Below are 57,671 nucleotides of genomic sequence, written 5' to 3'. Positions count from 1 at the left end.
CGATGCTGCCGTTGCACGCCACCGCGCTCGGCAAGGTGCTGCTCGCTTACGACCCGGACCTGGCGGCGGCCGCACGCCGGCGGGAGCTCACGTCGCTGACCCGCCGGACGATCACCCGCACCCAGGCGTTGGAGAGGGTGCTGACCGAGGTGCGGTCGCAGGGCTGGGCGGGCGAGGCCGAGGAGTACATGCCCGGCGAGGCCAGCATCGCCGCGCCCATCCGGATCCCCGGCGGGCTCGTCGTCGGCGCGATCGGCATCTCCGGTGCGGTGGACCGGCTGTGCGACTCCACCGGACGGCCGCGCGCGACGCTGGTGCGTCAGGTCGTCCAGGCCGCCGAGGCGGTCACCACTTCTCTCGTCGACGAGAACTGAAGGGCTCGGCGTGCAACGGTTTGTGATGGCGATCGACCAGGGGACGACGTCGACGCGCTGCATCGTGTTCGACCAGAACGCCCGACTGGTCGCGGTCGCCCAGCGCGAGCACCGGCAGTACCACCCGCGGCCCGGCTGGGTGGAGCAGGACGCCGTGGAGATCTGGCGCAACGTCGACCGGATCATGCCGCAGGCGTTGCGGCAGGCCGGGATCACCGCCGAGCAGGTGGTGGCGCTGGGCATCACGAACCAGCGCGAGACGTTCGTGGTGTGGGACCGGCACACCGGTGTCCCGGTGGCGCGCGCGATCGTCTGGGAGGACATCCGCACCGAGGAACTCGTGGCGGAACTGGAGAAGAAGCCCGGCATCGAGGAGGTCCGCGAACGCTGCGGCCTGCCGCTCGCGAACTACTTCTCGGCGCCGTCGCTGCGCTGGCAGCTCGACAACGTGGCCGGGTTGCGGGAGAAGGCCGAACGCGGCGACGTCCTGTTCGGCACGATGGACACCTGGCTGATCTGGAACCTCACCGGCGGGGTCAACGGCGGCCTGCACGTCACCGACGTGACCAACGCGTCGCGGACCATGCTGATGAACCTCGGCACCCGGCAGTGGGATCCGATGCTGCTGGACTTCTTCGGCGTGCCCGCGTCGATGCTGCCGGAGATCCGGCCGTCGTCCGAGATCCACGGCAGGACCACGCGGGTGGTGCCGGGCATCTCGATCACGGCCGCGCTGGGCGACCAGCACGCGGCGTTGTTCGGGCAGACGTGCTTCGAGAAGGGGTCGATCAAGGGCACGTACGGCACCGGCGGGTTCCTGTTGATGAACACCGGCAACGAGCTCGTGCGGTCGAAGCACGGGTTGCTGACGACGATCGGCTACCAGATCGGCGCGGAGCCCACCTACGCGTTGGAGGGCTCGATCGCGGTCGCGGGGTCGCTGGTGCAGTGGTTCCGCGACAACCTCGGGCTGATCCACAGCGCGCCGGAGATCGAGACGTTGGCGCGCACGGTGAAGGACAACGGCGGCTGCTACATCGTGCCCGCGTTCTCCGGGTTGTTCGCGCCGCACTGGCTCGCGCAGGCGCGCGGGCTCGTCGTCGGGCTCACGTCGTACATCAACAAGGGCCACCTCGCGCGAGCCGTGCTGGAGGCGACCGGGTGGCAGACCCGGGAGGTCGTCGACGCGATGAACGCCGACCTCGGGGCGCCGACGCCGGTGTTGAAGGTGGACGGCGGGATGACCGCCGACCACCTGTTGATGCAGTTCATCGCGGACGTGCTGGACATCCCGGTGGTGCGGCCGCTGGTGGCGGAGACCGTGTCGCTGGGCGCCGCCTACGCCGCGGGGCTCGCCTCCGGCTACTGGCCGGACCTGGAGGGGTTGCGCCGCAACTGGCACCTGGCCGCGCGGTGGAACCCCGCCATGGACGCCCACCACCGCGAAAACGAATACGCCAACTGGAAGCGAGCTGTAGAACTGACCTTCGCCTGGGCCCGCTCCACCCCGTCCACTTAGAACGATGAAGGGACCCTTCATCCACGTGAGGTGGATGAAGGGTCCCTTCATCGTCAACGGGAGCGCTGTTTGCGGACCCAGGCGGCCACGTCGTCGGCCTCGATGGGCAAGGCGTCCGAGAGGATGTCCGCGCCGGTCGAGGTGACGACGAGGTCGTCCTCGATGCGCACGCCGATGCCGCGCAGCTCCGGCGGCAGCGTCTCGTCGTTGGGGTGGAAGTACAGGCCGGGCTCGACGGTCAGCGCCATGCCGCGTTCCAGGATGCCCTGCTGGTAGGCCTCCTGGCGGGCGTCGGCGCAGTCGTGCACGTCCAGGCCGAGGAAGTGTCCGGTGCCGCAGACGATGTAGCGCCGGTGGTGCTGGCCGCTCGGGTCGAGGGCCTTGTCGACGCTGACGGGCAGCAGGCCCCAGTCGTGCAGACCCTCCGCGAGCACCCGCATGGCGGTGTGGTGGAAGGCGCTGTAGTCGTTGCCGGGCCGCACTTCCGCCAACGCGGCCACGTGCGAGGCGTGCACCAGGTCGTACACCTGGCGCTGGGCCGCGCTGAACTCGCCGCTGACCGGGAACGTGCGGGTGACGTCCGCGGTGTAGAGGCTGTTCATCTCGACACCGGCGTCGAGCAACAGCAGGTCGGCCTCGTTCACGCGGCCGTCGCAGCGGGTCCAGTGCAGGACCGGGGCGTGCGGGCCGGCGGCGACGATCGAGGTGTAGCCGGGGCCGTTGCCCTCGGTGCGGGCCCGGCGGTCGAACGTGCCCTGCAGCCACCGCTCTCCCCCGCCGCGCACGGCCTGGCCGAGCTCCATGGCGACGTCGGCGAACCCCTTGACGGACGCGTCGACGGCCTGGCGCAGCTGGTCGATCTCCCAGTCGTCCTTGATCCGGCGCAGCTCGGCCAGCACGGTGCGCAGCTCGTCGCTGTGGCTGCCGGTGAGGGCGTCCAGCAGCGGGTCGAGACCCTTGGCGGCGAGCGTCTCGGGGTGACGGCCGCGCAGGGCGTGCGCGAGGTCTTCGAGCGGGCGAGCCGTGATGCCGAGGGCGTCGCCCCACTCCTTCGGCCCGGCCGCGGCGCCGATCCAGAACGGACTGCGGTCGGCGTCGCCGAAGAAGTCGACGCTGTGGTTCTCCGACGGCACCGGCACGAACAGCGTGGTGTCCTCGTCGGACATCACCAGCACCGCGCCCTCGACCTGGCAGCCGGTCAGCCACACGAAGTCGCTGTCCGCGCGGAACTCGTGGAACGTGTCGTTCGACCGGACGTGCGCCCGTCCCGCGGCCAGCGCGATCCGCTTGCCGGGAAGCGCCTGGGCGAGCCTCGCGCGGTGGGCCGCGGCCGCCTCGGCGGTGCCGGCCGGGAGGTCGATGGCGCTGTCCCACTCGCCCCAGCCGTCACGGATGTAGGTGCGGAAACCGTCCGCGTCCACCAGTTTCGCCATGTCGCGGCGTGTCCGAGCCAATTCCGGTCCCTTCGAGAACGTCCTTTCTGCCCAGCCTCCCGTCTCTCGGAGGGGTCCCGCCAATCCGGAACGGGGATAGCCTCAGCCTATGGAACTGGAGATCCGGCACCTGCGCGCGATCTGCGCCATCGGCGACGCGGGCAGCCTCTCGCGCGCGGCGACGCAGCTCGGCATCTCCCAGCCGTCGCTCACCACCCTGCTGCAACGCGTCGAGCGGCTGGTCGGCGGCAGGCTGTTCGACCGCGGCCGCGCCGGTGCCCTTCCTACCGCGCTGGGCACGCAGATGCTGCAGCGGGCCCGGTTGTTGCTGGTGGAGCTGGAGGCGTTCGGGTCGGACATGGCCGGCCGGGACGGACCGGTCCGGCTCGGCTCGGTGCACATGGAGTGCGTGGCACCGCTGTACGCCCGGCTCGAAGAGGTGCTCGACGACGTGACGCTGGCGGTCGACCCGTCGTCGACCGGCCTGGCGCTGGCCCTGGCGAACGGGCACCTGGACGCGGCGGTGATCGCGGTCGACGAGGAACAGGACCTTGGCCTGCCGCGCGGCGTGGCGCAGCGGATCGTCGTGCCCTGGGTGCCGGTCTACATCGCACTGCCCGCCACGCACCCGCTGGCCGCGCAGCCCGAGGTGCGGCTGGCCGACCTGGCCGGGGAGGCGTGGGTCGGCCCGCCGGGCGCCGAGGACGGCTCGCTGACGGCGTTGCGCGCGGCCTGCCGGGCGGTCGGGTACGTGCCGCGCATCCGGTTCGAGATGCCGAGCGGCGCCGGCCGGCAGCTGATCGCGGCGGGCAAGGCGGTGCAGCTGGTCGAACCGACGTCGCAGGGCGGTCCGGGGGTGGCGGTCCGGCCGCTGGCGGGCGCGCCGATGCGGATGCGGCTGGTGTTCGCGTGGCGCCGGGAACGGCTGACCTGGGAGCAGACCAACCGCGTGTTCGCCGCGATCGTCGACGCCTACGCCGCGCAGGCGCTGGCGAGCCCGTCGTTCCGGCCGTGGTGGGAGGCGAACCAGCCGGTTCGCGCCTGACCCCCGCCGCCATCGGGAAATCCGATGTATCTGGCGGCGGCGCCACCCACCCGTGTCGATCGTGAGGACTCCCGTCACCCGGTTGGCCCCCAAGGCCTTGCCCTGCTCGGGCGACACGGCCACCATCCAGGTGCGGCGGCGAGTCACGGTTGGTTCGGAGGGGAAACCACATGACGATCTACTGGCCAGAAACACCGTACGCCGCCGATTCGGGGGACGACGACGGGCTCACGTTCGACGTACCGGACGAGGTGCTGCGACGGCATGGCGCACGCCTGCTGGAGCCCTCGACCGCCGCGAACTCCGCGGCCGGACCGGCGCTGCGGCCGACCGCCTACGCCGCGTCCGTGCTGCTGATCCCGAAAGCGGAGCTGACCTCGCGGAACAACGAGACCCTGAACAGCGTCCTCGCGCCGCTCGGGATGCAGGTTCCGGACTTCACCGGTGGCCGGGACGACCTGCCCACGTTGCCGGAGCTGCCGGAAGACATGGAGGACGTGCCCGTCGTGCTGCGGCCGGTCGGGCAGCCCGCCGACGTCGACGCGTGGACCGCGCTGCAGGCCGTCCGCGCGGCGGACCCGGATCTCGCGAGCGTGATCTCGCTCGACCACCTCATGTTCGCGTCCCGGTGGAGCGGGGACCTCACCGGCGTTCCGGGTGCCATCCAGGGCTTCGTGCCGACCGGTCCGGGCACGGGGGTCTCCGGCTACCTGGACGGCCCCGTCGCGGTGGAACTCCCGCCGATCGACAACACGGGCACGCTCGCCCTGGGCCGGCGGGCGGTGGTCGCGGTGCTCGACACCGGGATCGGCCAGAACACCTGGCTGAAGATCCCGAAGCTGGACACCAAAGAGCGCGACATCTCCAAGTGGGACACCGGGCCGCACGTGAAGGTGGACGCGAAGATCCAGAAGGCCGTCGAGGACGCGGGCCTGTTCCTGCGGCTGCAAGGCCACCGCGTCGAGGTCATCACGCACCCCAAGGACGAGCCGTTGTCCAGGAACCCGCTGATCGGAACGCAGGCGTGGTGCTTCGGGCACGGCCTGTTCTGCGCGGGCATCGTCGCGCAGATCGCGCCCAAGGCGACGGTGCTGGCCGTCCGCGTCATGGGCAGCGACGGTGTCGCCAGGGAGAGCGCCGTCGTGGCCGCGCTGAAGGCGATCGTCGAACGGGTCGAGGAAGCGCAGAGCACCGGCGACATGACGAAGATGGTCGACGTCGTCTCGCTGTCGATGGGCTACCTGTTCGAGCGTCCCCCGGCGGACGAGCAGAGCAACCGCGTCGCCGTGCAGATCAAGGCGCTGCGCCGGCTCGGGGTGCTCGTGGTGGCCGCGGCGGGCAACTCGGCCTCGTCGCAGCGGTTCTTCCCCGCGTGCCTGTCCACCGTCAGCAACGGGCTGACCACGCCTCCGGTCATCTCCGTCGGAGCGCTCAACCCCAACGGCAGCAAGGCGTTGTTCACGAACGAGGGCTTGTCGGTGACGTGCTACGCCACCGGCACGAACGTGGTCAGCACGTTCCCCCAGGACGCCAACGCGAGCCGCCAGCCGACGGTGCAGGTGGGCACGGACAACCGGAAGGACCTGCCGCAGTACCGGCAGTCGCCGGACGTGGACGACCACACGCTCAGCCCGTTCGCGGTCTGGACCGGCAGTTCGTTCTCGGCACCGCACGTCGCCGCGCACCTCGCGAACGCCCTGCGCGTCATGCCGTCGACGCAGGCCACGACCAAGGCGGAGCAGGCGAGTGAACGCGCGGCGGACGCGGTCGCCGCGGTCATCAAAGCGGCGCAGCCACCGGCTCCGTGAACGTCGACGATCGCACCTTCGCGAGCGCCGCGGCCTTGTTCGCCGCGGCCCGCGATGGCGATCGTCAAGCGTTCCAGGACCTCGTCGCGGCGCTGAGCCCGATGCTGTGGCACGTGGCCAGATCACAGGGCCTCGACCGGGAGACCAGCCAGGACGTCGTGCAGACGGCCTGGCTTTCTCTTGTGCGCGACCTGCGGCAGATCCGCAACCCGGTCGCCCTCGCCGGCTGGTTGATCACCACCACCAAACGCGAGTGCTGGCGGGTGCGGGACCGCCGCCGCGCCGAGGTCGTCACGGCGGACGAGCTGGACCGCCCCGATCCCGCGCCCGGCCCGGAGGAGCTGGCCGGGCTCGACGACCAGAAGCGCCGGTTGTGGGACGCGGTCGCACGGCTCGACCAGCGGTGCCGGGAACTGCTGCGGTACGTGGCTTTCGTTCCGCGGCCCGACTACGCGATGATCGCGGAGGCGCTCGGCATGAAGCACGGCAGCGTCGGCCCTACGCGCGCGAGGTGTCTCGACAAGCTGCACGGCCAGCTGCGCGGAGGCACGTCATGACCTCGCCGTTCGACCCCGACGATCTGCGCGTCCTCGACGAGTTGCGGGACCTGCACACCGCGCTCGACCCGATGCCGCCCGAACTCGTCGCGTGCGCTCAGTTCGCCGTGGACCTGGACGCGGACTTCGACATCGCGCGGATCGGGCCCGCCGAGGATCTCACCGGGGTGCGGGGAGAGCCCGCCCGGCAGGTCACGTTCGAGTGCGGCGACGAGGTCGCGTTGATGGTGCAGCTCCAGGTCCACGACGACGGGCACGTGCGGATCGACGGCTGGCTCACCCCACCCGGCAGCATTCTGGAACTGCGCACCGCGACGAGCACGACTCCGGTGGAAACGTCGGCCGGCGGCCGCTTCGTCGTCGACGACCTCGGCCACGGCCTCGTCCAGTTCGTCGTCCGCACCCAGGACGCCACCGTCGTCACCCCCGCGATCGTCCTATGAGGACGGTGGACGAGGACCGCGTGCGGCGGATGCGCGAGGAGGGTTCGCTGCTGACCAACAGCGGCAGACCCGGCGCGGGGGCGCGGAAGCTGCGTGCCGCGCTGCGGTTGCTGGGCTGGTCGCCGGAGATGTGCCCCGAGTCGCTGCCTCACCGGGTGCTCACCTCGCACGTGTTGATCAGCCTGGGACTCGCCGAGGCCGAGCTGGGCGACACCGCCCGCGGTCTCGCGACACTGGACGCCGCCGACCGCGTGGTCACCGACCACGACCGTCCGATCCTGTGGCAGCAACGCGCCCTGGTGCTGCACCGCGCGGGCCGGGTGACCGAGGCGCTGCGGCTGCTCGACGCCGCCGTGCCGCGACTCGCCCGCGCCGGGGAACCGTTCCCGCTCACCTCCGCACTGCTCACGAGGGTCGCGATCGGCATGGGGGTCGGGCGGACCGGCAGAGCGCGTGAGGACCTGAGGGTGTGCGAGGAGATCGCGGCACGAGAGGGGTTCGCGCTCACCTCGGCCAAGGTGGCGCACGACCTCGGCTACTGCGCCGTGCTCGACGGCGACATCCCGGCGGCGCTGCGGTCGTTCGAACAGGCGGCCGCCGGGTACGCGGAGCACGGCCCCGGCTACCTGCCGGTGCTGGGCATGGACAAGGCTCGCGCGCTGCTGTCGGCGGGTCTGGCCGCGGAGGCCGGCCGGGAACTGGACGCGGCCTTCGCGATGTTCACGACCGACCGGTTCAGCGTCGACTACGCCTGGGCCGAGCTGACCCGCGCCCAGGCCGCGCTCGCGACCGGGCAGCCGGACGTCGCCCGGACCTGGGCGGTGCGCGCCGGCCGCCGGTTCCGCCGCCACGGCGACCACGCGTGGGCTGCCATCGCCGATCTCACCGCGATGCGGGCGCGCCTCGCGACCGGCCGGTCCGCGGTGCGGCTCGCCGCGCGGTGCGGGGAGCTGGCGGTCCGGCTGCGCGCGCTCGGCCTCGAACACGACGCGGAACTCGCGGATCTGCTCGCCGCCCGTGCCCTGCTCGACGCCGGACGCCCGGTCACGGTCGTGGCCGGGCGGGGCGGGCCGGTGGAGGTCCGGGTGTTGCGCCGGCTGGTCCGGGCCGGGCAGCTGGCCCCCGGCCCCGCGTTGCGCGAGCTGCGTTCGGGACTCGACCTGCTGCAGGCCCAGCGCAGCCGGTGGGGCAGCACCGAACTGCGGGCCGCGCTCGCCACCACCGGTGCCGATCTCGCGGTGCGAGGCCTCGACGTGGCGCTGGCCAGCGGATCGCCCCGGCTGGTGTTCTCGTGGACCGAACGCTGCCGGGCCCAGTCGTTCCGGCTCACCCCCGTGCGGCCGCCCGCCGACCCGGTCGTGCGGGAGGCGCTGGCCGAGCTCCGGCAGCTGCGCCACAACCTGCGCGAAGCCCAGGTGCGCGGGCAGCGCGACCCGGCGACGCGAGCGCGGTGCGCTGATCTCGAACGGCTCATCCAGCAGCGGACCTGGCAGTGGGAGGGCGACGGCGCGGCACGGCGCGTGGTCAGCGTGAGTGCGGTCCAGGCGCAGCTCGCCGAGGCGGACCAGGTGATGGTCAGCTTCTTCGACCGCGCCGGCCACCTCTTCGCGCTGGTCGCCGACCGGAGCCGGCTGCGGCTCGTCCCGCTCGGCGGCACCGGCGCGGTCGTCGAGACGGTCGTCCGGCTGCTCAACGACCTCGACGTGATGTGCGGCAGGCGGTTGCCGGCCCGGCTCGAAGCGGCCGTGGCGGCGTCGATCGACGACAACGTGCAGTCGCTCAGCGCCGCCGTCGTGGCGCCGCTGCGCGGTCTTCTCGGTGATCGGGACGTCGTGATCGTGCCGACGAAGCACCTCAGCGCCCTGCCGTGGGGGCTGTTGCCGGAGTTCCGCGGCCGGCCGGTGACGGTGGCGTTGTCGGCGTCGACGTGGTCGTTCGGCAGACAGGCCGCCCGCGCACCGAGGCGTGGGGGTGCGCTGCTCGCGAGCGGGCCCCGGTTGCACCACGCGGAGAAGGAGATCATCGGGATCGGGGCGATCCACCCGGCGGCGCGCTGTCTCACCCGCGACACCGCGACCGTCGAGGCCGTGCTGGAGGCCCTCGACGGCGTGGACGTCGCGCACCTGGTCGCGCACGGCCACCACGAACCGGACAACGTGCTGTTCTCGTGCCTGGACCTGGCCGACGGCCCGTTGATGGCCTACGACCTGGCCCGGTTGAAGGTCGCGCCCCGCCACGTCGTGCTGTCCGCCTGCGACGTCGGGCAGGCCACCGTGCGGGCCGGTGACGAGGCGCTCGGCTTCACCGCGGCGTTGCTGCACTCCGGCACGAGCAGCGTGATCGCCAGCGTCGCCCGCGTGCCGGACGACCTGGTGGTGGACGTCATGAGCGTCTACCACCGCGCGCTGACGGCGGGGGCGGCACCGGCCAGGGCGCTGGCCGACGCCTCCCCCGCCGCGAGCCGGATCCCGTTGGTCTGCTTCGGCGCGGGCTGAGCGTCAGCTGACCTCGGTGAGCCAGCCGTACCAGTCGGCGTCGTACCGGGTGCCGATCATGCGGGTGAGGTGGTCCCGCGCTCCAGCCCAGTCACCGACGCGGTAGTCCGCCAGCACCGCCGCGACGTCCTCCGGGTGTTTCTCGACCAGGTATCGCACGGCCAGATAACCCCAGTTGTAGACGCGTTTGGTGTCGTGGTCGTAGGTCGTGTCGAAGAGCGCGCTCAACGCGTAGGTCTGCTTCTTCGCTTCCGCCAGCGCATCGGTGTAGACCTCGTTGCGGTACGTGTACGAGAGGTACTCCGCGAAGCCCTCGACCCACCACACGGTCGGCGTGGTCATGTTCTCCTCGAAGTCGCCGTGCAGGTCGAACCGGCCGTCGAGGTAGTGGGTGTACTCGTGGTTGAGGTTCCAGATCGCGAACGCCGGCAGCCAGTCGGCCTCGTGCGCGATGAACCGCGCCTGGTTCAGCGCGGGGTCGCCTTCCAGGTACATGCCGCCGTTGTTGGTGTCGATGTCGAACAGCACCCCGGCGTACGCCCGGTAGTCGTTGCTGGTGTTGAACACGACGACCTCGAGCGAGGTGTTGTTGTCTCCGGCAACGGGTCCGGGATCGTTCGCCACGCGGTGGAACGCGGCGTCCTGACCCGCCAGCGACGCGCAGGTCTGGCGGAGCTGGGTCCGCGTCAGCTGCTGGGCCCTGATGCGCAGGGTCGAGCTGCAGGTGTGCCGGACCGTGAGCACCCGGCGGTCGATCGTCGCGCGGAAGTCGCAGGTGCGGTAACGGCGGCAGTTCGCCTTGTCGTACCAGTCGACCATCTCGGCGACGCCCACCCACAACGGTGCCAGCCGTCCGACGACGTCACCGCGTGACGCCAGGTCGGCGAGCAACGGGCGGATCGTCGCCGCGATGTCCTTGTGCTGCAGGAATCTGCCGAGTTCGCGGGTCGCGTTGTGGACCAGGTACTGACGATCGGTGCCGAACAGGGCCAGGTTCCGCACCACGAACCGGCGCAGCGCCCGCAGGATCTCGGGCTCGGTCCGCACCGCGGCCAGGAACTCGGGGTGGCTGTGACCGTAGTAGAGCATGATCATGCCGGCGTGCACGGTGGCGTCGTCGGCGCTGGTGTAGTTGTCCAGCACATGCGTCAACGCACGCAGTTCGGCCGGGTAGTCGGCCACCGCCGCGTAGATCGTCGACAGGGGTGTCGCGTGGTGCAGGTTCCGCGCGACTTCGGGTGGCAGCAACGGGCTGGTGGGCGTGCCGGGTGAAGCCTGGGCCGTGGCGGGAACCAGCAGTCCTGTTACGAGAGCCAGAACCAGTGCGGCTAATCGCATCGAGTCCTCCGCAGGGGTGATGTGAGGTGCTCAGGAGCGTCACACCAGCCGAGGGCCCGGGATCATCCCTTCCGCTCATAGCTCGCTGCTATGGACTCATCGGTTTCCGGGCTTCGTCGGTTCGGCGTACAACAGGTGCCGCACGTGGGCGTCCCCCTCGGCCAGCGCACGTGCGGCCGCCTGGTTCTGCTGGTCCACGACCGTGCCGCGCTCGATGTGCTGCCTCAGATGTTCCTGCCAGGTCGCCACCGTGAAGGTCTCCAGGAACGTCCCGGGCTTCTCGGTGTCCCGGAACAGCCCCCACATCGTGGCGCCCGTGCGCCTTCTGGCCCGCCCAACGCGTTGCATCGCGTCGATGAACGCGGCCTCGTTCTCCGCGGCCACCGGCCACTCGACCGTCACCAGCACCGGCCCGGCCTCGGTGTCGTCGAGTTCCGGCGGCGCGTCCCAGTAGGTCGCCGGGCTGATGTCGAGCGAACGGTCCAGCAACGGCAACCACTTCGTCGCCACCAGCACGCCCACCGCCATCGCGACCGCGGGCACGATCATGGCCACCCTGAGGTCGTACGCGTCCGCGAGCGCACCCCACACCACCGCGCCCAACGCCTGCCCACCCATGAGAATCAGCTGGTAGTAGGCAAGCGCACGAGCACGAGTCCACGACGGCAGCAGCACCTGCGCGGTGGCGTTGAACGTGGACAGCGTGGCAATCCAGCAAGCCCCCGTCAGCAGCATCGCCACGATCACCAACGCGAAGTTCTCCGTCAGCACGGCCGTGCTCGTGGCCGCCGCGTAGAGCCACGTCGCGAACAGCACCATCCGGTTCTTGCTCATGCGCTGCAACAGTTTCGGCACCACGAACGCGCCACCGATCGCCCCGGCCCCCACGCTGCCGAGCAACACGCCGTACCCGCTGGCGTCGAGCTTCAACGGCCCACGCGCGATGGCCGGCAGCAGCGCCCACAACCCGCTGCCGAACACGATGAACAGCAACAACCGCGTCAACACCCGCCGAAACAACGGCGAACTGGCCACGTACCGCGCCCCGGTCCGAACCGCCGTGGTGACGTGCTCCGCCCCAAGTGGACGATTGTCCGACGGCCTCTTCCAGCGCGCCAGCACGATCAGCACCCCGAGGAACGACACCGTGTTGAACGCGAACGTCGCCTCCGACCCGGCCAGCGCGATCAGCAACCCGCCGAGCGCCGGTCCGATGGCGCGGCCGACGTTCATGTTGACACCGTTGAGAAGCGCGGCCTGCGGAATCTCCTCCCGCGACACCAGCTCCGGCTGAATGGCCTGGAACGACGGCATCGACAGCGCCTGCCCGATCGCCATCAGCGCGAGCAGCCCGAGCAGACTCGACGGCGTGGCCCTCTCCGTCCCCGCGAGCAACACCAACCCCGCGGCACCGGCCAGCATCAGAGCCTGGCCGGAGATCAGCACGTGCCGCCGGTCAAGGATGTCGCCGAGCGCTCCCGACGGCACCACCAGCAGGAACACCGGCAGCGTGGTGGCCGTCTGGACGAGCGCGACCTGCAGCGCGGAACCGCCGAGGTCACCCATGAGCCACTGGGCACCGACGGTCTGGGCCCAGGTGCCGACGTTGGAGGCGAACTGGGCGAGCCACAGTGCCCGGAAGGCACTGCGGCGCAGGGGAGCCCACGCGGAGACTGTCACCGTTCGATCTTCACATCCCCACCCGACCCGTGCCGAACTGTCGGTCCCACTCTCTAGAATCGAATTTGGGGGTACCCGGCCAGCGTCGTGTGTGTGGTGTGCACGCACGGCACACACGGTGAGTAATTCCTAACTGATCAGCGCGGTCGTAGGCGATCAGAGCATCGAGTTCGCGTCTAGCATTACCGGGCCGGGTCGTTTCATCGCCGCTTCGCGACGATTGCGATTGGGGCTTGACTTCGGAGCCCTTGCGAGGCGCATATCGGCCTTCAAAAGCAGTGCTGATAGAGCGCCCGGCCGATCCGAACACGGTAGCACCTCGCACCCAAAGCCAAGCCCCAATCGCGCGATGGTCGCCTTATCGCCGCTTGGCCAGCGGTTCACTCTATCGTGGTCGCCTTTAGGCGTTATCCCGTCGTGATCTTGAGGTAAAGTAGAACACGTGATCGAAACCCAACTCCTCCCCACCGACGAGCTGCTCCGCAGATTCGTCAACAAGGTGACGGAAATCCGGGTTCACGAGAATGACGCCTTGCAGATGATCGCCGAATTGGAACGGCGCGGAGCTGCAAGCGAGCTGGGGTACAAGAATTTGCCGCAGGTGTTGCGGCACGCGGTCCGCTGGGATCCCGCGACGGCCAAGAAATGGGTCGCCAATGCCGGGTTGCTGGGCCGCGAGATCACGCCGACCGGCAGTGAGCTCGCGGCCGAGCTTCCGGTGACCGCCGAGGCGGTGGCCGAGGGTGCGTTGTCGGTCGAGCACGTCGCGGTGGTGGCCGAGGTCATGAAGGCGCTGCCCGCCGAGGCCGAAGACTCCGTCGTGGGCTTCGCTCGGGAGCATGAGCCCAGTGCGGTGCGGGCGTTCGGCATGGAACTGGCCTATCGGCTCTACCAGGACGATCCGGAGCCGCGTGAGCCCGAGCCCGTGCCGCAGGTCAATCAGCATGTGATGCAGTGGAAGAACGGCATGCTGGAGATCAAGGCCCTGCTGGACACGGTCACCGGTGCCAAGTACCAGGCGCTGCTCGATCCGCTGGCGAAGCCGCGCCCGGAGACCGTCGAGGACGGTCCCGACCTGCGGTCACGTGCCGTGCGTGAAGGCGACGCGCTGGCTGAGTTGGTCGACCTGATGCTGCGCGCCGACCAGCTGCCCGAGCACGGCGGCGAACCGGTCACCCTCACCGTGACGATGCGCTACGACGACCTCGCCAAGCGGGTCGGTCAGGCGACGCTGGACAACGGCGAACGCGTCCCGGCCGAACAGGTCCGTCAGCTGGCGTGCAGCGCGGGCATCATCCCGCTGCTGCTGGGGGCGAAGTCCCAGCCGATGAACATCGGCCGCAAGACCCGCACCTTCACCGCCGGAATCCGCCGCACCCTCGTCGCCCGCGACCGCGGCTGCGCATTCCCCGGCTGCGGCAGACCACCCAGACAATGCGACGGCCACCATATTCGCCACTGGTCAGACGGCGGCGACACCTCCGTCGACAACGCCGTCCTCCTCTGCCGACATCACCACACGCTCATCCACCAAAGCGAATGGGACGTGACAATGGAGCACGGCATCCCCACCTTCTACGCGCCACGCTGGATGGGCGAGTATCGCAAGCCCCGGAGAAATCTTCTCCATGCCGCCGGCTGATCGCACGGGAAAGCCGTGGCGAAGCGAAGCGAGCCGTCTTCCTCTATATCGCGCCGGACAAGCGGTCATAAGGCGACCACCGCTCGATTGGGGCTTGACTTTGGGTGCGAGGTGCTACCGTGTTCGGATCGGCCGGGCGCTCTATCAGCCCGGCTTTTACAGGCCGATAAGCACCTCGCAAGGGCCCCGAAGTCAAGCCCCAATCGCAATCGTCGCGCAGCGGCGATGAAATGACCCGGCTCGTCAGGACATTGCGCCTAGCGGCCCTCAGGCCGCCGCAACGTAGGCACCAGCGCAAGTGCCGGCAGCAACAGCAGCGGCACCACCAACAGCGCGCGCAGCACCCCCACCTGGTCCCCCAGCAGGCCGACCAGCGGCGGACCGGCGAGAAACGCGGTGTAGCCGATGACCGCGACGACGCTCACCCGAGCCGCCGCGTGTGCCGGGTCGTCCGCCGCGGCGCTCATGCCGACCGGGAAGCCCAGCGCGGTGCCCAGCCCCCACACGGCCACGCCCGCCACCGCCACGACCGGGGACCCGCCGAACACCGCCAGCACCACCCCGGCGGCGGCCAGCAGCATGGTGATCATCAGCACCGGCGCCCGGCCCCACCGGTCCAGCGCGATCGTGCCGAAGATCCGGCCGAACGTCATCGTCGTGACGAACACGCCGAACACCACCGCGCCCGTCGCCGGGTCGAACTCGTGCCCGTCGATGAACGCCACCGCCACCCAGTCGTTCGCGGTGCCCTCGGTGAACGCCAGCACCAGCACCAGCAACCCGATCAGCAACGTGCGAGGTTCCCGCCACGCCGCCATGACCCCGCTGCCGCGACCGTGCTCCGCGTCACCTCCGAACCGGTACGTCCGCGCCGCCATCAAGGTGCCGGCCGCGACCACGACCGCCACCGCGGCCAGGTGCGCGGTCACCGGCAGGACCGCCCACGCCACCAGGGACGCTAGTCCGGCGGCGGCCACCGTGCCGAGGCTCCACATGGCGTGAAAGCGCGGCATCACGGTCCGTCCGAGCGCGCGCTCCACCTCGGCCGCCTCGACGTTCATCCCCACGTCACAGGTACCCGATCCGTAGCCCAGCACGAAGATCCCGATCGCCGTCAGCGCCACCGACGGGAACGCGCCGATCCCGACACCCGCCAGCGCGAGACCCGCCGCGACCACCACCGCCGACACGCACACCGTGCGCCGGGGCCCGAGCCGATGCGTGACCTCCCCCGCCGTGAGCATCGCCAGGAACGCGCCCAGGGACATCGACAACAGCAACAGCCCCAACGCACCCGCGGACAGGCCGAGTGCGTCCCGGGCCGCGGGTACGCGGGCGAACCAGGTCGCCACGGCGACGCCGTTGAGCCCGAAGGTGACCGCCACCCCCGCCGCGGCGGCCCGGACTTCCCTGCGCGACACCGTGACCGTCATTCTGTCCCCTTTCTCGATACACAAAGTACATACCCCACACGTGGAAGCGCTTCCACGGCAATACTGAGGAGATGAGGGGACAACGCAGCGCGACACTGGACGACGTGGCACGGGCCGCTGGCGTGTCACGGGCCACCGCCTCCCGGGTGGTGACCGGTCAGGGCCCGGCATCAGCGAGGGCGCGGGACCGGGTCGCCACGGCCGTGGCCGAGCTCGGCTACGTTCCGGACGCCGCGGCCCGCGCACTGGCCTCCCGCAGCGGCACCCGCCTCGCCATCGCCGTCATCGGCCGCACCGCCGCCGTGCTCGGCGATCCCTACGTCGGCCGCGTCCTGACCACGGCCGCGCACATCGCCGCCGAACGCGAAGTCGGTGTCTCACTGCACTGGGTGCCTCTGAACGCCCCGGTCACACTCGCCGGGCTGGCCGGCAGCCGCGGGCTCGGCGGGCTGGTGGTGGTCAACCCGACGCGACCGGCCCTGGAGACCGTGCCACGAGCCCTGCGCGGGCGGGTCGCCGCGATCGGGGTGGGCACGCGCGACGTGCCGTCGTTCGACGTGGACAACCGCACCGGCACCGACGGGGTCGTACGCCACCTGGTGAGCACCGGGCGGCGCAGGATCGCGATGGTCACCGGCCCGTCCTGGCTGCCGTGCGGCGACCGCGCCGTCGAGGCCTACCGGCGGGTCATGCAGGACTGCGGCAGCGAGACCAGGGTCGTTGCCGGTGACTTCACCGCGGCCCGCGGTGTCACGGCGGCGGCCGAGATCATGAGCCGCTGGCCGGACACCGACGCGGTGTTCGCCCTCAGCGACCTCACCGCACTCGGTGTCCTCGACGGACTGCACGCGCTCGGCGTTCAGGTGCCCGCGGACGTGGCGGTCGCCGGGTTCGACGACATCGCGTTCGCGTGCCTCAGCCGTCCGGCGCTCACGACGTCCACGCACCCGGTGGAGGAGATCGCCGCGGCGGCGGCGAGAGCCGTGCTCGACCACGACGGCCGCGACCCGGTGACGTTCTTCCCTTCCAGGCTCGTCGTGCGCGAAAGCGCCTAAACGACCGTGACGGGATGCTTGACCACGGCCCCGAACAGGTAGCCCTGCGTGTTGTACGGCGCCTCGTCCGGCTGGTCGTCGGCCCGCACCCGCAACACGTGCGATCCCGGCGTCGCCTGCCAGGGGATCCGCCACCGGGTCCACCCTCCACGCGACACCGGCGTGGCCAGACGCCACGTGCGCCCGTCGGTGGAGACCGAAACCCGCCGCACCCCACCAGGAGCCCACGAACGTCCGGTCAGCACCTGGCGTCCCGCCGGAACAGTCGCGTCCCAGCCGAGTTCGAACGCGCTCTTGGCCACCTGCGTGGTCACCAGCGTCCCGTCCGCCGGATAGTCGGGCCCGAGCAGCCGGTAGTACTGCGTGTCCCAAGGAGAGTGCAGCGGCGCCTCGGAGACCTCCAGCGACCCCAGCCACTTGATGCTCGCGATCCCGACCCACCCCGGCACCACAAGCCGGGCCGGAAACCCGTGGTCGGCCGGCAGGTCCTCACCGTTCATCTCGTAAGCGACCAGCACGTCGTCCAAAGCTTTGGCGACGGGCAAGGGCCGCCGCACCCTGCCGAGGTTCACCCCACCGGTCACGTACTCGGCGTCCAGCCCGGCGGGCATGACGTCCAGAGCCGACCGCCGGATCCCGGCCAGCCGCAACAACACCGACAACGGCACCCCACGCCACCGCGCGTTGCCGACGGCGCCGAGCGTCCACGGTGTACCGGTCACGCTCTGCCCTTGCTGCGACACGAAGAAGCTCCGCCCGTTGCCGGCGCACTCGATCACCGCCTCGACCGAGCACGACGGCAACGCCCGCAAGTCGCGCAGTGACAACGACAACGGCCGCGAGACGCCGGAACCGAAGATTCGGAGCCGCCACGAATCAGCGTCCAGCACGGGCGTCGAAGTGTGGTTGCGCACGAAGAACTTCGACACCGGCACGAGCGAGCCGACGTCGCGCAGCGCCTCCCAGCGCGTCTCGGCGTTGGTGCCGTGCACGATGAAGTCAGTGGCGGGCAACGGCTTCACGATCGCAGGAGCAGCTGACGCCACAGCACGCGACGGTAGCACCGTGAGCCCTGCCGCGATCAGGACACCGCGCCGAGAGATCATGCGTTTCACGCTAGCGACCCACCGCAAGGGGCCATCCCGCAGAACGGGAAACCTGCCCCGGCCCCGCCGTCTTCCACCTCAGACGGGGCCGGTCGTCATCCGCGCGTGTTGAAGGCCGTTCAGGCCTCGGCCGTCGGCGCGGCGGTCTCGCCAGTGGTCGTGTCAGCGGTCTTCGCGGCGACCTCCCGCAGGGTCGCGGCGATCAGCCGCATGGACGAGGAGGCGCCGGGGTTGAGCAGCACGTCCACGCCTTCGTCCGGCAGCACGCCGACCAGCTGCCCGAGGTTGACCTCCGCCCACGCCTCGACGTCCTGCAGGCCCTCGACCTCGGCGATGCGCCGGCTGTGCGCCGGTGCGGTCGCGGCGATCACACAAGGCACGTCGTCAGGTGACATCACCACCACGGGCGTGTTCTCGGCGTTCACCGCCAGCCCGAAGACCGACTCGGCCATGACGTCGAGCAGCTGGTCGGGCTCGGACTCGCCGCGGACGACCAGTCGCAGCACGGCGTCCACCGGGTCCGTCGGCGAGTCCGGCGTCGTCGGCTCGTACGAGGGGTTCGCGTGGAATCGGCTGGTCACGCCGCTCTCCTCGACGAACCAGCCGCCGAGCACCGCCTCCAGCGGTGGCTTCTCCGGATCGGCGCCCTCGCTCTTCTCGGCGGCCTCGGCCTGCCAGGACGGATCGATCAGGAACACCCACTGGTCACCCTCGAGACGAACCGGAGTCTCCTCCTCCGTCGAGACCGGGGTCTCCTTCGTCGAGGCGGTCTTCGCCATCACAGCCTCCTCGGCCACGCGCGCAACTTCATCGGCCCTGCTCACTATTAAGGAACTCGCGAAGGCTTTTCGCACGCGCAGGCGGCGTGTCGTCAGCCTGAGGGGAATCATTCACCGAGTCGTGGCCGGTGACACCCGGTACCACGAGCACGACCGGTTCGGCCGGCACCTCGTCCGGCGCGGCGAAGCGACGCCAGCCCGGCTCCTGGGTGTGCACTCCCAGCCACCGCGCCAGCTCACGCTCCAGCTCCTCCGCCGCGTCGCCCTGGCCGGGTTGCCCGGTCAGGGCGGACGCCACGACGTGCCCGTCCCGGCCGAAGAGGCTCCCCACCTCCAGCTGGATCGCCTGGAGCACCAGCGCCCGCAGCAACCCGCTCGTGCTGCCCACCACCGGCAGGCCGTCGTCGACCACCGGGGAGTCCTCGGAGCGGAACGACACGCCCACCGGGTCGTGCGGCAACGGGAGCACCCCGTCGCCGTCGAACGCGAAGGCAGGACGCTGCCCGGCGCCCGCGGTGACGTACCGGTCGGGTTCCCAGCCGGTCTGATCGATCACCACGTCCGCCGGCCGCGGTGCCGTGACGGCGTGCGAGTCCAGCTCGACCCGTCCGGTGTGGCCGAACGAGCGCGCCAACGCGTCCCGGACGTCGGCCGCCCGATCGCCCGCGGCGGCGGGAAGCAGCAGCAACGGCTGCTCACCGTGCCGCGTGACGTCACGGAAGGTCTGGGAGGCCGCGAGCACCGCGGCGAACGCCCTGCTGTCCACGGTCATCGGCCGTCCGTCGGCCAGGGTGACCGCGAACCCGTCACCGGCCGGCTGAACGTGCACCGCGACCGCGCCCTGCGGCACAACCGAAGCAACGGTCGAATCCACAAAGGACACACCGCCACTCACCGCACGCGAGCGTACGTCGGCCGGATCGAACGCGTGCACCGCACCCATGACGTCCTGGCCGAGCACGTGGGCGGCACCGCCGGAGAACCCGCGCCACTGGTTGCCCGTGCCCGCCATCACGGCCGCCGTGTACCTGCCCGTGACCGGGTGGCGTTCCGGTGCGGCCCACACCTTGCGGGTGGCGCCGAGCACCGGCTGCTGGTAGCCGAGCGAGGCCAGTGCCGTCTGGAACGAGTGCGCCGCGCCTTCCGCACGGGTCGTCGTCGCGCTGAAGCACGCGAGCAGCGCCAGCGCCTCGGGCGCGTCCGGACCGCGGAAGCGGGCACGGAACGGCTCAAGCTGCGTCAGCAGACCGGCCAGCTGCGCACCGGTGATGGTGTGCGGCCGGTCGTTGAGGTCGAACATCCCGAAGTCACGGCCGTTGCTGTGCAGGTTCACGAAGAACGTGTTCTCCGGCCACGGCGCGGAGTGCACGATCAGCGGCTGACCCGCGGCCTGTGCCGACTCGGGCCGCTCGTGCCCGCCGGGCAGCTCGAACACCTGGTCCCGGCCGGGGTACACCGCCCAGCCCTGCGTCCAGGACACCTCGTTGCGGTGCGCGATGCTCACCCCGATGACCCGATCGTCGTGCTCCAGCGGACGCCAGTACACGTCCTCGGGCCGCAGACCACCCGCGAGCGTCACGGCGTCGGCACGCGCCGGACCTGCCTGGGGTGCCGTGTCCGGGAACATCCGATGGCCACCGGCACCGTCACCGGCCACCACCGGTGCCCGGTGGCCGAACTCGGTCGCCAGCACGTGCTGGAAGTCGTGTGCCGCACCGCCCTCGCGCGCCAGCACACCAGCACGGGAGTCGGGCAGGACCAGCGCGGTCGTCTGGGGCAGGAGCCCGGCCCGGCCGAGCACCCGCGCGAACGTCGCGCCGTCGACCGACACCTGGGCGCCGTCGGCCATCCGCAGGCCGAAGTGCGTCGCCGTGGCGTCGACGTCGACCTGGAACTCGTCGGCGGCGGACGACCTGAACGCTCGCTCACCCCGCTCCGACGTGCCGTCCCCGACCACGGGCCGGCCGCGCGACCCGCCCGCGGCGGACGACTCGGCCGCCGACTCGTCGCGGAACGACATCCCGGCCTCGCGACCGTCCACGACCAGCGGCCGGCGCTGAACCTCGCCCGCGTCGACGAATCGCCGCTCACCGGTGCGGACATCCGTGCCCAGCAACGCATCCGGTGCCGACGAGAACGCCTTCCACGTGCCACCGCCGAGCACCGAGGTCCGCCCCTCCGCGCTCAACCGGACCTGCGTGGTCGGTGCGAACACCGGCCTGCCGAACTCCCCGGCCAGGGCCTGTTCGAAGTCGCGGGCGAGCCCGGAACGGCGGCCCACCACCGCGGCGTCGCAGATCAGCAACGCCAGCGAGTCCGGGCCGGTGCGCGTGACCGCGTCGCGGAACAGCTTCAGGTCGCGCGTGACCTGCGCGAGCGTCGGGCCGTCGACGGCGACCCGCTGCCCCGACGACAGCGTGAGGTGCACCTCGCCGGCCTCCGCGTGACCCGCCACGAAGAACGTGTTGCGAGCCCACGGCGCCCGCGCGCCGTCGGACATCGCCGGGTCGGTCGCCCGCGCCCAGTCACGCTGGATCCGCCGCTCCGGGCCCACGTCGAAGGTCATGCCGATCGTTCGGCCGCCGTGCTCCAACGCGTACGCCCGCACCTGCGACGACCTGAACCGGACGTCCTCGTCGGTCACCACGTCACGGCCCTCGGCCATGATCCGGTCGACCGCCTTGGCACCGCCACGGCCGAACAACGCGCCGAGCTTGCGCGTCACCACCGACGGCAGCGGACGCACGCCGCCCATCGTCACCGACTCGGAACCGCCGAACCGCTGCCAGGCAGCGGCACTGGACACCGTCGTCACCGCGCGCGACCCGTCGGGGGCGACGCTCAGGTCGACCTCGCCACGGGTGGCGAACACCGGGCGGTCTCCGTCGAACCGCTCGGCCAGCGCACGCTGGAAGTCGTGCGCGAAGCCGCCGCGTCCGTCCAAGCGCCCGACCTCGGACGCGAGCAACGCGATGGCGGCCGAGCCGTTCAGCGCCTCGCGCAACGGTTCCGAGCGGTGCACCAGGTCGGCGAACGCGGTGGCGTTCAGCTCGACCACGCGGTTGCCGCTCAACCTGATCACCGCCGCGTGCTCGGTGCCGAAGACGTCGATGAAGAACGTCCTCTCGCCCCACGGCGCACGCGTCGTACCGTCCGGCGTGACCAGCGACTCGTGCCCGGCCGGCGCCGCGGCCCACTCCCCCGCGATCGTCTGGCGCTGTCCCGGCAGGAAGCTCACGCCGATGGTGCGGCCCTGGTGCCGCAGGACGCCCATCTCCACCTCAGCGGCCTGGAACCGCTGCACGCGCTCACCGTCGAAGCCGCGCAACGGCTGCGGCAGCGTGGCGAGCTCGCGGGTGCCGACGACGACCGGCTGCCAGAACCCGAACTGGTCGGCGAGCGCGCGCTGGAAGTCGGCGGCGATCCCCGTTGCGTCCGGGGACGTGCGCAGCACGAACCGTTCGGCGTGCGTCGCGTCCACCAGCCCCGAGCGGCCCACCAGCTCGGCCAGGGTGGTGCCCGACAACGACACCGTGGAGCCGTCGCTCAGCCGTGCGTGGAAGCGGTCGGCCGTGGCGTCCACGGTGATCGGGACATCCGTGCCGGTGGACCGGGTGACCTGGCCCGTGAAGGAGATCCCGGCGTGCCCAGCGGAGTGGATCTCCACCTCGTCGGACGTGAACAGCCGGGTCCGGCCGTCCGCGTCGGTGCCTGCGAGCCGGTCGGCGTCGGGAACCACCGTCTCCCAGTGACCGTCCCGCCGCACAAGGGTCGGCTCCGCATGGCCGAAGTCGCGGGCGAGCGCCTCCTCGAAGCGGCGGGCCGCACCGCCGGCGACCGACGAGTGCAGCGTCAGCGCCGTCGGCATCTCGCTGCCCGCGGCGTCCCAGTACCGCCGCGAGTGGATCATCACCTTCGCGAGCGAGCTCGGCTCGACGGTCAGCCGCCTGCCGTCGGCCAGGGTGACCTGGAACCGGTCGCCCGCACCGGCGACCTCGACGCCGAGCGCGCCCTCCGGCCACGTGCGGGAGGCCGTCCCACCGGTCTCGCCGGTGAACGACACGCCCACGCGGTGATCGCCCTCGGTCAGCACCTTCGCCCGCACGTCAGCGGCGGAGAACAGCGTCGGCCGGCCGGTGACGTCCCAACCGAGCAGATCGGCCGGACCAGTGGAGAACGTGTGCCAGCCGCCGCCGTCGGCGACCGTGGTGTGCCGGCCGACGCCGAGGCTGGTGTTCGGCGCTCCCACCGGCTGCCGGTGCCCGAAGACGTTCGCCAGCGCGTGCTGGAAGTCCAGCGCGGGCATGCCGGGACCACGGCCCTGCGCGGCGTAGCAGGCGAGCAGCGCGATCGACTCGGGGCTGTCGCCGTCCCGGAACCGGCTCTGGAACGCGTCCGTGCGCTGCACCAGATCCGCGAACGCGTTGCCCTGCAGGAAAATCTCGGTGCCGTTGTGCAGCCGCACCCGGAAGCCGCCCTGACCGCGCTTGCTGTCGTTGAAGGTGTGGGCGACGACGAAGAACGTGTCGTCCGGCCACGGCGCGCGGCTCGGTTCGCTGTGGAGCCCGGCCGCCTCGACGTCCGCGATGGACTCATGTCCCTCCGGCAGGAAGTGCACCTGGCCGTGGTCGGCCTGCTCGGCCCACGTCCGGGCGGCGGCGAGCCGCTGCGCCGGGTCGTCGACCGTGAGGATGCCGGGGCTGTCGAAGTAGACACCGACGACCCGGCCGTCGCGGACCAGCGAGTGCGCGTCCACGTCACCGACCTCGAAGGTGTGCCAGTTCAGGCCGGTGTCGAAGCCGCGCACCGGTTCGCCGCCCGCCCGCTCCAGCGGGAACGTCCGCCAGGCGGAGCCGGCCGGTTCGGTCACGGTCTCGACCGGCGCGCCACCGCCCAGGAAGCCCTTCAGGTCGACGGGTCCGGCCGGCGCGGCGACCGGGCGGTCGATGCCCAGACGACCGGCGAGCGCGGACTGGAAGTCGTGGGCGGCACCACCGCGTCCGGCGGGATCGCCCGCTCCGGAGGCGAGCAGGGTGATCGCGCCCTCGCGGTTGCCCAGCGCCGCGCGGAAGAGCTCCGACCCGGCCACCACGGTGGCGAACTCCGCGCCGGGCAGGCCTACCCGGCGACCGTCCGCGAGGTCGACCTCGAACCAGCCTGGGATCGCCCTCACGGCGACCGGCACACCGGTCTCGTCCGGCAGGTTCCGCACCTGCTGCTGGCCGTCCTCGTGGAAGGAGACACCGACGGTCGTGTCGCCCTGCCGCAACGGATTCGCACGCACGTCTCCGACGGTGAACAGGTGGGGAACACCGGCGTGCGCGTCGTGACCGATCACCGAGTCGGTCCGGTCGCCGAGCACCCGCCACCGGCCCGCCGCGTCCTGGGCGGCCACCGTCAGGTCGCGACCGGCCGCCTCGGACAGCGCCCGCTCGAAGTCGTGCGCGGCACCGCGACCGTCCAGCGCGCCCGCCGCACCGGGCAGTGCGATCACGTCAGCCGAGTGCAGCAGCGGCGACCCGGCAACGGCGCGTGCGAGCGTGCCGCCGTCCACGGTGACCTCGGTGCCATCGGTCAGGCGCACGGCGAAGTGCGTGGCACTGGCATCGACGTCGACGTGCGCCACGGAGCCGTGCGATGACGTGACGGTCACCGGCGCACCGGGCTCGTCGCGGAAGGTAACGCCGACAGCGCGGCCATCGGTGTCCAGCGGCCGCGACCGCACGTCGGCAGGAGCGAACCAGTGCACCCGGCCCGCACCGTCCACACCGGACAGTGGTGCCCGCCCGCCGGTCCGCTGCCAGCCACCGGCCGCCTCCGGGCTGACCACCGGCCGGTCGTCCCTCGTCAGGTGGGTCAGCGCGGCGCCGAACCCGCCGGCGTCCCGTCCGCTGGGCAGCGCGACCGCCTGCACGTGGTGCGCGTCCGCCGCGTCCCGGAACGGCTGCGACTCGGCGGTCAGCCGGGCGAGCGTGCGCCCGTCGACCGCGACCGTGCGGCCGTCGGCGAGGGTGACCTCGAACCGGTTGCCGGACACACCCGCATCAACCTGGAACGCCTTGGCGGGCAAGCCTTCCTGCCCGGTCGGCAGCGGTTCGGGGGTGTGCTCCGGCCGGAACGACACACCCACGGTGTGGCCGTCCGCGCGCACCGGCGCCGTCGCCACCTCGGTCGCGGCGAACACCCGAGGCGTGCCCTCGTGCAGCCCGAGCAGGTCGGCGTCCCGGGTGGAGAACACCCGCCACTCACCGCCGCGGCCGAGCGTGACCCGCCCGCGGCGGCCGATCAGCGGTGCCTTCAGGTGCACGTCGCTGGTCGCCGCCACGACCGGCTGGCGGTGACCGAACTCCCCGGCGAGCGTCTGCTGGAAGCTCGCTGCCGCACCACGTTCACCAGCGCCGGAATCGGCCGTCAGCAACGTGACGGACGTGCGCGCGTCCGGCGCGACCGTCGAGCGGAACGCGTCGAGTGACCCGACGAGCCGGGCGAAGTTCCGGCCGTCCACGGAGACGCGCGTGCCGTCGGCCAGCCGCACCTCGAACCGGTCGGCGGAACCCGGTGCCGAGACGAAGAACCCGTCCTCGGTCCACGGCGACCGGACGCGCTGCGCCCCGCCCGCCCCGTCCGGGCGGATCTTGGTGACAGCCTGGTTCGCCCGCGGGGCCGCCGCCCAGCGCTGGGTGTGCTTGAGCTCGGAGCCCGTCTCGAACGCCAGTCCGAGCGTGCGGCCGCGCTTGGTCAGTGGACGCACCCGCACGTCGTCCGCGGTGAAGTGCCGCACCTCGCCCGAGTCGGTCCACCCGGTCAGCCTGCCGACCGACCAGTTCTCGGCCTCGTCGAGCCACGCGCCGAGCCTGCGTCCGACCTCCGGATCGCCGTCGAGCGAGGCGTCCGGCGAAGCGTCGGGCGAGGCGTCCGGCGGAACATCCGAAGTGGACGGTCCGGTTCCGGTGGACGGGCCGAACACACCCTCCTGCCCGGAAGTCCCGGCGTCATCACCATGCCGGTACCCCGCCGCCGTCTCCACGCGCGCCCTGGTGACCGGATCGACCACGTCGACGGCACCGCGATCACCGGCCGCGAAGTCCGTCAGCACGCTCAGGAAGCTGCGCCGCCCGACCGAGTCCGGCCGGTCCGCCAGCAGCTCGAACCGTTGTGCGCCCGACACCGCCCGGTGGAACGCCGGGACCTCGGCCACCAGCCTGGCCAGCGTGCCGGCATCGACCTGAACGGCCCGGTTGTCGTTGGTGCGCACCACGAACCGGTCGTCCGGCTGCATCTGGGCGTCGACCAGGAACTTGTCCTGTGCGCCGTCCGGGACCACCGCGGTCTCGTCCGCCGACCGGAACGTCGTGCCGACCGTCCTGCCCTCGACGACCAGCGGCCGGGTCTGCACCTCGTCGGGGCCGAGCTGCCGCCACTGGCCCGTCTCGACGTCCTGGGCCAGCACGCGGGCAGGTCCCGAGGCGAACGACCGCCAGAAGCCGCCGTCCACGACGCTCGTGTCCCAGGTGCCCTGCTCGGTGTGGTCACGCAGAACCACCTCGCGGCTCGCCGCGACCACCGGCTGCCGGTACCCGAGCCCGCCGAGCACCCGCTGGAAGTCCCTGGCGAGTCCGCCGGGCTGGGCGGCCGAACCCGCCCAGCACACCAGCATGGCGATCGCGTCGGCCTCGTCCCGCCCGGCCACCTCGCGGAACACCCGCAGGTCGTGCGTGAGCCGCCCGGCGGTCGCGCCGGAGACCCACAGCCTCGTGCCGTCGTTGAGGTGCACCTCCAGCCCGGCAGGCGTTCCGTGCGTGCTGACGAGGAAGGAGTTGTCCGGCCACGGCGCGGTGAACCGCTCTTGGCGCGAGCCCGCCTGCATCCTGCTGTGCGCGCCTTCCGGGAACCGGTAGGTCACGCCCTCGTGGGTGTGCTCAGCGGCTCGCTGTGCCAGCTGCCGCCACTGGGCCACGCCGAACGAAACGCCGATCGGCCTGCCGTCGTGCCGCAGGTCGGCCGTCCTCGCCTCCCAGGACCGGAAGGTCACCGGCTCGCCGGTCCGCGGGTTGCGGCCGGTCAGCTCGACACCCTCCACCACGTGGCTGGGTGCCTGACGCCACCCGCCCTCGGCCGGGAAGCGCACCGCACCGCGGTAGCCGAACTGCTGGGCCAGCACCTGGTGGAAGTCGTCGGCCAGGCGGCCGCTTCCGGACGTCAGCAGCACCACGGACTCGGCGTGGTGGTCGGCCACCGCCTGGCGCCACTGCTGCGACCGCGCCACGAGCGAGCCCAGCTGACGGCCGTCGAGCCGGACCTCCTGCCCGTCCACCAGCGCGACCACGTGATCACCGCTGCCGGGCGCGTCGACGAAGAACGACCGAGGCGGGCCACTCACCGCCGCTGGGTCGACCTCGCTGCGCAACGACATCCCGACGACGTCACCGCCACGGGTCAGCTCCGTCAGGGCGACCGAGTCCGGCCGGAACCACAGGTTCCGCCCGTCGGCCGTCCGGCCCGCCACCGGGACGTCCAGTTCCGGGAAGACCCGCCACGTGCCGCCGTCGTGCACGGACGTCGTGCTGTACTTCCCGGCGCGCTTGTGGACCAGCTCCAGTCCGGTCGAGGGAGCCAGCACGGGACGGTCGACGCCGTGCAGGTCCGCCAGCGCCCGCTGGAAGTCGTGCGCCGGACCCTCACCGGCGTGCGAGGACAGCAACACGATCTCGCCACCGGCATGGGCCCGCTGGAACGGCTCCGACTTGGCGAGCACCTCGGCCAGGCCCGCGCCGTCCACGGTGACCTTCCTGCCGCCGCGCAGCGTCAGCTCGACCTGGCCCGACGTGCTGTCGGCGTGCACGAAGAACGCCTGCTCCGACCACGGCGAGCTCAGGTAGCGGCGCGCGTCGCCGGCGTCGAACTCGCTGTGCTCACCAGGGTCGAGCACGTCCGTGAAGCCCTTGCCGTCACCGCCGGCCCAGGTTTCCGCCTCGGTGCGGCCCATGCCCGTCTGGAACGTCACGCCGATGGTCCGGCCGCGGTGCTTCAGCGGCGCGGACAGCACGTCGGCGGGATCGAAGCCCAGCCGCCGAGCGGACGGATGTGGCGCGGCCACGCGCAGATCGCCTACCGCCGCGAAGCCGGTGCGGTCGACCGTGATCCCGTGGTCGTGCACGTCGTGGAACAGCTCCAGGGGCATGCTGCCGACCCGTTGGAACAGCTCGGACGCGGTGATCACCCGGCTGAGCGCGCGGCCGTCGAGCAGCACGTGCTCTCCGCCGGCGGTCCGCACGCGGAAGTGACCGTCCGAAGTGGAGGGTGCGTCGACCGCGAACGATCCAGGCGTGTGCCACGAACCTGCCGCCCGCTCGCCGCCGGAGCGGAAGGTCATGCCGACCGGCTCACCCCGGCGCACCAGCGGCGCATGGTCCACATCGGACACGTCGATACCGTGCCACTCGCGTGCGTACACGTCCCGGCCCAGCACCCGCGCCGAACCAGAGGAGAAGGCACGCCACTGTCCTGCCGTGACCGCCGTGCGCCAGGTCCCGGAGTCGGCGCGCAGCGCGACATCTCCAGTGGCCGCGACGACCGGGGCACGGTGACCGAACCCGTCGAGGGCGCGCTGGAAGTCGTGCGCCGTGCCGCCGGGCTCGTCGCGCAGCCCGGCCTCGCGGACGACGAGCGCGAGCGCGCCGGCCGTCTCACCGGCGCCGCGGAAGCTCCGCAGGTCGCTGACCAGTGTCGCGAGGTTGTGTCCGTCGAGCGTCACCCGGCCACGGCCGGCGAGGTGCACCTCGACCCGTTCGCCGGCCGCGGTGGCGGAGACGAAGAAGGTGTCACGCGGGAAGGGGGCCCGTTCCGTGCGACCCGCATCGCCAGGAGCGTCGTGGTACTCGGTCTCCCCGCTGTACCGCTCCCGCACGGCGGCGCGGTCCTGCTTGCGGGCGTCGTCCACGTTGAACGTGACACCCACCGTGCGACCGTCGCTGACCAGCGGCCGAACCCGGACGTCAGCCGAGCGGAACGTGACCTCGCCACGGGTCTCGTGGTGACCGGTGATCTCGACGCCTGCCACGGCGTCCGCGCGGTGCGCCATCAGGGCCCCGAGCCGCCGCCTCATCGACGTCAGCCGGTTCTCGCCGGGCACCCACGCCCGCCGGCCCGCCGAGCGCGTCTGGTCGAGCGTGACGTCTGCTTCCGGCGCGCGGGCCGCAGTCTGGTCGTCACCCGGCAGAACGTCCGCGTCAGCGCGCGTTCCCTCGCCGGTGGCGGTCCTGCCGGTGAGCTCCGCGGCCGACTTCTCGTCGGCCTGGTCGAACCACGCCCTGAGCTTCTTCGTCGTCGCCGAGTCGTCGTCCGCCACACCGTCCGAAGTGGACTCTTCGGTCCCGCCGTCGTGCTCCAGCGACCTGCTCGTGCTCGGCGCCCCCAGATCGGCGGGCGGCGCGGTGCGCGGAGGACGCGGCGGCAACCCGGCCTCCGCCTCCAGGACGCGCCGGTGATCGGGGCCGACGTACGGCGCCTCGTGGGCGTCGCGGTTGTGCGCGAAGTCCTCCAGCGCACGCAGGAACGTGCGACGACCCGCCGATCCGCGCCGGTCCACCAGCATCTCGAAGCGGCCCGGCTGGTCCGGTCCCGACATGAGCTGCGTGAACGGGATGGACGTCGACACCATCCTGGCCAGCGTGCCCGCGTCCACGAGGACGGGCCGGTGGTCGCCGGTCCGCACGACGAACCGCTCGTCGTCGGCGATGTGAGCGTCGACGAGGAACGTGTCGCGGGTGGAAGGATCGCGCAGCATTCGCTTGACGGTCTGCTGCAGGCGGGCCACCGCCGCCGCATCGTGCATCCGGTATGTCACGGCGACCGGCGTGCCCTCGATGCTGACCGCGTGGGCCCGCACGTCGTCCGGCCCGGTGAGCCGCCACTGCCCGGTCTGGGTCTCCTGCACCAGCACCCGAGCCGGTCCCGACGAGAACGACCGCCACAGGCCACCGTCGGTCATGCCAGTGTCCCACCGACCGGCCTGACCGTCGGGGAACAGGAAGACCGTGCGGCTGCCCGCGACCACGGGCTGCCGGTAGCCGAGATCTCCCAGCACCCGCTGGAAGTCCCGCGCGACACCGCCCGAGTCGGCGACCGCGGCCGCGTAGCACACGAGCATGGTGATCGCGTCGGTCCGAGTGCTGCCGAGCGCGTCGCGGAACACGCTCAGATCGTGAGCGACTCGGGCGAAGGTCGCGCCGGTGACCGCCAGCTGACGACCGCTGCGGAGGTTCAGTTCGACCGAGGTGGCCTGACCGTGCGTGCTGATCAGGAACGAGGTGTCGGGCCACGGCGAGGTCAGCACGTCGTCGCGCGGGTTCTGCCGGCGCTGCGCCCAGGTCGTCACTCCCTCCGGGTACCTGTGCGTCTCGCCCGTGTGCCGCTGGCCGGAGATCTGGAGATCCACCTGCCGGTCCCCGGCCACCGTGAACGCGAGACCCAGCACCTGGCCACCGCGGCGCATCTCGGTCGTGCGGACCTCCCACGACCCGAACGACACCGGCCGGCCGGTCCGCATGTCGAGGCCCTGCAGCGTCGTTCCCTGCACCACGTCGGCGGGCACCGCGCGCCAGCCGCCCTCGCCGCGGGTGGCGGCGACGGGCGCGTGCACCCGGCCGCGGAAACCGAACTGCCCGGCGAGGGTCCGATGGAAGTCGTGCGCGAGACCGTCCGGCCCGGTGCCGCGTCCGCTCTCGGACACCAGCAACACCACGGACTCGACGTGCCGGTCAGCCGCCGCGCGACGCCACTGCTCCGAAGCCCCGATCAGTGCGGCGAACTGGTGCCCGTCGAGCCGCACCGGCCGCCCGCCCACCAGCACGGCGACGTGGTCCGCGCCGCCGGGGGCGTCGACGAAGAACGACCGCTGCGGCCAGGAGGCCTCCGCGCCGGCGTCACCCGTGCGCTCCTGCTCCGCCCACTGCCGCGCCACCGGATCGGCCTCGCTGCGGAAGGTCAGGCCGACGACGGCGTCGCCACGGGTCAGCTCCGTCGTGGTGAGAGCGTCCCTGCGGAACCAGACCCGTTGCCCGCCAGGTGTGCGTCCCGTCGCCACGACGCCGACGTCCGGGTAGACACGCCAGGCTCCGCCGTCGTGCACGGCCGTTCCGCTGTACCGGCTGGCGCTGGTGTGCACCAGTTCCAGGCCATGGCTCGGTGCCAGCACCGGGCGGTCGAAGTCGAAGAAGTCCGCCATCGCCCGCTGGAAGTCGTGTGCCAGTCCCTCGGAACGGCGTGCGCCGGTGTGGGACGCGAGCAGCACGATCTCCTGGCCGAGGCGCCCACCGGGGACGATCGCCCGGCGGAACGTCTCGGACTCGTGCAGCACCACGGCAAGGCGAGCACCGTCCACGCTGACGCCACGACCGTCGCTCAGGGTCAGTTCCATGCGGTCCCGCGTGCCGGGACCGTGCACGTAGAACACGTTGTCGGACCACGGAGAACTCACCCGGCGACGCCGGCTCCCGGCGGTGGCCTCGCTGATCACACCGCGATCGAGCAGTTCCGAGATGTCCTTGCCGTCACCCCGCGCCCAGGCCTTGGCCTGGACGAGGCCCTCCCCGGTCTGGAACGACACGCCGATCGTCCGGCCGTTGTGCTCCAGCGGCGTCGACAGCACGTCGGCGGGGTTGAGCGCGGGCCGCCGGACGACCGGGCGCTCTCCGGCGAGCCGCACGTCCGCCGGCGTCCAGGTACCGGAGCGATCGAACACGGGGCCGTGCGCGTCGGGTGTCCGCGTGCTGTCCGAAGTGGATGGTGCGGTCCGCGCTCCGGTGGACCGGCCACGGCTGGAGTCCGCACCGTCGAGCAACGCGGACTCCTGGAACGTCGCGTGCAACGTGCGGGCGAGGTCGCCGTTGCCAGGCACCGCGAGCAGGTCGGCGCCGGTCAGTCGCACCGGTTCCGCCTGTGCGAGGGCGGTGTCGAACCGGGCGCCCAGTTCCGGTGCGGCCGGGTGGCCGAGCGCGAGCCGCTGTCCGCCGTCGAGACCGGCGCCGCCGGAGTGCGACAGCCAGGTGTGGTTGCCGAAGGAGGCGAAGAGGTCGTCCTCGTCGGGGAGGTTCAGCCCGTCCGAACGGTCACCCGCGTCCCGGACAGGCGCCCCGCCGAACAGATCGTCCCCATCCGGCAGGTTCACCGGATCGAAGTCGTCACCAGCACGTCGAGGACTCACCGAACCGAACAGGTCGTCCTCGTCCGGCAGGTTCACCGGATCGGCAGCGTCCTCCGAACCCGCCCGGCGATCGAGATCAAGCCCATCCACCCGTCCGATGAGGTCGTCCAGATCGGGAAGCCGCCCCGGATCGGCGTCGTCGTCCACCTGCCGCCGGACGTCGCCACCCTCAGGCCCCAGCAGATCATCCAGATCCACCAGACCCGCCGGATCGAAGAGGTCGTCGGAATCGGGAAGCCCGGCGTGGTCGTCGGAGTCGCGCAGACCCTCGGAGCCGAACGGGTCGGCGGGCAGTGCACCCGGACGCGGGGTGCGGATGGGGAACTGGCGCCACACGCCGCCCCTGGCCACGCTCGTGCCGGACGTCCCCTCCTCGCGCAGATGCGCGACGACCTCCTCCGTCGCCCCGTGAACCGGCTGCGAGTAGCCGAACTGCCACGACATCGTCGCCTGGAAGTCGTGCGCGAGACCGCCGGGGCCGTCGTCCAGAGCCGAGTAGCAGACCAGCAGCGCGAGCGCTTCCGCCTGGTTGCGCGCCATCGCGGTGTGGAAGAACGCGAGGTCGCCCACCAGGCGGGCGAAGGAGTCGCCGTCGATGTGCACCAGGTTGCCGTCGACCAGGTTCACCGTGGCGGTTCGCTGCGGCGTGCCGTGCGTGGTGACGTAGAAGGAGTTCTGCGGCCACGGGGTGGGCACGGCGTCCGGGTCGCCGGGGCCGCGCGGGTCGTCGGCGGCGCGGTCGAGGAGGGCGTACTCGTCCTTGTCGCGGCTTCCCCACTTGAGCTGGAAGTTCCGTTCGCGTCCCTCCAGGAAGATCGCGCCGATGACCGATCCGCGATGCGCCATCGGCGTGACGAGGACCTCAGAGGAGCGGAACGTGACGGGCGCGCCGGTTCTGTCGATACCCCCCAGCATGATGTCGTTGATCACCGGCCGGACGTGGAGCTCCCGCCAGGGACCGCCGTCGTGCGCGGCGAAACCGTCCAGCGCGGCGCGGTCCATCGGCTGCGACGGGCCGATCGCGGACTGCCGGTAACCGAACTCGTTGGCCAGCGTCGCCTGGAACTCCGCGGCCAGCCCACCCGGACCGTCCACAGCGGACGCTTCCGACATCAGCAGACCGAACGTCGGCGGCTGGTTGACGTCCACCGCCGACCGGAAGAACTGGACGTCGTTCAGCATGCGGGCGAGGTTGGGGCCGTCGACCGACACCATCCGGCCGTCCGCCAGCCACATGCCCACCGCCTGGGCGTTGCTGGGCCCGGACACGAAGAACGTGTTCGCCGGCCACGACTGCGCCCGCTGGCTGTTCACCCAGTTCTCGTCGCGAACGGCCTCGCCGCCCTGCCAGAAGGTCGCACCCACGATCCGGCTGCCGCTCACGAGCGGGCTGATCTGCACGTCGGCCGTGTGGAAACCGACCGGCCGCCCGGTCGCGGTGTCGAAGCCGGACAACGGGACGTCCGCGATCACGCCGCCGAGCGAGCCCACGGTGACGTGCTGCGGGGTGGGGGCAAGCGAGAGACTCCGCGTCTCGCCACTGTGGGCAGGACTCACGTCGGGGCCGGAGCGGCTGTGCAGGTGTTGTCCGCTGTCGAGGCCGGTGTCGCCGGAGAGCGGCAGCGAGGACTCGTCGCGGGTCGTGTGGAAGAGGTCGTCCTCGTCAGGCAGGTTCAACCCGTCGGAACGGTCACCCGCGCCACGAACCGGCGCCCCACCGAACAGATCATCCTCATCCGGCAGGTTCAACCCATCAGAACGGTCACCCGCGCCACGCACCGGGTCGTCGAGCCCAAGCGCGCCCACCTGGTCGAAGAGATCGTCCAGCTCAGGCAGATTCGCCGCGTTGTCGAGGTCGCGCGGGCTCTGCGGCCCCAGCAGATCATCCAGGTCCGGCAGCCCCGCCGGGGCGAAGAGGTCGTCGGACTCAGGAAGCCGTGCAGAGTCGAACGCGTCTGGGGAACCGAACGGATCGGCCGGCAGACCGCTGGAACCGAACGGGTCGGTGGCCAGACCGCTGGGTTCCACCCGATCGGCGGGGAACCGGCGCCACACGCCACCGTTCTCCACGATCGTGCCCGAGGTCCCGTCCTCGTAGACGGCGGTGCCGACCACGTCCGTGGTCGCGTGCACGGGTTGCGGGTAGCCGAACTGCCACGACAGCGTCGACTGGAAGTCGTGCGCGAGACCACCGGACCCGGCCACCTGCGCCGCGAAGCAGATGATCATCGTGAGCGCGTCGGCCTGGTTGCGTTCCATCGCCCTGTGGAAGAACGTGAAGTCGCCGAGCAGGCGGGCGAGGGTGGCGCCGTCGACGTGCAGCGCGGTGCCGTCGACCAGGTGCACGTCGGCATTCTGTTGCGGCGAGCCGTGCGTGGCGATGTAGAAGGTGTTCTTCGGCCACGGGGTGGGCACGACGTCCGGGCCGCCGGGACCGCGCGGGTCGTCCGCGGCGCGCTTGAGCAGGGCGTAGTCGGCCTGTTCGCGACTTCCCCACCGCACGTCGTGGCCGCGCAGCGGTCCGTCGAGGAACACCGCGCCGATAACCGATCCGCGGTACTCGATCGGCGTCAAGTCGACCTGCGAGGTGCGGAACGAGACCAGCGCGCCACGCAGGTCGCGGCCCGACAGCACGACGTCGTGCACCACCGGGCTGACGTTGAGCTCGCGCCAGGGACCGCCGTCGTGCGTGGCGAAGCCGTCCAGCGCGGCCCGGTCCATCAGCTGCGACGGGCCGATCGCGGACTGCCGGTAGCCGAAGTCGGTCGCCAGCGTGGCCTGGAACTCCGCCGCCAGGCCGCCCAGACCGTCCACAGCGGATGCTTCGGACATCAGCAGACCGAACGTCGGCGGCCGGTTCGCGTCCACCGCCGACCGGAAGAACTCGACGTCGTTCAGCACCCGGGCGAGACCGGCGCCGTCGACCGACACCATCCGGCCGTCCCCCAGCCACATGCCCACCGCCTGGGCATTGCTGGGCCCGGACACGAAGAACGTGTTCGCAGGCCACATCTGGGCCCGCCGGCTGTTCACCCAGTTCTCGTCGCGAACGGCCTCGCCGTCCTGCCAGAAGGTGGCGCCGACGACGCGGTTGTTGTTGTCCCGCAACGGGTTGATCTGCACCTCGGACGTCCGGAAGCTCACCGCCCGCCCGGTCTCGGTGTCGAGCCCGGACAGCGGCACGTCGGCCCGCACGCCGCCGAGCGACGTCACGGAAACGTGCTGAGCCACCGGCATGTGCAGAGGCGCCTGCCACTCGCCGCCGTGGAGAACGCCCTCCACGTCCGAACGGGACGGTGCGGGCCGCGTGCGCGCGGGCCCGCCGGGTTCGTAGGTGTGGCGGCCGTCCACGTCGACGTGGTGCGTGATGTGGACCGGCTTGCGCCCGCTCTTGCCCGTGAACGGCGGGTGCACGGTAGTCGAGCCGTCCGGGTGGTGGATCACGACGTCGTTCTTGAGCTCGGTCGCGATCAACCGCGCGGCCAGGTCGTCGGCGTTGCCGGCCCTGGTGTTCTCGCGCGGGTCGGCGTCGGTGATGCGCGTTCGGTGCTGGATCAGTGCGTTGACCAGGTGGCCGTGGTGCTCGATCGGGTGGCTCTGGACGAACGCGCCGAGCACGCCGGTCATCTTGGGCTGAGCGCCGGTGGCGACGTCGAAGACCCGCGTGCGCAACTGATCAGCGTTCGCCGGGGCCGCGGCGCGGTACAGGCTGCCCTGTGCGGGCGGCGGCGCGGTCGGCAGCACCTCGTTCTTGAGCGACCCGATCGCCCTGGCCGTGGCGGTGTTGATGTCCGAAGTGGCCAGGTGGTGAGCAGCGATGACCTTGTGCCCGCTCGGCACGCCCGCCGTGAGGGATGCGAACTCTCCGGCCAGCGGCGCGGAGATCGCCCGGTTGAGCGTGTTGTGGTCCTGACCGCCGAGCTGACGCACGTCCGAAGCAGGCACGGGCCACTTGCGGTTGACGCCTTGCGGTTCGCGCTCCGCGTGGGACTTCTTCGGGAAACCCTTGCGGTACTCCGACAGGCTCGTGTCCTTCTTGGCCGCCTTGTCCGCCTGCGAGGTCTCGCCACCGAAGAACCGGTTCACCACCGTCGTCAGGTCCAGGTGCGACTGCGGCAGCTTGCCGTCCGTCGCCCAGCCCGCCGCCAGCCGCGACAGGTCGGTCTCGATCGCGCCGTTGACGAAGTCGGTCGTGAAAGCCTCACCACGCAACGGATGCCGGTTGTTCAGCGCGTCCACCCGCGCCCGCTCGACCACCATCTGGCGGTCGCGCGACTGCCTGAGCTCCGCACCGTGAAGCTGGGTCAGCTCCTCGGCGTACAGCTTGTTGATCGTCTTGCCCAGGTTGGTGTACTCGGCCATGCCCTGTCCGAACCGGACGCCGGGATCGGCCATCACCGCGACGGCGTCCACGAACAGGTTCGGTTCCGGCGTGTACGGCAGCAACGGGTGCGCACCGACCTGACGATCACGCGCCCGCATGTCCTCGTCGATCAACTGCGCGAACTCGTCCGCGAACCCGGGCTCCCTCACCTTGGCCCGCGCCTTCTCCAACGCCGCAAGCTCCTTGCGCTTCGCCGCGATGTCCTTGGCGGGCGCGCCCTTCTCCCGCAACTCGGCCAGCTCCTGCTTGGCCTTGGCCTCGTCCTTGTCGATCCGCACGTTGGTGTCGTGCACCAACTGCGCCGAATCGCTGATCCGGTAGCCACCACTGATCATCAACGGCCGGCCGGGGTTGATGCCCTCCGCCGGATCGCCCATCCGCAGCAGGCCGGCGACGTGGGTGAACACGTGGTCGCCGGACGGCACGGCGCGCGAGCCCTCGTCGAAGTCCTGGACGGCCAGGTAGGGGTGCGTGCCCTTGGCCGCCAGCGCGCCGACCGCGTACCGACCGGCCGGGCTGTCGATCGTCTGGTTGCGCATGTCCCCGTACGGGAACTTCTTGCCGCTCCACACCAACGGCACCAACGCGATCGGCTCAGGGCGCGAGTGCGCGACCGACGCGGCCTGCTCCATCGACCGGGCCAGATCGGCTTCGCCGCCCGCCTTGACGTTCACGCCGAAGACGAACGCCACCTTGCCGTCGACGTCCCTCGCGCCGGCCATCATGCCGTCCAGCACCGCGGGCAGGGTCCGCAGAGCGGCGTGGCCGAGGATCGCGGTGACCACGAACGAAACCGGCTTGTTCCCCTCCACGCTGGCGGCCAGGTGCTGGAGGTAGTCCGTCTTGGTCGGCATCCGCACCGGCCCCTGCGCCAACTCGTCGAACGCCGAGTTGTGCACGATGCTTGCCTCGTCCAACGACGCGACCGACACCTGCGGTCCCTCGAAGACGAAGTCGTCGTGCCGCGCCCGCTTGCTCGGTTGCGCCTCGTGCGAGGTGGACGGCTCGCCCCGGCTGGGCTCCGCGTCATCGTCTCGCGCCCGCTTGCTCGGTTGCGCCTCGTGCGAGGTGGACGGCTCATCCCGGTTGGGCTCCGCAACGTCGTCTCGCGCCCGCTTGCCCGGCTGAGCCTCCTGCGAGATGGACGGCTCGCCCCGGCTGGGCTCCGCGTCATCGTCCCGCGCCCGCTTACCCGGCTGAACCTCTTGCGAGACAGGCGGTTCCTCCCGACGCGGTGCCACGACGTCGTCCATCGGCCGGCTGCCGGTCCGCGCTCGCCTGCCGCCCCATCCGCCACCGACAGCGGACTCCAGGTCCCCGTCGCCGAACCGCGCCCGCTTGGCGGGCCGCGCGTCGTCACCGGGCGCGGGACGCACGTCCTGGTCCACACCGCCGAGACCGGAGTCCGGCCGCGCGGGACCCGACTGCGGCGAACGGCTGTGCAGAGGGGTGTCCGGCACAGCGACCTGGCTGTCGGCGACGCGCTCGACCATCCACAGGTGCCGGGGCCGCAACCGGGGGTCGGGCCGCAGCACGCCCGTGCCCATCACACCCTGCGAGTCCGGCACGACCCCGGACCGGCTGTCCTTGGCGAGGAAGACCCGCGACGCGTCGCGGTACTCGTCCGGTACGCCCAGGTAGTGCAACGTCTCGTGGGCGAGCACGGCCGGTTCGGCGTCGGACCGCCAGTGGGTCTGGTCGACGGGGTGGTCGCCGACCTCGATCGTCGTGTGCGCCGCGCGGGGGTTGTCGACGAACTCCAGCGACACGTGGAACTGGTCGCCGCCCGGCAACCGGTGCCCGCCGTTGAACAGCGCGTCGACACCGGCGCGGGCGTTGTCGCGCACGGCGGACAACGCGGCCGGGTCGACCCCCGCGCCGGGCCGGAGGTGGACCCTGACGGTGAAGTCGCGCACCCACTGGCCGGGCGCGGCCTCGATGCGGCGCACGTCGTAGCGCACCACGCCGGTGAAGGCGTGCACGTCGCTCGGCGTGCTGTCGGTGGTGACGTCGGCGACCTCGGTGTCGACCGTGCGGACGTGAGCGTCGTCGCGTCGAGACGCCCACTGATCGGGCGTCACCGCATCCGGCCGCGGAGCGAACCAGTCCGCGGTCTCGGCCGTGCTGTGCCGCCACGACTCGTCGTCGAACACCGTGCGCGAAGGCCCTGGGTCCGCGTCGTCGAGCGGCGCCGGACGCGTGCGCGCCGGACCGCCGGGTTCGAAGGTGTGACGGCCGTCCTCGTCGACGTGGTGCGTGATGTGGACCGGCTTTCGCCCGCCCTTACCCGTGAACGGCTCGTGCACGGTGGTCGTGCCATCCGGGTGGTGGATCACGACGTCGTTCTTGAGCTCGGTCGCGATGAACCGCGCGGCCAGCTCGTCGGCGTGGCCGGCCCTGGTGTTCTCGGTCAGGTTCGGGCCGGCGGCGCGGGTGTGGTGCTGGACCAACGAGTTGACCAGATGCCCGTAGTCCACGATCGGATGGCTCTGAACGAACGACACGACGCTGTCCACGAGCTTCTTCGGGGCACCAGCCGCCGCCACGTCGAGCACCTTGGCCCGCAACCGGTCAGCGTTGGCCGCGTCCACCGCGCGGTAGAGACTGCCGGGCGCAGGCGACGGGGCGATCGGCAGGACCTGGTGCTTGATCGACCCGAAAGCCCTGGTCAGGGTGGTGGTGAGATCCGAGGTGGCCAGGTGGTGCGCCGCGACGGTCTTGTGCTCGCTCGCCACGCCCGCCGTCAGATCGGCCAGCACACCCGACAGCGGCGCGGAGATCGCCCGGTTCAGGGTGTTGTGGTCCTGGACGCCGAGATGAACCAGGTCCGGACCGGACGCCCGCCACTGCCACGGGCCGCTGCGGGCGGTCTGCGGTTCACGCTCCACGTGGGACTTCTTCGGGAAGTCCTTGCGGTACGTGGCCAGGCTCGTGTCCTTCTTGGTGGCCTTGTCGTCCTTCGGGTCCGCAGCTCCGAAGAACCGGTTCACCACCGTCGTGAGGTCCAGGTGCGACTGCGGCAGCTTGCCGTCCGTCGCCCAGCCCGCCGCCAGCCGCGACAGGTCGGTCTCGATCGCGCCGTTGGTGAAGTCGGTCGTGAAAGCCTCACCCCGCAACGGATGCCGGTTGTTCAGCGCGTCCACCCGCGCCCGCTCGACGACCTCGGCCCGGTGGTCCGGGTCGGCGCTGGGCCGCTGGAACTCCTCGCCGTGGATCCGGGTGAGCTCCTCGGCGTACAGCTTGTTGATGTTCCTGCCGAGGTTGGTGTACTCGGCGGCACCGTGGCCGAAGCGGACGGTGTCGTCGGCCACGAACGCCAGACCGTCGATGAACAGGTTCGGTTCCGGCGTGTACGGCAGCAACGGGTGCGTACCGACCTGGCGGTCACGCGCCCGCATGTCCTCGTCGATCAACTGCGCGAACTCGTCCGCGAACCCGGGCTTGTTCACCTTGGTCCGCGCTTTGCCCAGCGCCGCGATCTCGTTCTTCTTCGCCGTGATGTCCTTGGCCGTAGCACCCTTCTGGGTCAGCTCGGCCAGTTCCTGCTTGGCCTTCGCCTCGCTCTTGTCGATCCGGCCCAGGGTGTCGCGGACCAACTGCGCCGGATCACTGATCCGGTAACCACCGCTGATCATCAACGGCCGGCCGGGATCGACGCGCTCCCCCAGTTGACCCATCCGCAGCAGGCCGGCGACGTGCGTGAACACGTGATCGCCTGAGGGCACCGCGCGCGAGCCGGCGTCGAAGTCCTGCGCCGCCAGGTACGGGTGCGTGCCCTTGGCGACCATCGCCCCGATCGCCCACTTGCCGGCCGGGCTGTCGATCGTCTGGTTGCGCATGTCGCCATACGGGAACTTCTTGCCATCCCACACCAACGGCACCAACGCGACCGGCTCGGTACGCGACCGCACGATCGGCGCCGCCTGCTCCAGCGCCCGGGCCAGATCAGCCTCGCCGCCCGCCTTCACGTTCACGCCGAAGACGAACGCGACCTTGCCCTCGGCGTCCCGCGCACCGGCGAGCATGCCGTCCAGCACGGCGGGCAGCTCGTGCAGGGTGTTCTGGCCGACGATCGCCGTGACCACGAACGAGACCGGCTTCCGCTCGTCGATGCCGGTGGCGATCAGGTCGAGGTAGTCCTGTTTGGACGGCAGCCGCACGGGACCCGGTGCCAGCTCGTCGAACGCCGCGTTGTGCACGACCCGCGCCTCGTCCAGGGACGCCACCGACACTTCCGGGCCGTGCAGGACGACGTCCTCGAACCGCGTCCGCTTGGCCGACTGCTCGTCGCCCGGCACCGGCGAGCCGGAACCCGACTCCTCCCGTGGCCGCTTGGCCGGCGTCTCCGCCGCGTGGGACGGACCCGCGCCGTCACCCGGACGCGGGGCAGGCCGCGTGTCTCCGCGCGGTGCGTCGAAGAACGCGCCTTCCGTCCGGACAGCCACTCCCTCCGGCTCGGGCAGGGTGCGCCAGTCGCCGTCATCGTGCAGGACGGTGCCGTCTTCCCCATGCTCGCCGGAGGTCCGCAGTTCCAGCTCCGAGGTCGGCGCGTGCACCTGTCCGTCGAAGCCGAACTCGTCGGCCAGCGTCCGCTGGAACGACTCGGCCGTCGGGCCGTGCCCCGCGTCGGACACGAGCAGGGTCACCGAGTCGGCGTGCCCGTCGGTCACAGCGCGCTGGAACATCTCCGAATGGGCGACCAGCCGGGCGAAGTCGTCAGCCTCGACGTACCGGTGCGACCCGTCCGAGGTGACCAGGAAACGACCGTCGCTGCCCGCCGTGTCGACGAAGAACGTCCGGTCCGTCCACGGCGACGGCCTGGACGGCGCGTCGTCGATGTGCTGTGCGCCTTCGACATCGGCGTTCGCGCGGGGCGTGCGCTGGGTGACGTCCTTGCCCGAACCCTCGGCCCAGTCCTGGGCCAGGCGCGGCTCGGGGTGGAACGACATGCCGACGACGCGACCGTCGACCTCCAGCGGAACGGCGTCGACCGTGTTGGGCGAGAACCAGCCGTGCGTCCCGCTGACCGGGTCGAAGCCCCGCATCGGCTCCAGCGGGCCTTCGGGGAACGAACGCCACTCGCCACCGCCGTGCCGGAGCGACTCGGTCGGCGCGGTGACGGGCTGCAGGTGGCCGTGCACGCCGGCGAGCGCGGCCTGGAAGTCGCCCGCGAGACCGGCACCGGCACCGGAGGTGAACATGGTGAACCCGGTGACGTCCCCGGCTCGTGCCGGATCCGACATCGCGTCGGTGAACGTCCGGGTGGTCGCCACCAGATCCGCGAACTCCTCGCCGCCGAGCCGCAGCGTGGTTCCGTCGTGCAGACGCACCTGCACCGCGTCCGGCGTCGCGTCGGCGGCGATGACGAACGAGTCCTCCGACCGCGGGACGTCAGGATGCTGCGGGCCGTTCTGCTCGATCCACTGGGACAGGCCCCGGTGCGCGGACTCGTCGTGGAAGGACACACCCACCTGACGACCGCCGTGGTGCAGCGGCGTGGCCCGCACGTCGTCCGCGTGCACCAGCCGCCGCAGACCGGCACCGTCCACTCCGGACACCATCGGCCCCGCGGGACTGTGCAGGGTCCAGCCGCCGTCGGCGCTGAGCTCCGAGCGCCCGCCGCTGTCCACGATCTCGGCGCCGTCCTTCGGTGCGAACACCGGCGTCGTGGTGCCGAACTCCTGCTGCATCTTGGCCGCGAAGTCGCCGGCGGGATCGGTGTGCGATCGCGTCGTGCCTTCGGTTCCCGACGTGAGCAGCGCCAGCGCCTCCGGCCGTTCGTGCGCCATCGCGTCGCGGAACACCTGCGTGCTCGCCGCCACCCGGCCGAGCGTGCTGCCGTCGACCGCCAGGGGACCGTCCGGCGTGTGCACCACGAACCGGCCATCGCCCGAGGGATCAGCGTCGACGAAGAGCGTGCGATCCGGCAACGGCGCACCGTCGGCGACGTGGGCACCGGAGTCCACCCAGTCGGTCGCGTCGACACGCTCCGGGCCGGGCGCGCGGAACGACACGCCGATCGTGCGCCCGTCGCGGACCAGCGGGATCGACTCGACCCCGTCCGGGTCGAAGGCGCGGCGTCCGCCCTGCGGGTCCTGGCCCAGCACCTGCGCCATCCCGGACGACATGACCCGCCACTTGCCGCCGTCGGTGACGTAGGTGCCCCAGGTGCCGGCGCGCGGATCGGACGTCGTGCCCATCGGCCTGGTGGCCGCGACCACGGGCTGCCGCCGGCCGAACTGTCCCAGGGCGTGCTGGAGGTCGTGCGCGGCCCCACCGGGCGCGTCGATGTCGCCGACGTTGCAGACGAGCAGCGCCAGTGCTTCGGACTGGTTGCGCTCGACCGCCTTGTGGAACGGGCGGAGGTCGTTGAGCAGGTGCCCGAAGTCCTCACCGGAGACGTGCAGCCACCGGCCGTCCTTCAGGTCGACACCGAACGCGTTCGGGTAGCCGTGGGTGCTGATGTAGAAGCTGTTCTCGGGCCACGGCGCACGCGTCAAGCGGGCGCGCCCCTCCCTGGCCGCACGCGAACTCTGTTCGGGGGTCCTCACACCCTCCGGCAGGAGGACCGTCGTCTCGCGGTGGGTCAGCGTGCTGAGGTGGCCGTCGCCCTCGGTCTGGAGGTCGTCGGAGAAGGACAGCCCGACCGTGCTGCCGTCCTTCGACTTGAGCTGGCGGAACTTCACGTCGGAGCTGGTGAAGGAGAAGTGCTGGCCGGTCTCCGGGTCGATGCCCCGGAGGGTGACGCCCTGCACGACCTTGCTCCGATCGAAGCCGAGCACCCTGCGGACCTGCTGCGCCAGCTTCCGCAGCGGCGACGGCGATGTCCGGGCGGCGGGAGTCCGTTCCGGCGTCCGTGCGGGTTCGGCGTCCTGGCTGTGGCTCGGCTCGGCTCCGGTGCTGTCGACGTGCTGGGTGCTGTCGGCGTGCTCGGTACCGTCGGCGCTCCCAGTGCTGTCGGCGTGTTGGGTGCCGTCCGCGTGCGCGGTGCCGTCGCTGTTCGCCGTCCCGTCGGTCTCCTCCATGAGCTCGGCCAACGTGACGCGCCGCTGCCCGGTCTGCCCGGTCGGTTCCTCGGACCGACCGCCGCTCTCCGCCGACGCGTCGGCGTGCTCGGAGTGGGCGCTCCCGTCCGTCCTGCCCGGCTCATGGAACCCACGCCCGTCGGTCTGCTCGAAAAGCGACGCCAACGTGGGCCTTCGGCCGCTGCCCTCCCCTTCGCCACGAGAAGGCTGGGAGTCCTCGGTCGAACCATCCGACCGCGAAGTCGACGAGGACGAGTCAGCGTCAGACACCCGACCCGGCGTCTCGACACCACCCTCCGTCGACACGGACCGACCGCTGCCCTCCCCATCCCCACGGGAAACCCGCCCGATCGAACTGTCCGAAGTGGACATCCGGCTCGGCGTCTCCGCGTCGCTCTCCGCCAGCGCGGCGGCCTCGTCCCCTTCGTCGATCCGCTGCATGCGGTGCAGCGGACGCTCACTGGTCCGCCCCAACCGGACCGGAGGCTGCGGCGGAACGTAGGGCGCCGGCTGTGACTCATGCTGCGGCGACGTGTCACCCGACTCGCTCGGCGACGTGTCGGCCGACGAGCGGCTCTCCGGGCTGAACACCGTCCAGCCCGTGTCCGGGCGCAGCACCTCGGCGTTCGGATCGACACGGTTCGGGACAGTGCTGCGCAGCGGCGCGACCACGACCTGGTCGTGGCCGAACTGCTCCGAGAGCACCGACTGGAAGTCCTCCGCGGGACTGCTGCCACGCCGCGTGGCACCGGTTCCGGGGGCCTGCAGCACGATCGTCGAGACGGGACGGGAGCCGATGGCGCGCTGGAACGGCTCGGCCTCGGCGACGAGCCGGGCCATCGTGGCGCCGTCGACGACTCGGCGGGAGCCGTCGGCCAGCCTGACCTCGAAGCCGCCGCGCCTGGCGTTGGCGTCGACGTGGAAGGCGTCCGGAGACGCGCCCTCCGGCAGTCGCCTGGGCTCGGTACGGAACGAGATGCCGACGGTGCGGCCGTCGCGGAGGACCGGCTGCGTGCGCACCTCGGCGGGGTCGAAGTGGTGCGTACGGCCGAGGCGGTCCCGGCCGGACACCGTGGCCGGCAGGTCCCACGTGGTCCACCCGGTGGTGGAGTGCGACTGGCCGCGGCCGGGCGAGAACTCCCCGAGTGCGGCGTTGACGTCGGGCGTCGTGCCGGAGGTCGGGCTGGGAACGTTCGGATCGTGCAGGCCGAGAGCTTCGAGACCGCGGCGGTCGACCTCGAGCAGGATCGGCTCGTCGGGCTCGGTGCGCACCGTCTCCGACCACTCGGCCGGGGCACGCTTGCCGGTGTAGGTGGGCTTGATCTGCCACACCGGCTTGGCCCGCACCAGGTACCGCTCCCCGGCATCGCCGGTCGTGGCGGGGACGTCGTGGCGGCTGGTGACGGTGCTGAGGTCCTCGATGCTCCAGGGCAGCACCGGGGTGGATGTCTCGGCGATCGGCAGCGTCGGGCGGGGACGGGCGTGTTCGATCGGTATGGAGCTCACGGCGCCTGCCACCGCCACGCTGAGCTGTCCGGTGCGCGAGGTGGTGGCGGTCAGGCTGCTGTCTTCGCTGTGCTCCCGGCTCAGCGGCTTGTCCAGCACACGCACGAGCTCACGGTCGACGAGGTCGGCGCCGACGCGCACGTGCGAGACGGGGTCGCTGCCGAGGCGCACGACGTGGCCCGTCGGCGAGAGGAGATCGGCCATCTGGGCCCGCAGCGGCGCGGTGCCGGTCTCGGCCACCAGCTGCTGCATCGTCCTCGGGTGCAGCATCGGCCGGCCGCCCAGGCCGGTCGCGAGTTCGTGCAACGCGTGACGCAGGCGTGGTGAGGTGAACGGGCGGACGTGCACCGGCACGTCGGTCGGCAGGCCGAGCGGCTGGAGCTGCGCACGCTGCTGCTCGTGCAGCGAACCCTCCGCCCGGTCGAGCGGGCGCGGCGGTTCGGTGTCGGCGCGCACGACGTCCTCGACCGGCACGGTCGAGCGTGCTGCTCCGGGCAGGGTGAACTCGGTGTTCCAGCTCTCCCGCACCGCCCTCGGTCCCGGCGTCGGCAGCCAGAGGGGCAGGTGCTTGCTGAAGAAGCCCCGCTGCGCGTAGGGGTGGACCTCCATCGTGACGTGCAGGTCGTGCACGAACTGGGCGGCGTCGCTGGTGTGCTCGACCTGCACGGCGTCCGTGCGGGTGGTGGAGAGCTCGGTCGTGTCCTCACGGCGCCAGGTGCCGGTCACCGGGCTCACGGTCAGGCCGACCGCGGGCCTGCCCTTCGTCGAGTAGCCGACGAAGCCCCGCACGCCGCCGTCGAACCGCCTGCCCCTGCCCGCCGAGGCGGAGCTGCCCTGCGAGGTCTCCACCCGGTCGGTGGTGGACGACTCGGTGATCACGCGCTGGTAGCGGCCCTCCCCCAGCGTGGCCCGCAGCACGATCAGCTGCTCGGCCCGGCCGAACGCGAGGTCGCCCTCGACGAAGACGGCGCGGCCGCCGGTGAGCATGTCGTCCAGCATCGAGTTGGCGAGGGCGCCGGACAGCGTCGGCCCCAGCACGTCCTGCACCAGCCGCTCGTTGATCGGCTCGAACGGGTGGCGCGTCGTCTGACTGAAGGGACCGCCCAGCGTGGCCGCGGCACCTTCCACGACGCGGGTGGCGCGCATGCCGCCGTTCTGCCGGGTCCAGTGGCGCAACCGGTCCTCGACCTGCCGCACCAGTTCGGTGCCCGCGGCGGACCGGTACAGCTCGACCGTGCCGGTGCCGGTACCGACGTCGCTCGGCGCGCGCAGCGGCTGTGCGTCGAGTTCCTCGGCGCGCGTGGACGTTTCCGGCGTCTCAACGGTGTCGTGCTCGGCCGGAGTTTCCTCCTGCCGGTGAGTGCGGTAGTGCTCGGCGTCGGCCGGGTCGAGCTTGGCCAGGTCGGCCTCGGACAGCGCACCGACGCGGTGGATCTCGCTCGCGGGCACCCAGATCCGGACGCCGTCGGGCACGTGGATCCACTTCGACTGCTCGCGGGCGGATCCCTGGTGCCACATGCCGGTGAGGTCGCCCCAGTTGTGGCGCACCGACGCCCGCACCTGGTGCGTGGTGTCGTACTTGACCAGATAGCCGCGCTCGGTGTGCTGTTCCCTGGACTCGACCGGGGTACCGCGCGTCTGGCCCGCCCCCTCCGAGCGGTGGACGCCACCGCCCACCGAGACGGAGCCGCTGAAGCCGATCTTCTTGGTGATCGGGGTCGCGACGGCGGCACCGATCCTCACCTGGTACCCGTGCCGGGCTTCCGACCTGGTCTCGCCGCTCGTTCCCAGCCGCCGGCCGGAGCGGAAGACGTGGGCGTCGTCGACGGCCACGACATGCGGTTCCCCGAGCGTGGTGGAGAAGTCCACCCTCGCGTCGTGTTCCCGGCCACCGGCCAGCCCACCGTTGTTGTGGCTGCGCAGGTGGAGCGTGTCCTGGAAGAGCGCGGCGCGGTCGAACCCGGCCGCACGGGCGAGCGGGCTGGTGAACTGCTCCAGGGCGCCGAGCGCGACGTTGCGCTCGTCGGGCTCACCGGTCCTGCGGTCGAAGGCGTGCCTGCTCTTGTGCTCGTCGAACCGCGGCGGCGCCGAGCCGACGAACGGACGGGCCAGCCAGTCCAGCAGGCCAGGTCCCTCCGGACGGCCGACCATCGCGGACACGGTCTGCGTCAGACCGGGCACGGGCCTGATCGACTCCAGCTCGAAACCGGCGGGCAACTCGCCCAGCGGACCGCGGCCGGTGCCGGAGTCGGTGTCGAGGCCGGGATCGCTGTCAAGCCACACCGGATCCTCGGCGTGCGATGCCCCCGAGTCGGGTTCCAGCACCGTGCCGCCGCGTTGTGGCGTGTCGATGTCGACGGCACCCTCGATGTGGTTCACCAGCAGCACCGGCGGCTGGCCCTCCGGCCAGTGCAGCCGCTCGCCCGGCTCCGACCAGCGACCGCCGACGTGCACCTCGAACTTCGCGGGGTAGGTGTAGCGGTGCACCGGCTCCGCGTTCACCAGCGACCGCTCGGACTGCACCTGCTGCTCGGTCGTCCGGGTGTCGGTGACGCTCTGGTCCCTCGTGAGCGACAGGCTCCCGGACGGGAAGACCGGCTGCTTGGGCGCGTTCGGGTCGACCTGGCCCGGCTTGAGGTTCGCCATCGGCTTGTGCGGCGTGCCGTAGGCGTTCCCGGACAGCCCGACGGTCGTCTCGCTGCCCTTCGTGACCGTCGTCGTGTGGGTGTGGCCGAGCTCGACCCTGCCCTCGAAGGTCCGCGACGGCACCGGGCCGACGTGCTGTCCGTCCTCGCGCACCAGGGAGCCGCGCACGAAGATGTCGGGTGCTCCCTTGACCCACGCGCTGAGCGGGAACCGCACGCCGTCGCCGCCGTTCGCGACCTCCCTGGCGTGCTCGCGGAGGAAGTCGCGGAACCGGTCGGCCAGCCTGGGCAGGTCCTCGCCGCTGATCTCGCCACGGCCCCACAGCTTGTGCAGCGCCGTGCCCGCGACGTCGTCGAGCGTGGCGTCGTCGAGGCGGTACCGCGCATCGACGCGGTCGGGCACGTCCAGCCGTTCCGCCGCAGGCGAACTCGTGTCCGTGCGCACCGGTTCCTGAGGTCCGGCCCACACGGTCGCCGAGCCCTCCACCCGGACGACGACCTCGGGTTCGTAGTGCCGCACCTTCGCCGGATCGACGGGCTTCGTGTCCGGGGCGCCCTGGTGGTCGGTGGCGATGCCGCCGTCAGCCGGCGCGTCGGTCTTGCGCACGCCCTCGCCGATGCGGACGACGTAGGTGAGCCCGGTCCGGTGCTTGTCCAGTTGTCCCGAGTAGACGGTGCTCAGCTCGGCCGCGTGCCGGTGGGTGGTGCTCGTTCCGGTGGTGGTGTTGACGAAGCGGCTCAGGGTGAAGCCGCCGAAACCACCGTCGGCGCTGACGATGTCGCCGATGCTGATCTCCGTACCGGCGCCGCGACGGCGCTTGTTCGTCTGCCCGTCGGTGATCTCCGACGAGGTCGACTCGGTGCGGGTGAGCTTCGCCTCGACCGTGCTCCTGCTGATCTCGCCCTGGGCGGCGATGCCGACCACCACGTCAACGGGCTTCTTGCCGTTGAAGGCGAACCGCTCGTGGACGGCCCCGCCGCTGAAGAGCTCGTTCGCCCGTGCGGGCAGCGTCTGCAACCACGCGCGGAAGTCGCGCGCGGCCGGGTCGTTGATGCGCAGGTCGAGCGCCTCGGAAACCTTGCGGTAGACCGTGCCCAGCCCGCTGAGCTCGACGTGCTCGAAGGTCTCCGGCCGCAACCGCGCCGGTGCGTCCGTCACCTCGGGCTGCTGCGGCCAGGTGAGTTCCATCCGCACGTCGTGCGTGTCGGTCCTGGTGACATCGCTGCTCCACGGGAAGCGGCCCGGCTTGCGCACGGTGATCCGGTAGGCGACGTCGTGCTGGGCGGTCGTGACCGGGCGGCCGGGCTCCTCCAGGTCGGCCGTGCGGGTGTGCTCGGTGGCGGTGGTCAGCGTCGCGTCACGCGTGTTGACCAGGTCACCGACACTCGCCGAGAAGATCACCCACGGCGCCGGCACCCGGATCGACCGCGGGTCGAGGCCGGACTGCTTGCGCGCGGTGGTGACGTCCGTGCGCGTGGACTGGCGGAACTGCTCGTGCACCACGGTCGACGTGGCGTGCCTCGGCTCGACCGGCGAGTGGACCGAGACCACCTCGACGGTGATCTGGGGCCCCTTGTGGCGCCCGCCGAAGTCGACGGTCAGCCCACCGTCGAGAATCCGGTTGAACTGCTCCTTGAGATTGCCGTCGGAGAACGCCGTGCCGACCATCCGGCGCAGCACGCTGCCCGGCTTGCCCGCCTTCTTGCCGAGCAGCCCGACGATCTTGTCGCGCAACTGGGCGCCGTCGACGTCGCCTTCCACCTTGACGCCGTCGGCCTTGGCCCGGCGCGCCCGCTCGGCCGGGTCGGTGAACCCGTCTCCGCTGCGCTGCGGTTCCGGCGAGGACCCGCCGGACTCGCTCTCGATCTCGTTCACCTGGCTGGTGCCGCCGGCGTCCGTGTCGTTCAGCTGGCGCGGAATGGTCCCGGCCGGCTCGACGCGCTGCGGACCGGACAGGTTTTCGACGTGGCGAACGTGCTGGACGGGCAGGGTGAGCGCATCCGGGCCGCGGTTGCCCAGCAGGTGGCGGAACGGCTCCACCTGGGCGACCAGCCGGGCCGCGGTCTCGCCGTCGATGCGCACGAACCCCTTGGAACCGTGCTCGTTGTTCAGAACCGTGACCGGCAACGGCCCGGAGACCAGCGTGTGCCAGACGGAGCCCCGGGGCAGCCCGGCGGACGGGAACACGTCCGACACCGAGCGCACGTCGCCGGCCCACCGCAACTGCACGTAACCCTCGAGTTGCGTCCTACCCGCGACCGGCCCGCCGTCCCTGGTGAAGACGGTGACCTCGACAGCCCGGCCGGTCGGTGCCAGCACCGAGAACACGCTGCCGTCGGCGGGCAGGAGCACGTGTGCCGTGGCGGCCGGAACGATCCGCGGATCGTGGTGCGGCGCAACGATTTCGTGGGACAGGTTCGCCGGCGTGGCGAGTGGCTGCGCCTCAAGCCTCACGATCGGCAGGTCGGCGCCCAGCCGCTCGTTCAGTGCACGCTGGAAGTCGTGTGCGGCCGTGCCGTCTACGAGGGAGCCCGGCACCACCACGGCGGTGAGATCGCCATGAGCCACCACTGGCCGGAAGGACTCGATCCGCTCAGTCACACCGGCGAACGTCGCGGCGTCCATGGACACCGTGCTGCCGTCGGAATGCCGCAGGACGAACCGGTTCTCCGTCGAAGTGACGTTGGCGTCGACGTCGGCGTTGTGGACCACACCGGGCTCGGCGGTCGCCGGCCGTGTGGCCGAACCACCGGCGTCGCCGCCGGCGTGGAAGGACGCACCCACCGTGTGCGCACCGGACGTTTGCGGCTGGGACACCACGTTCGGACGCTGGAAGGGCGGCGTGGCGCCGGTGTCGTCCAGGTTCCGCAGCGTGGCGGAGTCGCGTCCGAGCAGACGCCTGATCGGACGCGTCACCGACGACCACCGGCTGGTCCGCGGTTCCCGGTCGCGCCCGCCGCCCGACGGCGGGTCCTGCGGCCCGGGCCCGGATGCGGCGGTCGTGGCCGGGTCCTCAGTGGACTGTCGCTCGGGGAACTCGTGCCACCGGCCGCCGTCCGCGACGGAGTACTCCACCTGGCCGGTGCTCTCGGTGAGCCGCGAGTAGACGTCGCGGTTCGGCGCGAACACGCGCGGCGGCTGGAACGACTCGGACAGCGCCTGGTGGAAGTCGCGCGCGGTGCCGGACGGACCGTCGAGGGTGACGGGGTCGCACACCACCATGACGAGTGCTTCGGTCTGCGAGCGGTTGAGGGCCTTGTGGAACGTCTTCAGGTCGTTCACCAACCGGCCGAACGTCCGGCCGTCGACGTTGACCTCCGTACCGTCGCGCAGCGCGACGCGGGCGCGGTTCTCGCCGCCGTGCGCGAAGACGTGCAGCGAGTTCCTCGGCCACGGCGCGGGCACGCTCTCGAACTCGCCCGCCGCGCGGGCCTGGCTGATGCCCTCCCCGTCCCGCACGCCCGCGGGGAACAGCTGGGTCGTCTCGGACGGGTCGTGCCGCTGCAACCAGGAACGCACATCGGCCTTGTCCTGGCCACGGTAGAAGATGAGGCCGACATCGCGGCCGTTGCGCGACACCCGCGTGGCCTTCACGTCCGCCGCGTGGAACGTCCTGCGCGTGCCGTCGGCGACGCCCTCGCCGTGCAGTTCGACGTTCTCGCGGGTCGCGGTCCGCAGACCCAGCCGTTCCTGGACCCAGTGCGTGGCCCGCTCGGTCCGCGACGGGCGGCTGCTCGTCTCCGGGGTCCGCTCGGCTTCCGGTTGCCGCTGCAGGAAGGCCGCGAGGCCGGACCGGCGCGGGGCCGGCTGGGCGGTCTCCTGCGTCGTCTCCGCCGTATTGCCTGCGTTGTCCGCCTCGTTGAGGGCGTGGAGCTCGTCGCCTTCCGGGATGGTTTCCAGCCGGGCGGGAGCCCCAGGGCGCGACGTCTCCGTCGTGTCCGTCGTGACCGTCGGGTCTGCCGTGGTCGACGGGTCTGCCGTGGTCGACGGGTCTGCCGTGGTCGACGGGTCTGCCGTGGTCGACGGGTCTGCCGTGGTCGACGGGTCCGCCGTGGTCGACGGGTCCGCCGTGGTCGACGGGTCCGCCGTGGTCGACGGGTCCGCCGTGGTCGACGGGTCCGCCGTGGTCGACGGGTCCGCGGGCCGTTCGATCACCGGTGCGGTCGGGTCGTCCAGACCGAGGCGCCGCAAGCCTTCCCGGTTCGTCTCGATCAGGACCGGCCGGTCCGCCTCGGTGCGCACCGGCGCACTCCACGCCTGCGGCGCACGCGAGCTGCGGTAGCCGGGGGTGATCTCCCAGGCCGGCGTCAGGCGCACCAGGTACCGGCGGTTCTCCACACTGTCCGGACCGTCCGGAGTGGACGGATCGTCCTTCGGCTTCGCCGGCGTCGACTCCTTGGTCGTGGAGGACTCACCCGTGCTGGAGGTCTCCCATTCCCGCTTGAGCGTGGTGTCGTGGATCATCTCGCTGGGCCGCTGGGCGGCGCCCCTGAGCTGTGGCTCGTTGGTGGCCGACGACGAGGTGCCTTTGAGCTCGGTCTTGGCCGAGTGCTTGACCGACGCCGTCCCCGTCTCGGTCACGTCCAGGGTGGCCGGCGTGTCCAGCACCTCGACCAGCTCGCGCTTGACGACGTCGACCGAGATCTTCACGTTCTTGACGCCACCGCTGGAGAACTTCACCTCGTGGCCGCTGGGCGACATCAGGTCTTTCAGGTGCGCGCGCAGCATCGGTGACGTCGTCGCCGCCTGCAGTTCGTGGATCGCGCGCGGCGACATCATCGGCCGGCCGTTGCCGCCGCCCGCCAGCTCGCGGATCGCGTCGTTCAGCTTCGGGGCGTCGAACGGGCGGATCACGGCGTCGTCGGACAGACCGGCCGGCTTACCTTCCTGCTCCGGCAGGTCCCGCAGCGAACCCTCGGACTGCGTCATCGGCGGGCGTGGCTCCCGGCCCGTCAGCGGGACGGCCTCGTCGACCGGCACGGTCGACCGGACCGCACCCTTCAACTCGAAGCTGCCCTCGAAGTGCTCGGCCAGCTTGCGTGAGCCGGGCAGCAGCATCCGGTAGGCGCCGGAACGCGCGTAGGAGTAGACCTCCATCTTGACCTTGAGGTCGTGCAGGAACTCGACGCTGTCGGACTCGTTGGCGTACTTGACCTTCTCGCCGCGTTCCTGGCCCAGCTCGATTTCGTTCCTGCGGGTGTGGGCGAGCGCGCCGCCCTGGCTCAGGCCCCAGCCGATCTGGCCCTGCCTGGCCTGGCCCGCGGTGAAGCCGAGCCCGCCTTCCACGACCCAGCCGCGGTTGGTCTTCGTGCCGGACTTGTCGCTCGACCTCAGGTCGACCTCGACGTTCTCCTTCTCCACGGTCCGGTGGTAGGCACCGTCGCCCAGCTCCGCCGTGAGCACCACCAGCTGCTCGATCTTGCCGAGAGGGCGGTGGCCGGGCAGGAAGATCGGCAGACCGTTGCCGAGCATATCCCGCAGCGCGGCGTTGAAGTCCGCCCCGACGAGCTTCGGGCCGAGCACGTCGGACACCAGCCGGTCGTTGATCGGCTCGAACTCGGCCTGCCGCCTGCTCGGCCCGCCGACCAGCTGCCGGGCCAGATCGACCAGTCCCGCCGGCCGGAAGGCCTCGGGCTGCTTCGTCCAGTCCGCCAGGTGCGCCGCGATCTGGGTGAGCAGCTCCTTGCCGGACTCCGGCCGGTACACCTCGACCCGGCCGGTTCCCCTGCCGACGTCGGCGGGCGGGCGCAGGTCGTCGCGCTCGGGCAGCTCGTCGACCGGCGTTTCCTGGCCACGGCTGACCGGTTCCTCGCCGAGGTCGTGCATCGGCTCCTTACCGGGGCGCCTGCTCGGTCCCTCATCGCCGGCAGTGGTCCCGGTGGTGCTGTCCGCAACGGTCTCAATGCCGCTTTCGGTGTCACTGTGGGCAGAATGCTCGGAAGCGCCGCTGGAGGCACCCTCGGTGGCACTGTCGGAAGCCGCCTGCCGCTCGTACCGGCGGGCGTCGGCCGGGTCGAGCTTGGCGAGATCGCCGTCCAGCAGGTGCCCGATGCGGTGGATCTCGCTCGCGGGCACCCAGACCGTCGCGGCGTCCGGCACGTGGACCCATTTGGTCGCCTCGCGGGTGGGCACCGGCCACTCGTGACCGAATCCGGCGATGTCGTGCCAGACGTGCTGCGCCTTGGTGTGCACCTTGTGCGTGGCGTCGAAGCTGACCAGGTAGCCGCGCTCGGACCGGGTCGCGGTCTCGGTCGACCGAACCGTGTCGCCGTGCGAGGTCTCCTTGCCCCAGAGGAACCCGCCGCTGGCGTAAGCGGTGACGGTGGGCGTCACCTTGTCCTTGCCCACCGGGAACGTGTTGCCGAAGTCGACCCGCGCCTTGACGCCGTGGCTGTCGGTCTTCGTCCGCGTGACCTCGGTGCCGTGGATGTCACCCGCCGAGAACCGGTGCGCCTCGTCGACCGTCAGGATCTTCGGGTTCGCCAGCTCCGTCTCGAGCTCGACCCGCGCGGTCCGCTCCCGGTTCGCCACCGCACCGGGCCGGTTGTGGCTCTTGAGCACGACGAAGTCCGAGCCGCGCGCCGCGCGTTCGAACCTCGCCACCCGCGCCGGCGAGCTCGTGAAGTTCTCCAGCGCGTCGCGGGCCGCGTTGCGCTCGTCGAGCTCGCCTTCCTGACGACTCAACGGCCCCAGGCCCTTGTGCTCGTCGAAGCGAGCAGGACGGCTGCCGGCCAGCGGCGACGTCACGAAGGTGAGCCAACTCGCCTCACGCGGCGCGTCGATCATCTTCGCGACCGTGCCGAGCATCTCCGGGATCGGCTTGAGCGAGTCGAGCTCGACGCGCGGCGGCAGGTACGCGCGCCGTTGCTGCTGCTGGGACTCCGGCGGCTCACCCTCGTGCCACACGGGCGTGGTGTCGCCGCGCTCGGTGACCGATTCGTCCAGTGGCACGGGCCGTTCGCTCGCCACGACCTCGATCTCGCTGTGGAACCTGTGGGCGTCCTCCGCGTGCATCGGCTCGCCGGGGTCGGCCCACCGGCCACCGAAGCGGATCTCGAACTCCGCCGGGAAGCGGACCCGGTGCAGGGGCCGGTCGCTCTCGGTCTGCACCTCGTGACCGACCTGGTGCTTGATCTCGTTGGAGTCCTTGAACGTGCCCTCGTAACCGACCCCGACGGTGCCGCTGCGCGAGTACTCGTTCTTCACCGACTTGAAACCGGACGCGGTGACGCCACCGGTCACCTCGGTGCTCTTGCCGACCTCGACGCTGTCGATCTGCTCGGCCCGGCGCTTGCCCGTCCCGGTCTCGCTCGGCACGACACCGGCGTACTTCGGCTGTGAGAGGTCCGGGATGGCGCGCACGAACACGTCGGGCGCCTTGCCGTGCCAGCCTTCCAGCGGGAACCGCACGCCGTCGCCACCGCGGACGAGGTCGTGGGCGTGGTCTTCCAGGAAACGCCGGAAGCGCTGCTCGACCTCGGCCAGGTCACCGGCCCGCACCAAACCGTCGACCTCGAGCCGGTGCAGCACCGCGCCGGTCAGGTGGGAGAGCGTCTCCTCGGGCAGCCGGTGGTCGGCGTCCACCCGGTCCAGCACCCGTGCCGCGTCCAAACCGGGCGGCATGGCCGGTGCCTCGTGTGCGGGTCGCGTGGCCGGGTCCGGCGCACTGACCGTCGACGGCGCGCCGGAGGTCGAGGGGTCGTGCACCGTCGACGTTGACGGCGCGGCGGCGTCACCGGCGTCGTGCGGCTTGCTCCACACCGTCGCCTTGCCGTCGACCTTGAGCACGACGTCAGGTTCGTAGTGACGCACCTTCGCGGGGTCGACCGGCTTGGCGGCCTTGACCTTCGCCCGTTCCTCCGGCGTGGCGCTCTCGTCGTGGAAGTTCTCCGGCTTTGACATGTCGTGCTCGCCGGCGATGGCCGGCCTGCCGTCGCGGCTCCCGGCCGTCGGCGCGTCCACCTTGTGCTGTCCGTCGCCGACCCTCACGACGAACTCGAACTGGACGTCCTGCTTGGTGACCGGCCCGGTGTACGTGGCGGAGAACTCGTCGTGGACCTTCTGCGTGACACGCGTCTCGGTCTTGGTGCTGCGGAAGAAGCCGACGTTGGGACCGATGCCCCCGCCGGGGTTGATGCCCTTCTTGAAGGTGCCGAACTGCAGGCCGACCGCACCACCTCGGCGCCGCGTTATGGACTCACCGCTGCTGGTCTCGGCACTGGCCTCACGGGACCGCGTGATGGTGCCGGGCGTCTCGCTGTGCGGATGCGTGACCTTCGGCTCGGTGACCGAGACGATGATCTCCGTGCGGCCACTGCGGCCGGGCAACCTGAACGACGAGCGCTGCGGCTTGCCGCTGAGCAGTTCCGGTGCCGTCGCGGGCAGCGTGTGCAGCCAGTCGCGCAGCCGGCGCGCCCCTTCCGAGCTCGGCGGGAAACCACCGAGCTCGGACTCCACGGCGTGGTAGACGTCGCCGAGCCCGGCGAAGTCGGCGTGCACGACGTCCTGCGGACGCTCCAGCTTGGTCGTGTGGGCGTTGCCCGGGTCCACCGAGCGGGGCGCCTCCGGCCACAGCAGCGTGACCGGCACCGACACGTTGTCCGTCTTCTTGACCGGATTCAACGGCAGGAAACTCGGCGTGCGCGGCTTGCGCGCGGTGATCGTGAACTGAACGTCGTGCAGCGACTTCTCACCGGGCACGTCGGTCTGCTCGACCTTCGTCTCCCCCTTGGACAGGGTCTTCGACGTCAGATCCGAGCCCCGCGCGTTGAACAGACCACCGACCCGCACGGTGAGCGCCGCGATCTTGAACGGAATCCGGAAGTTGCGTTCCCCCGTGGAGACCAGCAACCGAGCGTTGCTCAGGCTGGTCTTCATCTGGTCGCGCGAGTGGGAGCCGGTGATGCCGGTCGTGGTCCGGGTCGGGCTGCTGGGCGGCGAGCCGAGCGACGTGATGTCGAGCCGGATCTGCGGAGCACTGCGCCGGCGCGAGCCGAGGTCGACGATGAGCCCGCCGTCGAGCGCGCGGTGGAAGTGCGCCTTCAGGTTCTCGTCGGAGAACTGCTGCTCCACCAACGCCTTCAGCGCCCGATCGCCGCGGCTGTCCTTGAGGTTGAGCATGCCGACGATGGCCTCGCGCACCGACTTGCCGTCGATGTCGCCTTCGACCTTGGGCCGCTCGACCCGAGCGCGCTCGACCCTGCTGGTGGGCGTGACCGGCCGCGGCCGTTCCGCGGAGTTCTGCCGCTCGTTGGGCACCGGCGGCGTCTCGGGGTGTTGCACCGGCTCCTGCGTGATCTCGTCGACCGGGTGCGTCTGGTCCGGGTGCGAGGGCTCATCAGGGCGCCGGACGTGCGGCGGCTGCTGCGCCAAGGGATCCAACGGCCCGGGCACGGGCACGGTCTGGTCGCCCGAGTGCCGGTCGTCGTGGCGCGCGGCCGGGCTCACCGGCCTGGACTCGGTGACCGGCGAGGTCGGCTTGGACTCGGTGGTCTGCGGGGTCGTCTTGGGCTCGCCACCGGACGTGCTCGTCTTGGGCTCGGTGACCGGCGGGGTCGACGAGCCGGTTTCCGTGGTGGGCCGCACGGAGGGCTTCCCGGAACCGTGCGAGGCCGCAGTCGTGCTGTGCTGTTCGGTGCCGCTGGTCGTCGTCGGACGGGCGCCCGAGGTGGTCGGGCGTTCCTGCGTGGTCGGGCCTGTGGCGGGGCGGTCCGTCGTGGTCGGCGTCGTGGTGGTCGTGGTCGGCGACGACGTGGTCGGCGACGGCGTAGTCGGCGTCGGCGTGGTCGTGGTCGGCGTCGGCGACGTGGTGGTCGTAGTCGGCGTGGTCGGCGACGGCGTGGTCGACGTCGGCGACGTGGTGGTCGGCGTGGTCGTAGTCGGCGTGGTCGGCGTCGGCGTGGTCGTAGTCGGCGTGGTCGTAGTCGGCGTGGTCGTAGTCGGCGTGGTCGGCGTGGTCGGCGTGGTCGGCGACGTCGTGGTCGGCGACGTCGTGGTCGGCGACGTCGTGGTCGGCGACGTGGTGGTCGGCGACGTGGTGGTCGGCGACGTGGTGGTCGGCGACGTGGTGGTCGGCGACGTGGTGGTCGGCGACGTGGTGGTCGGCGACGACGTGGTCGGCGACGACGTAGTCGGCGACGTCGTGGTCGGCGACGTCGTAGTCGGCGACGTCGTGGTCGGCGACGTCGTGGTCGGCGACG

At 71.6% G+C, this 57,671-nt stretch carries 17 protein-coding genes (1 of these 17 running past the window's edge); 10 read left to right on the top strand and 7 right to left on the bottom strand.

Translation table 11 applies throughout. The annotated features are described in order from the left end of the window. Nucleotides 1-374 carry the end of an IclR family transcriptional regulator gene (locus G7043_RS31495; RefSeq protein ID WP_166051884.1) on the top strand. The gene continues 391 nt to the left of window position 1, outside the view, so the window shows 374 of its 765 coding nt (coding positions 392-765); the start codon falls outside the window, past its left edge; it ends in the stop codon at nt 372-374. Between the two features lie 25 nt (nt 375-399). Further along, nucleotides 400-1,893, top strand: a complete 1,494-nt coding sequence (gene glpK / locus G7043_RS31490; protein WP_166052439.1) for a glycerol kinase GlpK — start codon at nt 400-402, stop codon at nt 1,891-1,893. 53 nt (nt 1,894-1,946) lie between these two features. On the opposite strand, the gene G7043_RS31485 is transcribed toward glpK, so the two are convergent. Next, nucleotides 1,947-3,326 (bottom strand): aminopeptidase P family protein, encoded by a 1,380-nt coding sequence (locus G7043_RS31485; RefSeq protein WP_166052437.1) that lies wholly within the window; start codon nt 3,324-3,326, stop codon nt 1,947-1,949. Between the two features lie 109 nt (nt 3,327-3,435). Here G7043_RS31485 and G7043_RS31480 point away from each other — a divergent pair, with 109 nt between their 5' ends. The 5 genes from G7043_RS31480 to G7043_RS31460 all read left to right on the top strand — a co-directional run bounded on the left by G7043_RS31480 (nt 3,436) and on the right by G7043_RS31460 (nt 9,674). After that, complete coding sequence (locus tag G7043_RS31480) at nt 3,436-4,371, top strand: LysR family transcriptional regulator (RefSeq protein ID WP_166051882.1); 936 nt, start codon at nt 3,436-3,438, stop codon at nt 4,369-4,371. A 170-nt stretch (nt 4,372-4,541) separates the two neighbouring features. Continuing rightward, the gene (locus G7043_RS31475; protein WP_166051880.1) at nt 4,542-6,179 is read left to right on the top strand and encodes a S8 family peptidase; all 1,638 of its coding nucleotides are present in this window, start codon (nt 4,542-4,544) and stop codon (nt 6,177-6,179) included. Next, nucleotides 6,176-6,736, top strand: a complete 561-nt coding sequence (locus G7043_RS31470) for an RNA polymerase sigma factor (RefSeq protein ID WP_313888171.1) — start codon at nt 6,176-6,178, stop codon at nt 6,734-6,736. The genes G7043_RS31475 and G7043_RS31470 overlap by 4 nt, the downstream gene beginning before the upstream one ends. Further along, entirely contained in the window at nt 6,733-7,179 is a 447-nt protein-coding gene (locus G7043_RS31465; RefSeq protein WP_166051878.1) for a hypothetical protein, read from the top strand. The genes G7043_RS31470 and G7043_RS31465 overlap by 4 nt, the downstream gene beginning before the upstream one ends. Further along, the gene (locus G7043_RS31460; protein ID WP_166051876.1) at nt 7,176-9,674 is read left to right on the top strand and encodes a CHAT domain-containing protein; all 2,499 of its coding nucleotides are present in this window, start codon (nt 7,176-7,178) and stop codon (nt 9,672-9,674) included. Before G7043_RS31465 ends, G7043_RS31460 begins: the two co-directional genes overlap by 4 nt. Before the next feature lie 3 nt (nt 9,675-9,677). Here the strand turns inward: G7043_RS31460 and G7043_RS31455 are convergent, their stop codons facing one another. Both G7043_RS31455 and G7043_RS31450 read right to left on the bottom strand, forming a co-directional pair. Next, a complete protein-coding gene (locus tag G7043_RS31455) occupies nt 9,678-11,012 on the bottom strand; it encodes a collagenase (protein WP_166051875.1) in 1,335 nt (444 codons plus the stop codon). 96 nt (nt 11,013-11,108) lie between these two features. After that, nucleotides 11,109-12,692 (bottom strand): MFS transporter, encoded by a 1,584-nt coding sequence (locus G7043_RS31450; RefSeq protein WP_166051873.1) that lies wholly within the window; start codon nt 12,690-12,692, stop codon nt 11,109-11,111. Between the two features lie 442 nt (nt 12,693-13,134). Between G7043_RS31450 and G7043_RS31445 the strand changes: the two genes are divergently transcribed. After that, nucleotides 13,135-14,334 (top strand): HNH endonuclease signature motif containing protein, encoded by a 1,200-nt coding sequence (locus G7043_RS31445; RefSeq protein ID WP_166051871.1) that lies wholly within the window; start codon nt 13,135-13,137, stop codon nt 14,332-14,334. Nucleotides 14,335-14,591: 257 nt separating this feature from the next. On the opposite strand, the gene G7043_RS31440 is transcribed toward G7043_RS31445, so the two are convergent. Further along, nucleotides 14,592-15,767 (bottom strand): MFS transporter, encoded by a 1,176-nt coding sequence (locus G7043_RS31440; protein WP_166051869.1) that lies wholly within the window; start codon nt 15,765-15,767, stop codon nt 14,592-14,594. A gap of 104 nt (nt 15,768-15,871) precedes the next feature. On the opposite strand from G7043_RS31440, the gene G7043_RS31435 reads away from it, so the two are divergent. Then, nucleotides 15,872-16,822, top strand: a complete 951-nt coding sequence (locus tag G7043_RS31435; RefSeq protein ID WP_207311996.1) for a LacI family DNA-binding transcriptional regulator — start codon at nt 15,872-15,874, stop codon at nt 16,820-16,822. Here G7043_RS31435 and G7043_RS31430 read toward each other — a convergent pair. The 3 genes from G7043_RS31430 to G7043_RS31420 all read right to left on the bottom strand — a co-directional run bounded on the left by G7043_RS31430 (nt 16,819) and on the right by G7043_RS31420 (nt 57,057). After that, the gene (locus tag G7043_RS31430; protein WP_166051865.1) at nt 16,819-17,928 is read right to left on the bottom strand and encodes a sulfite oxidase; all 1,110 of its coding nucleotides are present in this window, start codon (nt 17,926-17,928) and stop codon (nt 16,819-16,821) included. The two genes, G7043_RS31435 and G7043_RS31430, sit on opposite strands and share 4 nt — an antisense overlap. 119 nt (nt 17,929-18,047) lie before the next feature. Further along, nucleotides 18,048-18,707 carry a type VII secretion system-associated protein gene (locus G7043_RS31425; RefSeq protein ID WP_166051863.1) on the bottom strand — a complete coding sequence of 220 codons (660 nt, stop codon included), beginning with the start codon at nt 18,705-18,707 and terminating at the stop codon, nt 18,048-18,050. A gap of 28 nt (nt 18,708-18,735) precedes the next feature. Further along, the gene (locus G7043_RS31420) at nt 18,736-57,057 is read right to left on the bottom strand and encodes a hypothetical protein (protein ID WP_166051861.1); all 38,322 of its coding nucleotides are present in this window, start codon (nt 57,055-57,057) and stop codon (nt 18,736-18,738) included. Here G7043_RS31420 and G7043_RS47735 point away from each other — a divergent pair. After that, nucleotides 57,014-57,671 (top strand): hypothetical protein (locus G7043_RS47735; protein ID WP_207311995.1); only part of this gene is annotated, 658 nt, incomplete at its 3' end. The two genes, G7043_RS31420 and G7043_RS47735, sit on opposite strands and share 44 nt — an antisense overlap.

The organism is Lentzea alba (assembly GCF_011067745.1).
Lineage (GTDB): Bacteria > Actinomycetota > Actinomycetes > Mycobacteriales > Pseudonocardiaceae > Lentzea > Lentzea alba.
Note: the sequence above shows the minus strand (reverse complement) of the source record. Positions and strands in the feature narration are given on the sequence as shown.

What these genes read in the sequence shown, in the direction of transcription:
- glpK (WP_166052439.1), top strand. Translation starts at nt 400, where the DNA reads ATGGCGATCGACCAGGGGACGACGTCGACGCGCTGCATCGTGTTCGAC.
- G7043_RS31485 (WP_166052437.1), bottom strand. Translation starts at nt 3,326, where the DNA reads ATGGCGAAACTGGTGGACGCGGACGGTTTCCGCACCTACATCCGTGAC.
- G7043_RS31480 (WP_166051882.1), top strand. Translation starts at nt 3,436, where the DNA reads ATGGAACTGGAGATCCGGCACCTGCGCGCGATCTGCGCCATCGGCGAC.
- G7043_RS31475 (WP_166051880.1), top strand. Translation starts at nt 4,542, where the DNA reads ATGACGATCTACTGGCCAGAAACACCGTACGCCGCCGATTCGGGGGAC.
- G7043_RS31465 (WP_166051878.1), top strand. Translation starts at nt 6,733, where the DNA reads ATGACCTCGCCGTTCGACCCCGACGATCTGCGCGTCCTCGACGAGTTG.
- G7043_RS31460 (WP_166051876.1), top strand. Translation starts at nt 7,176, where the DNA reads ATGAGGACGGTGGACGAGGACCGCGTGCGGCGGATGCGCGAGGAGGGT.
- G7043_RS31455 (WP_166051875.1), bottom strand. Translation starts at nt 11,012, where the DNA reads ATGCGATTAGCCGCACTGGTTCTGGCTCTCGTAACAGGACTGCTGGTT.
- G7043_RS31440 (WP_166051869.1), bottom strand. Translation starts at nt 15,767, where the DNA reads ATGACGGTCACGGTGTCGCGCAGGGAAGTCCGGGCCGCCGCGGCGGGG.
- G7043_RS31430 (WP_166051865.1), bottom strand. Translation starts at nt 17,928, where the DNA reads ATGATCTCTCGGCGCGGTGTCCTGATCGCGGCAGGGCTCACGGTGCTA.
- G7043_RS31425 (WP_166051863.1), bottom strand. Translation starts at nt 18,707, where the DNA reads ATGGCGAAGACCGCCTCGACGAAGGAGACCCCGGTCTCGACGGAGGAG.